The 45,821-nt window shown below is 61.0% G+C and carries 41 protein-coding genes; 17 read left to right on the forward strand and 24 right to left on the reverse strand.

The window, feature by feature from the left end; translation table 11 throughout:
- Positions 1-465: 465 nt before the first annotated feature.
- The 12 genes from lipA to BT125_RS26590 all read right to left on the reverse strand — a co-directional run bounded on the left by lipA (position 466) and on the right by BT125_RS26590 (position 11,900).
- On the reverse strand, positions 466-1,488 hold the full coding sequence (gene lipA / locus BT125_RS26535; RefSeq protein ID WP_014340371.1) for a lipoyl synthase: 1,023 nt from the start codon (positions 1,486-1,488) through the stop codon (positions 466-468).
- A gap of 1 nt (position 1,489) precedes the next feature.
- Positions 1,490-2,137: a lipoyl(octanoyl) transferase LipB gene (gene lipB, locus BT125_RS26540; RefSeq protein ID WP_072411918.1), complete on the reverse strand. Its 648-nt coding sequence runs from the start codon at positions 2,135-2,137 to the stop codon at positions 1,490-1,492.
- Positions 2,137-2,412 carry a DUF493 domain-containing protein gene (locus tag BT125_RS26545; RefSeq protein WP_053125656.1) on the reverse strand — a complete coding sequence of 92 codons (276 nt, stop codon included), beginning with the start codon at positions 2,410-2,412 and terminating at the stop codon, positions 2,137-2,139. The genes lipB and BT125_RS26545 overlap by 1 nt, the downstream gene beginning before the upstream one ends.
- Before the next feature lie 81 nt (positions 2,413-2,493).
- Positions 2,494-3,651, reverse strand: coding sequence for a D-alanyl-D-alanine carboxypeptidase family protein (locus BT125_RS26550; RefSeq protein WP_072411920.1), 1,158 nt, complete (start codon positions 3,649-3,651; stop codon positions 2,494-2,496).
- Between the two features lie 168 nt (positions 3,652-3,819).
- The gene (locus tag BT125_RS26555) at positions 3,820-4,830 is read right to left on the reverse strand and encodes a septal ring lytic transglycosylase RlpA family protein (protein ID WP_072411922.1); all 1,011 of its coding nucleotides are present in this window, start codon (positions 4,828-4,830) and stop codon (positions 3,820-3,822) included.
- Positions 4,830-5,840 carry a lytic murein transglycosylase B gene (gene mltB / locus BT125_RS26560; protein ID WP_060740480.1) on the reverse strand — a complete coding sequence of 337 codons (1,011 nt, stop codon included), beginning with the start codon at positions 5,838-5,840 and terminating at the stop codon, positions 4,830-4,832. The genes BT125_RS26555 and mltB overlap by 1 nt, the downstream gene beginning before the upstream one ends.
- Before the next feature lie 17 nt (positions 5,841-5,857).
- Positions 5,858-6,961, reverse strand: coding sequence for a rod shape-determining protein RodA (gene rodA, locus BT125_RS26565; protein WP_163006686.1), 1,104 nt, complete (start codon positions 6,959-6,961; stop codon positions 5,858-5,860).
- Between the two features lie 31 nt (positions 6,962-6,992).
- Entirely contained in the window at positions 6,993-8,888 is a 1,896-nt protein-coding gene (mrdA, locus tag BT125_RS26570; protein WP_072411926.1) for a penicillin-binding protein 2, read from the reverse strand.
- A gap of 9 nt (positions 8,889-8,897) precedes the next feature.
- On the reverse strand, positions 8,898-9,365 hold the full coding sequence (gene rlmH, locus BT125_RS26575; RefSeq protein ID WP_047229490.1) for a 23S rRNA (pseudouridine(1915)-N(3))-methyltransferase RlmH: 468 nt from the start codon (positions 9,363-9,365) through the stop codon (positions 8,898-8,900).
- Positions 9,366-9,374: 9 nt separating this feature from the next.
- Positions 9,375-9,869: a ribosome silencing factor gene (rsfS, locus tag BT125_RS26580; protein ID WP_058543147.1), complete on the reverse strand. Its 495-nt coding sequence runs from the start codon at positions 9,867-9,869 to the stop codon at positions 9,375-9,377.
- A 71-nt stretch (positions 9,870-9,940) separates the two neighbouring features.
- Entirely contained in the window at positions 9,941-10,627 is a 687-nt protein-coding gene (gene nadD / locus BT125_RS26585) for a nicotinate-nucleotide adenylyltransferase (RefSeq protein WP_072411928.1), read from the reverse strand.
- Between the two features lies 1 nt (position 10,628).
- Positions 10,629-11,900: a glutamate-5-semialdehyde dehydrogenase gene (locus BT125_RS26590; protein WP_060740477.1), complete on the reverse strand. Its 1,272-nt coding sequence runs from the start codon at positions 11,898-11,900 to the stop codon at positions 10,629-10,631.
- A gap of 196 nt (positions 11,901-12,096) precedes the next feature.
- Here BT125_RS26590 and BT125_RS26595 point away from each other — a divergent pair, with 196 nt between their 5' ends.
- Positions 12,097-12,774 carry a DNA-3-methyladenine glycosylase gene (locus tag BT125_RS26595; protein ID WP_072411930.1) on the forward strand — a complete coding sequence of 226 codons (678 nt, stop codon included), beginning with the start codon at positions 12,097-12,099 and terminating at the stop codon, positions 12,772-12,774.
- Positions 12,775-12,961: 187 nt separating this feature from the next.
- The gene (locus BT125_RS26600; protein WP_072411932.1) at positions 12,962-14,278 is read left to right on the forward strand and encodes a bifunctional DedA family/phosphatase PAP2 family protein; all 1,317 of its coding nucleotides are present in this window, start codon (positions 12,962-12,964) and stop codon (positions 14,276-14,278) included.
- 154 nt (positions 14,279-14,432) lie between these two features.
- Here the strand turns inward: BT125_RS26600 and BT125_RS26605 are convergent, their stop codons facing one another.
- From BT125_RS26605 to BT125_RS26615, 3 genes are read right to left on the reverse strand one after another with little or no spacing between them, the layout of a single operon-like run.
- A complete protein-coding gene (locus BT125_RS26605; protein ID WP_072411934.1) occupies positions 14,433-15,023 on the reverse strand; it encodes an LON peptidase substrate-binding domain-containing protein in 591 nt (196 codons plus the stop codon).
- 10 nt (positions 15,024-15,033) lie between these two features.
- Positions 15,034-15,750 carry an LrgB family protein gene (locus BT125_RS26610; protein WP_072411936.1) on the reverse strand — a complete coding sequence of 239 codons (717 nt, stop codon included), beginning with the start codon at positions 15,748-15,750 and terminating at the stop codon, positions 15,034-15,036.
- Positions 15,747-16,112 (reverse strand): CidA/LrgA family protein, encoded by a 366-nt coding sequence (locus BT125_RS26615; RefSeq protein ID WP_072411938.1) that lies wholly within the window; start codon positions 16,110-16,112, stop codon positions 15,747-15,749. Before BT125_RS26615 ends, BT125_RS26610 begins: the two co-directional genes overlap by 4 nt.
- A 358-nt stretch (positions 16,113-16,470) precedes the next feature.
- On the opposite strand from BT125_RS26615, the gene BT125_RS26620 reads away from it, so the two are divergent.
- From BT125_RS26620 to BT125_RS26630, 3 genes are all read left to right on the forward strand, one after another.
- The gene (locus BT125_RS26620) at positions 16,471-16,926 is read left to right on the forward strand and encodes a MaoC family dehydratase (RefSeq protein ID WP_060740471.1); all 456 of its coding nucleotides are present in this window, start codon (positions 16,471-16,473) and stop codon (positions 16,924-16,926) included.
- A gap of 102 nt (positions 16,927-17,028) precedes the next feature.
- On the forward strand, positions 17,029-18,747 hold the full coding sequence (locus BT125_RS26625) for a C13 family peptidase (protein WP_072411940.1): 1,719 nt from the start codon (positions 17,029-17,031) through the stop codon (positions 18,745-18,747).
- A 27-nt stretch (positions 18,748-18,774) separates the two neighbouring features.
- Entirely contained in the window at positions 18,775-19,416 is a 642-nt protein-coding gene (locus BT125_RS26630; RefSeq protein ID WP_072411942.1) for an oxidoreductase, read from the forward strand.
- 189 nt (positions 19,417-19,605) lie between these two features.
- Here the strand turns inward: BT125_RS26630 and BT125_RS26635 are convergent, their stop codons facing one another.
- From BT125_RS26635 to BT125_RS26655, 4 genes are all read right to left on the reverse strand, one after another.
- A complete protein-coding gene (locus BT125_RS26635) occupies positions 19,606-19,890 on the reverse strand; it encodes a YceK/YidQ family lipoprotein (RefSeq protein ID WP_072411944.1) in 285 nt (94 codons plus the stop codon).
- The gene (gene ubiX / locus BT125_RS26640; RefSeq protein ID WP_072411946.1) at positions 19,883-20,515 is read right to left on the reverse strand and encodes a flavin prenyltransferase UbiX; all 633 of its coding nucleotides are present in this window, start codon (positions 20,513-20,515) and stop codon (positions 19,883-19,885) included. The genes BT125_RS26635 and ubiX overlap by 8 nt, the downstream gene beginning before the upstream one ends.
- On the reverse strand, positions 20,512-21,861 hold the full coding sequence (mpl, locus tag BT125_RS26645) for a UDP-N-acetylmuramate:L-alanyl-gamma-D-glutamyl-meso-diaminopimelate ligase (RefSeq protein ID WP_072411958.1): 1,350 nt from the start codon (positions 21,859-21,861) through the stop codon (positions 20,512-20,514). The genes ubiX and mpl overlap by 4 nt, the downstream gene beginning before the upstream one ends.
- 309 nt (positions 21,862-22,170) lie before the next feature.
- Positions 22,171-24,081, reverse strand: coding sequence for a sigma-54-dependent Fis family transcriptional regulator (locus BT125_RS26655; RefSeq protein WP_072411962.1), 1,911 nt, complete (start codon positions 24,079-24,081; stop codon positions 22,171-22,173).
- Between the two features lie 493 nt (positions 24,082-24,574).
- Here BT125_RS26655 and BT125_RS26660 point away from each other — a divergent pair, with 493 nt between their 5' ends.
- The 12 genes from BT125_RS26660 (at position 24,575) to BT125_RS26720 (ending at position 38,917) form a co-directional block, all read left to right on the forward strand.
- Positions 24,575-26,095 carry an acetaldehyde dehydrogenase ExaC gene (locus BT125_RS26660; RefSeq protein ID WP_072411964.1) on the forward strand — a complete coding sequence of 507 codons (1,521 nt, stop codon included), beginning with the start codon at positions 24,575-24,577 and terminating at the stop codon, positions 26,093-26,095.
- 266 nt (positions 26,096-26,361) lie between these two features.
- Entirely contained in the window at positions 26,362-27,810 is a 1,449-nt protein-coding gene (eat, locus tag BT125_RS26665) for an ethanolamine permease (RefSeq protein WP_072411966.1), read from the forward strand.
- A 58-nt stretch (positions 27,811-27,868) separates the two neighbouring features.
- The gene (locus tag BT125_RS26670) at positions 27,869-29,263 is read left to right on the forward strand and encodes an ethanolamine ammonia-lyase subunit EutB (RefSeq protein ID WP_072411968.1); all 1,395 of its coding nucleotides are present in this window, start codon (positions 27,869-27,871) and stop codon (positions 29,261-29,263) included.
- Between the two features lie 11 nt (positions 29,264-29,274).
- Positions 29,275-30,099 (forward strand): ethanolamine ammonia-lyase subunit EutC, encoded by an 825-nt coding sequence (eutC, locus tag BT125_RS26675; RefSeq protein WP_072411971.1) that lies wholly within the window; start codon positions 29,275-29,277, stop codon positions 30,097-30,099.
- 107 nt (positions 30,100-30,206) lie between these two features.
- Entirely contained in the window at positions 30,207-30,668 is a 462-nt protein-coding gene (locus tag BT125_RS26680) for a GNAT family N-acetyltransferase (RefSeq protein WP_060740460.1), read from the forward strand.
- Between the two features lie 400 nt (positions 30,669-31,068).
- Complete coding sequence (locus BT125_RS26685) at positions 31,069-31,716, forward strand: DedA family protein (protein WP_060740459.1); 648 nt, start codon at positions 31,069-31,071, stop codon at positions 31,714-31,716.
- 6 nt (positions 31,717-31,722) lie between these two features.
- Positions 31,723-32,535 carry a M90 family metallopeptidase gene (locus BT125_RS26690; protein WP_072411973.1) on the forward strand — a complete coding sequence of 271 codons (813 nt, stop codon included), beginning with the start codon at positions 31,723-31,725 and terminating at the stop codon, positions 32,533-32,535.
- Between the two features lie 112 nt (positions 32,536-32,647).
- The gene (gene ppa / locus BT125_RS26695; protein ID WP_053151827.1) at positions 32,648-33,175 is read left to right on the forward strand and encodes an inorganic diphosphatase; all 528 of its coding nucleotides are present in this window, start codon (positions 32,648-32,650) and stop codon (positions 33,173-33,175) included.
- A gap of 194 nt (positions 33,176-33,369) precedes the next feature.
- Positions 33,370-34,101, forward strand: a complete 732-nt coding sequence (locus BT125_RS26700; protein WP_072411975.1) for a LexA family transcriptional regulator — start codon at positions 33,370-33,372, stop codon at positions 34,099-34,101.
- 873 nt (positions 34,102-34,974) lie between these two features.
- On the forward strand, positions 34,975-36,570 hold the full coding sequence (locus BT125_RS26710) for an Eco57I restriction-modification methylase domain-containing protein (RefSeq protein ID WP_072411979.1): 1,596 nt from the start codon (positions 34,975-34,977) through the stop codon (positions 36,568-36,570).
- A complete protein-coding gene (locus BT125_RS26715) occupies positions 36,567-37,484 on the forward strand; it encodes a XamI family restriction endonuclease (protein ID WP_072411981.1) in 918 nt (305 codons plus the stop codon). The genes BT125_RS26710 and BT125_RS26715 overlap by 4 nt, the downstream gene beginning before the upstream one ends.
- Before the next feature lie 521 nt (positions 37,485-38,005).
- On the forward strand, positions 38,006-38,917 hold the full coding sequence (locus BT125_RS26720; protein ID WP_072411983.1) for a restriction endonuclease: 912 nt from the start codon (positions 38,006-38,008) through the stop codon (positions 38,915-38,917).
- A 170-nt stretch (positions 38,918-39,087) separates the two neighbouring features.
- Here the strand turns inward: BT125_RS26720 and BT125_RS26725 are convergent, their stop codons facing one another.
- The 5 genes from BT125_RS26725 to BT125_RS26745 form a co-directional block, all read right to left on the reverse strand.
- Complete coding sequence (locus tag BT125_RS26725) at positions 39,088-39,447, reverse strand: DUF6124 family protein (protein WP_072411984.1); 360 nt, start codon at positions 39,445-39,447, stop codon at positions 39,088-39,090.
- Positions 39,448-40,039: 592 nt separating this feature from the next.
- Positions 40,040-41,314, reverse strand: a complete 1,275-nt coding sequence (locus BT125_RS26730; protein ID WP_072411986.1) for a glycoside hydrolase family 68 protein — start codon at positions 41,312-41,314, stop codon at positions 40,040-40,042.
- Positions 41,315-41,872: 558 nt separating this feature from the next.
- Entirely contained in the window at positions 41,873-42,877 is a 1,005-nt protein-coding gene (locus BT125_RS26735) for a hypothetical protein (RefSeq protein WP_072411988.1), read from the reverse strand.
- Between the two features lie 225 nt (positions 42,878-43,102).
- A complete protein-coding gene (locus BT125_RS26740) occupies positions 43,103-44,515 on the reverse strand; it encodes an aldehyde dehydrogenase family protein (protein WP_072411990.1) in 1,413 nt (470 codons plus the stop codon).
- Entirely contained in the window at positions 44,512-45,570 is a 1,059-nt protein-coding gene (locus BT125_RS26745; RefSeq protein ID WP_072411992.1) for a homoserine dehydrogenase, read from the reverse strand. The genes BT125_RS26740 and BT125_RS26745 overlap by 4 nt, the downstream gene beginning before the upstream one ends.
- Positions 45,571-45,821: the final 251 nt, after the last annotated feature.

The following is a 45,821-nucleotide window of genomic DNA, read 5'->3' on the forward strand; positions in this document are numbered from 1 at the left end:
ATCTGTATACGACACAAAAACCTGTGGGAGCGGGCTTGCTCGCGAAGGCGTCGGCACATCCAACATCACCGCAAGCTGCCCCATCGCTTTCGCGAGCAAGCCCGCTCCCACAGGAGGAACGCGTTCACTCTAAGCCAGGCCGGCTATAAGGCCGCCTCGCGTGGCTTTTGATCTGGAGCGCCCCGTTAACCACGCTGGCCGAACGCAGGCATTGCGCAGTGGGCACCTCGGCATGGATGCCGAGGTAGCCGCGCTGGGCCATGGATGGCCCTTCGCGGCGGCCCACGGAGCAATGCCGGAGTGAGGGCACACCGAGCCTAAGCGAGGTGCCGAGTGGTGGGGCAAAGCGTTTTTGGTTACTTTTGGCGCTTTTCCAAAAGTGACCCGCTGTAAGAGCGGAACCATAAGTAGCCGTTACCGAAGAAACGGATATACACACCAACCCACCACCAAAAAACCGCTAAATCAGGAGCCCAGAAGCTCAGCCTTGACCAACTTAGCCTGCTCATCCGCATGATACGAAGACCGCACCAACGGCCCCGAAGCCACGTTCTTGAACCCCATCTTGTACCCTTCCTCAGCAAACCAGGCAAAGGTATCCGGATGCACAAAACGCTGCACCGGCAAGTGACTACGCGAAGGCTGCAAGTACTGCCCCAAGGTCAACATATCGATGTCATGCTCACGCATGCGCTTCATGACCTCGATAACTTCCTCATCCGTCTCACCCAGGCCCAGCATCAAGCCGGACTTGGTCGGAATATGCGGCATCATCTGCTTGAAGCGCTGCAGCAAGGTCAGCGACCACTGGTAATCCGACCCCGGACGCGCAGCCTTGTACAGGCGCGGCACGGTTTCCAGGTTGTGGTTGAACACATCCGGCGGCTCGGCGGCGGTGATTTCCAGGGCGATGTCCATGCGGCCACGGTAATCGGGCACCAGGGTTTCCAATTGTACGTTCGGCGACAGCTTGCGGATCTCGCGGATGCAGTCGGCAAAGTGCTGGGCACCGCCGTCACGCAGGTCGTCACGGTCCACCGAGGTGATGACCACGTACTTGAGCTTCAGGTCGGCGATGGCGATGGCCAGGCTTTCCGGCTCGTTGGTGTCCAAGGGCTTCGGACGGCCATGACCGACGTCACAGAACGGGCAACGACGGGTGCAGATGTCGCCCATGATCATGAACGTGGCGGTGCCGCCGGAGAAGCACTCGCCCAGGTTCGGGCAGGAAGCTTCCTCGCAAACGCTGTGCAACTTGTGTTTGCGCAGCAAGGCCTTGATGCGGTCGACTTCCGGGGAAACCGGGATGCGCACGCGGATCCAGTCGGGTTTCTTCGGCAGTTCGGTGGTGGGGATGATCTTGACCGGGATGCGTGCAACCTTCTCGGCGCCGCGCAGCTTGACGCCGGCCTCTACCTTGGCACGCGGGGCCGGACGCTCGGTGACGTCCAGCGTCGGGATCATGGTTTGCACTGCATCAGTAGTCATATCAGTCGATTCCGCCCGTGAGGGTCGTCTGCTCAGCATAGTCGAGGTGTTTGACGAGCTGCGCGCGCAGCCGGGCACTTACCTCGGCAAATTCAATCGATCCTGCGTGCTCGCTCAACTGGGTCATCGCCAGTCCCGCGTAGCCACAGGGATTAATCCGTCGGAATGGCGCCAGGTCCATGTCCACGTTCAGCGCCAGGCCATGAAACGAACAGCCATGGCGGATCCGCAAGCCGAGGGAGGCGATTTTCGCCCCATCGACGTAGACACCCGGTGCATCCGGCTTGGCCGCCGCCGTCACGCCGTAGCTGGCCAGCAGCTCGATCAGGCACGTTTCCATGCGGGTGACCAGCTCGCGCACGCCAAACCCCAGCTTGCGCACATCCAGCAACAGGTAGGCGACCAGCTGGCCAGGGCCATGGTAGGTCACCTGCCCGCCCCGGTCGACCTTCACCACCGGGATATCCCCCGGCAGCAACAGGTGCTCGGCCTTGCCGGCCTGGCCCTGGGTGAACACCGGAGGGTGTTCCACCAGCCAGACTTCATCGTCGGCGGTGCTACCGCGTTCGTTGGTGAAGCGTTGCATGGCATGCCAGACCGGCTCGTAGGCCATCGTGCCCAGCTCGCGAAAGCCCAGCGTGCCCGGCATCACAACACCATATGCACGAAACCGGTCGCTCGCAGCTCGCTGTTGATGTCGTAGAGCTGTTCCTGACCGGTGGCAATGATGTGCAACTGGATCGTCGTGTACTTGCCGTTGGTACTCTGGCGCTCGGCCAGGGTCTTGTGGTCAACGGTGGCATGTTTTTCAAGGATCGCGATGATCTTGTCCTTGAACCCCACGCCGGTGTCGCCGATTACCTTGATGGGGTAATCCGCGCAGGGAAATTCGATTTTTGGCGCCTTTACTTCAGAGTCTGTCATGGCGTAACGGCCTCGTAAGCCGTGGTAACGCACATGGCCCCGCTCCGAATGGGAACGAGGCCATGCAGGTCAACACTTCGATCAGTTGAACAAGCCGTAGAAGAATAGACGGATGCTATCCCAGATGCGGCGGAAGATACCACCTTCCTCGACCGCGTCCAGAGCGATCAGGTCAGCGCTGTGCACCACTTTGTCGTCCAGTTTGACTTCGACTTTACCGATCACGTCGCCCTTGGCGATGGGAGCGGTCAGTTGCGGGTTCATGGTCATGCTGGCAGCGAGCTTCTTGAGCTGGCCTTTGGGCAGGGTCATGGTCAGGTCCTGGGCCAGGCCGGCCTTGACCTGGTTGCTCGAACCTTTCCAGACCTGGGCCTGGGCCAGTTCGGTGCCCTTCTGGTAGAAGGTCTGGGTTTCGAAGAAGCGGAAGCCGTAGGTCAACAGTTTCTGGGTCTCGGCGGCACGGGCCACCTCGCTGTTGGTGCCAAAGACAACGGCGATCAGGCGCATGCCGTCACGCACCGCCGAAGACACCATGCAGTAGCCGGCTTCTTCGGTGTGACCGGTCTTCAGGCCATCGACGGTCTTGTCGCGCCACAGCAACAGGTTGCGGTTAGGCTGCTTGATGCCGTTCCAGAAAAACTCCTTCTGGGAGTAGATGGCGTAGTGGGCCGGGTCTTCGTGGATGATTGCCCGGGCCAGCAGCGCCATGTCGTGAGCCGACGAATAGTGCTCAGGGTTCGGCAGGCCGGTGGGGTTCATGAAGTGGCTGTTGGTCATGCCCAGGTCGGCCACGGTTTTGTTCATCATGTCGGCGAACGCATCTTCGCTGCCGGCGATGTGCTCGGCCAGGGCGACGCTGGCGTCGTTGCCAGACTGGATGATGATGCCGTGCAGCAGGTCGCTGACGGTCACTTGGGAACCGACCTTGATGAACATCCGCGAACCGCCGGTGCGCCAGGCGTTTTCGCTGACGGTCACCGGATCGTTTTCACCGATCTGGCCGCGACGGATTTCCAGCGTGGCGATGTAGGCGGTCATCAGCTTGGTCAGGCTGGCCGGTGGCAGGCGCTGGTCACCATTGTTCTCTACCAGCACCTCGCCGCTGCTGGCGTCCATGAGCACAAAGGATTTGGCGGCCAATTGAGGGGGAGCCGGCATCATCTCGACCGCGAACGCGGCCGGTGAGAGAAGCAGCGGGACTAGCAGGCAAAGGCGTTTGGCAAAGGTGGTGATGTTCATCCGTCTCTCGAAATCGCTAATGGGACTGCCCGAAGGCAAAACTGAAACAGGCAGCTTTCTAACGAGCTGCCGCGTATTTAAGTTGCTCACTCACTGCCCTTGCCGGGCTTTTATTATTCATGGAGCCAACAACCTGACCCGCTCCAACCGCAAGCGGGCCTCATTCAATCACTCAGCGGTGACCAGGCTCGGCGAACCGAGATTGGCCAGGCGCACGCTGTTCTGCACCTGCTGGACTTCACCCGGAGAACCGATCGGCCCCAGGCGCACCCGATGCAGTGTCTGCTGGTTGCGCACGATCGAGCTGATGAACACCGGAGCGCTCACCATCGAGCTGAGCTTCGACCTCAGCAGCTCGGCAGCGTCCGGGTTGGCGAACGCGCCCACTTGCAGAAACTGGCCAGACGCTGTTGCAGAAGCGTTTTTTTTTGCATCGATCTGCACGGGCAGCACGGCCGCGGCATGTTGCTGCGGCGGTGGTGTCCACTGCTCGACCGTGCCGGTGGACGCCGTCACGGTTGGCGCGGCATTTTGCGCCACTTTCGGCTCGTTGAGCATCAAAGGCGCCGGACGGCCACGTTGGGCCCACCATTCCTGCGGGTCGATGCCTTCGACCTTGACCCGAGCGGTGCCGATTTCAGCGTAACCGAGTTTTTTCGCCGCCGCATACGACAGGTCGATGATGCGGTCGGAATAGAACGGCCCACGGTCATTGACCCGCAGGATCACGCTCTTGTTGTTGTCCAGGTTGGTCACCCGCACATAGCTGGGCAGCGGCAAGGTCTTGTGGGCCGCGCTCATGCCATACAGGTCATAGACCTCGCCATTGGCGGTGTTCTGGCCGTGGAACTTGGTGCCGTACCAGGACGCCGTGCCCGAGGCCACGTAGCGCTTGGAGTCGGACAGCGGGAAATAGGTCTTGCCCAGCACCGTGTACGGGTTGGCCTTGTAGGGACCGGTGTGCAGGGTCGGCGTGGCGTCGGGAATGCGCGAAACATCCACGTCCCACCACGGCGCGCCGTCCTTGTGGGCCCGGTTGATGTCCAGGCCCGGCGTCGCGCGTACGGCGGTGGTGTTTTTCTGGGCCGGCGCGCGGCTGGTCGAACAACTGACGACCAACAGCGACAGCGCGGCCAACGCCACGAGCTTCAGGGGTTGATAGGTAGGCAATGCCCGCATTATTTGACGCCCCGTGCTTTGACCAGCTCTTCAGACAGTTGATATACGGCCATGGCGTACATCACGCTGCGGTTATAACGCGTAATCGCGTAGAAATTCTTCAGGCCCATCCAATATTCGGGGCCTTGTTCGCCTTCCAGCCGCATCGCGGTGACCGGCATGTCGTCACGCAGCGCATCATGACTCGACCAGCCCAACGCCCGCAACTCCCCGACGGTTTTCGTCGGCTCGATGCCCTCGGTCAGGCCCTCGTCCACTTGCTCGCCGCGCACGTCGGCGCGGCTGACCACCGGTTGGCCGGCTTCCCAGCCATGGCGCTTGAAATAGCTGGCGACACTGCCGATGGCATCGGTCGGGTTGGTCCAGATATTGATGTGGCCGTCGCCGTCGAAGTCCACCGCGTAGGCGCGGAAACTGCTGGGCATGAATTGCGGCAGGCCCATGGCCCCGGCGTAGGAGCCCTTGAGGGTCAACGGATCGACCTGCTCTTCACGGGCCAGCAGCAGGAACTCGCGCAGCTCCTTGCGGAAGAACTCGGCACGCGGCGGGTAATCGAAGCCCAGGGTCGACAACGCGTCGATCACCCGGAAATTCCCGGTGTTGCGGCCAAAGAAGGTCTCGACGCCAATGATCGACACGATGACCTGGGCCGGCACGCCGTATTCCTGCTCGGCACGGGCCAGGGCGGCCTCGTGCTGGCGCCAGAAGTCCACGCCCCGGGCGATACGCGCCTCGGTGATGAACATCGGCCGGTACTCGCTCCACTGCTTGACCCGCTCGGCGGGCCGGGAGATCGCATCGAGGATCGACTGCTTGCGTTCGGCCTCGCGAAACACTCCCATCAGTTGCTCACCGGCAAAACCGTAGTCGCGGGTCATCTCACCGACGAATTCGGCCACCTGTGGCGAGCCTTCGTATTCACCGGCCAAGGCCTGCGACGCACTGCCCAGAAAGCCGACCAGGCCGATCCACGGCGCATATCGCGTCGACCAGCCGCGCATTGCTTGCATTGAACTCTTCACCTTATTCAAACCTGCGCGATCCACTTGCGATGCGTATGAATCGACATCAAAACCCCAAACGCTGACAGTAGGGTCACCAGCGAAGTTCCTCCGTAGCTAATGAAAGGCAACGGCACCCCCACGACCGGCAACAGGCCACTGACCATACCGATGTTGACGAAAACATAAACAAAAAACGTCATGGTCAGGCTGCCCGCGAGCAACTTGCCGAACAATGTCTGGGCCTGGGCGGTGATCACCAGCCCCCGGCCGATCAGCAGCAGATAGATCAGCAGCAGCACGCAGATGCCCACCAGGCCGAACTCCTCGCCCAGTACGGCGATGATGAAGTCGGTGTGGCTTTCCGGCAAAAAGTCCAGGTGCGACTGGGTGCCCATCAGCCAGCCCTTGCCGAACACCCCGCCGGAGCCGATGGCGGCCTTGGACTGGATGATGTTCCAGCCAGTGCCCAACGGGTCGCTCTCGGGGTCGAGGAAAGTCAGCACCCGCTGCTTCTGGTAGTCGTGCATCACGAAGTACCACATGGCCACCGACACCGGCACGGCGGCGGCGATCACGCTGAGGATCCAGCGCCAGCGCAACCCGCCCATGAACAGCACGAAGGCACCGCCGGCCAGGATCAGCAGCGAAGTGCCGAGGTCCGGCTGACGGACGATCAGGATGAACGGGATGCCGATCAGCAACAGGCTGATGCACACATGCTTGAGCTGCGGCGGCAGGGAACGCTTGGCCAGGTACCAGGCGATGGTCGCCGGCATGATGATCTTGAGGAATTCCGAAGGCTGGAAGCGGATCACCCCGGGTATGTTGATCCAGCGGGTGGCCCCCATGGCGTTGTGGCCCATGATGTCCACCACCACCAACAAGCAGACCCCCACCACATAGGCCAGTGGCACCCAGCGCGCCATGAACCGCGGTTCGAGCTGGGCGATCACGATCATTGACACCAGGCCGATGCCGAACGAGGTGGCCTGCTTGGCCAGCAGGTCCCAGCTCTTGCCGCTGGCCGAATACAGCACGAACAGGCTGCCGGCGGCCAGGGTCAGCAGCAGGATCAGCAACGGGCCATCGATGTGCATGCGCTGCAACAAGGTGGCGCGACGGCGCATCACGTCTTCGCTGGAGAGGATCCGGTCGAAATTATTCTTCACGGGCCGTAGCCTCCGCAGTGATGGGGCTCGCGTATTCCGGCTTGAGCTGGCCGTGTTCATCCAGCAGCCAGGCGTCCATGATCTGGCGCACCACCGGCGCGGCGACGCCGGAACCCGACTCGCCGTTCTCGACCATGACCGCCACGACAATCTTCGGGTTGTCGGCCGGCGCGAAACCGACGAACAAGGCGTGGTCGCGGTGGCGCTCCTGAACCTTGGAGCGGTCGTACTTCTCGCCCTGCTTGATGGCGACGACCTGGGCCGTACCACTCTTGCCGGCAATCCGGTATTGCGCACCGATGGACGCCTTGCGGGCGGTACCGCGGGCGCCATGCATCACCTGCTGCATGCCGTTGTTGACCTTCTGCCAGTCCGACGGGTTGCGCAGGATGATGTCCGGCATCGGGTTCGGGTCCACCGGCTTCTGGCCTTCGATGGTCTTGGCCAGGTGCGGGCGATACCACTTGCCTTTGCTCGCCACCAGCGCCGTGGCCTGGGCCAACTGCAGTGGCGTGGCCTGCATGTAGCCCTGGCCGATCCCCAGGATCAGGGTTTCGCCGGGGAACCAGGCCTGGCGCCGAGTCGCCCGCTTCCATTCCCGGGATGGCATCAGGCCGGGGGACTCCTCGAACATGTCCAGGGAGACTTTCTGACCGAGACCGAACTTGTTCATGTAGGACGCCAACCGATCGATCCCCAGCTTATGGGCCAGGTCATAGAAGTAGGTGTCGTTGGAACGCATGATCGCCGTTTCCAGGTCCACATAGCCGTCGCCGGTGCGGTTCCAGTTGCGGTACTTGTGGTCATAGTTCGGCAACTGGTAATAACCCGGGTCGTAGACCCGGCTCGAAGCGGTCACCACGCCGGAGTCGAGCCCGGCAATCGCCACGGCGGGCTTGATGGTCGAGCCCGGCGGGTAGAGACCGCGCAGCACACGGTTGAACAGCGGCCGGTCGATGGAATCGCGCAGCTCGGCGTAGGCCTTGAAGCTGATGCCGGTGACGAACAGGTTCGGGTCGAAACTCGGCTGGCTGACCATCGCCAGCACTTCGCCGGTGTTCGGGTCCAGTGCCACCACCGCGCCGCGGCGCCCGCCCAGCGCTGCTTCGGCGGCCTCTTGCAGCTTGATGTCCAGGCTCAGGACGATGTCCTTGCCGGGGATCGGATCGGTGCGCTTGAGCACCCGCAATACGCGACCGCGAGCGTTGGTCTCGACCTCCTCGTACCCCACCTGGCCATGCAGTTCGGGCTCGTAGAAGCGCTCGATACCGGTCTTGCCGATATGGTGGGTGCCGCTGTAATTGACTGGATCGAGGGTCTTGAGCTCTTTCTCGTTGATCCGCCCCATGTAGCCGACCGAGTGGGCGAAATGCGGCCCCTGGGGATAATGCCGCACCAATTGCGCCACCACCTCGACGCCGGGCAGGCGGAACTGGTTCACGGCGATCAGGGCGATCTGCTCTTCGGTCAGCTCGAACAGGATCGGCACCGGCTCGAACGGCCGTCGACCCTGACGCATGCGCTTCTCGAAGATCGCCCGGTCCTCGGGCGTCAGCTGCAGCACTTCGACGATCACGTCGAGCACCTGCTGCCAGTCACCGGAGCGCTCGCGGGTCATGCTCAGGCTGAAGCTGGGCCGGTTATCCGCCACCACCACGCCGTTGCGGTCGAAGATCAACCCGCGGGTCGGCGGAATCGGTTGCACGTGCACCCGGTTGTTTTCCGACAGGGTGGAGTGGTATTCGTACTGGATCACTTGCAGGAAATACAAGCGCGCAATCAGCACGCCGATCAGCGTCACCACCGTGATAGCACCGAACACGACGCGGCCCCGTACCAGACGGGCGTCTTTTTCGTGGTCCTTGATGCGGATCGGCTGGGGCATGGGGCAGGATTACTTGTGGTAAGGGTGCCCGGACAGGACTGTCCAGGCACGATACAACTGTTCGCCGATCAGGATCCGCACCAGCGGGTGCGGCAACGTCAACGGCGACAACGACCAGCGCTGATCGGCCCGGGCACAGACTTCCGGCGCCAGCCCTTCCGGGCCGCCGACCATGAAGTTGACCGTGCGCGCGTCCAGCCGCCAGCGATCAAGCTCCACCGCCAACTGCTCGGTGCTCCAGGGCTTGCCATGGACTTCGAGGGTGACGATGCGCTCGTTCGGCCCGACCTTGGCCAGCATGGCTTCGCCTTCCTGGCGGATGAAACGCGCCACGTCGGCGTTCTTGCCTCGGGTGTTGAGCGGAATTTCCACCAGTTCCAGGGCCAGCTCGGAGGGAAGACGCTTGGCATATTCATGCCAGCCTTCTTCCACCCACTTGGGCATGCGAGAACCGACAGCGATCAGGCGCAGTCGCACAGCGGTCCCTTATTGCTGGTCTTTGTTGAGCTTGGTGAAGTGCTCATGGGGGTTTTCCGGGCTGTGGTGCGCGGCGCTGGCCGAACGGCTCTGCTCGGCACCGGCCCACAGGCGTTCCAGGTCATAGAACTGACGCGCCGAGGCGGTCATCATGTGCACGATGACATCGTCCATGTCCAACAGCACCCAGTCGCTGTCGCCCTTGCCTTCTTCACCCAGCGGCTTGACGCCCTGGGCCTTGACGGCTTCGCGGACCTTGTCCAGCATCGCGCCGATCTGGCGGTTGGAGGTACCGGTGGCGATGATCATGTAGTCCGTGATGCTTTGCTTTTCACGCACGTCGATCACCTGGATGTCCTGGGCCTTGACGTCTTCCAGGGCCGCCACGGCCACCTTGACCAGCTCTTCGCCGACCAGCGCCACGCCGGTATGCGCCTCTACAGGCAGCGGGGCGCTCTTGAAGGTGCCCTTGCGCTTTACTTTGTTTACGTCTTTGTCAGTCATATAAAACTCGTTTTGCTCGTATGTTCGGGCGCTTCGCTACACGCATTCACGTGCCTTGAAGCGCGCCTTTTTCAGTTCGACGCACGGTAAAGCCCGTGCGCATCGATGTAGGCCAGGACCGCGTCAGGCACCAGGAAACGTACCGACTTACCGCTGGCCAGCAGTTGACGGATCTGGGTGGCGGATACCGCGAGCGGCGTCTGCCAGACGAATGCAATCTGTCCGCTCGGCCCTTTCAGGGCCAGCGGGTCGCTCACCGAGCGGGCCGCCAGCAGGTTGCGCAAGGCATCCGGCGGCTCGCTGTCGGCATCCGGGCGTTGCAACACCAGGATGTGGCAATGCTGGAGCAACTCTTCCCAGCGATGCCAAGTGGGCAGGCCGCAAAAAGCGTCCCAGCCCAGAAGCAGAAAAACCTGGGCATCAACGGCCAGTTCGGCGCGCATCAGCTCCAGGGTATCGATGGTGTAGGACGGTTTGTCCCGCTGCAATTCGCGGGCATCCACCACCAGCGGTGCCACACCGGCCACCGCGCACTCGACCATCGCCAAGCGGTCCTGCGCCGACACCTGCGGCGTGTCCCGGTGAGGCGGCCTGGCGCTGGGCGTCAGGCGTAGCTCATCGAGGGCCAGGGCGTCGGCGACTTCCAGCGCACCGCGCAAATGGCCGATGTGCACCGGGTCGAACGTGCCGCCCAGGATGCCGATGCGCCGGGGCGGAGTTGTCGTCGTCACAGCGGCTGACGGGTCGAGGTCGCCCAAGTCAGACCGGCTCCTGTCCGCGCAACTGGCCGTCACCGACCACAATGTATTTCTCGCAGGTCAGGCCTTCGAGGCCCACCGGGCCGCGGGCGTGCAGCTTATCAGTAGAAATGCCGATCTCGGCACCCAATCCGTATTCAAAGCCGTCGGCGAAGCAGGTCGGGGTGTTGATCATCACCGACGCCGAATCCACTTCAGCCACGAAACGCCGGGTTTCGCCCTGGTGTTCACTGACGATGGAATCGGTGTGGTGCGAGCCGTGGCGGTTGATGTGTTCGATGGCCTGGTCCAGCCCGTCGACCACGCGGATCGACAAGATCGGTGCCAGGTACTCGGTGTCCCAATCTTCTTGCGTGGCCGCAACGGCCTCGATGATCGCCCGGGTACGCTCGCAACCGCGCAGTTCGACGCCTTTTTCGCGGAACTGGGCGGCCATCGACGGCAGGAAGTCCTGGGCAACGGCCTGGTCCACCAGCAGGGTTTCCATCGCGCCGCAGATACCGTAGCGGTAGGTCTTGGCGTTGAAGGCGATGCGTTGGGCCTTGGGCAATTCGGCGTGGGCACTGACGTAGACGTGGCAGATACCGTCCAGGTGCTTGATCACCGGCACGCGGGCGTCACGGCTGACCCGTTCGATCAGGCCCTTGCCGCCACGTGGCACGATGACATCGACGAACTCGGGCATGGTGATCAGGGCGCCGACTGCGGCGCGGTCGGTGGTTTCCACCACTTGCACCACGGCCGCCGGCAGATCGGCCTCGGCCAGGCCGCGCTGGATGCAGGCGGCAATGGCACGGTTGGAATGGATGGCCTCGGAGCCGCCGCGCAGGATGGTCGCATTACCCGACTTCAGGCACAGGCTCGCGGCGTCGATGGTCACGTTCGGCCGCGACTCGTAGATGATCCCGACCACGCCCAGGGGCACGCGCATCTTGCCGACCTGGATGCCCGACGGGCGGTAGCTCATGTCGCGGATCGCCCCGACCGGGTCCGGCAGGGCCGCGACCTGACGCAGACCGACGATCATGCCGTCGATGCGGGCCGGGGTCAGCGCCAGGCGCTCGAGCATGGCCGGTTCGAGACCATTGGCCCGGCCGGCGGCCAGGTCCAGCTCGTTGGCGGCGGACAGCTCGGCGCGCGCAGCGTCCAGCGCATTGGCAGCGGCCTGCAGGGCGCGGTTTTTCTGCGCGGTGCTGGCCCGGCCGATGATGCGCGACGCTTCGCGAGCGGCGCGACCCAGGCGGGTCATGTAGTCAAGAACGGACTCAGTCATGGTCTGTGTGGTCTTGGCGATGGGGAAAGCGGCAGATTATAGCTGTCGTAACCCTCGACTAACAGCATGGACTCGCAGTGGTGACCGGCGGAGAAGTAAAACAGGCGTAAACAGCCGGTTGAAGCGAGTGTTCAGCGGTGATTAAGCTTTCCATTGCTATCATCGCGCTTCCTTTGGCCTCACTTCGTCTATCGCCATGACCGATTTGCCATCGCCCAACGCCCTGCCCCACGCCTTTTTCGACCGCGACGCCCAGGTCCTTGCCAAAGATCTGCTGGGCAAAGTCATTCGCCACAAGGTCGGCGACCTGTGGCTCAGCGCGCGGATCATCGAGACCGAGGCGTATTACTTTGCCGAAAAAGGCAGCCACGCCTCGCTGGGCTACACGGAAAAACGTAAGGCTTTGTTTCTGGATGGCGGACACATCTATATGTACTACGCCCGGGGCGGCGATTCGCTGAACTTCAGCGCCCAGGGTCCAGGTAATGCCGTGTTGATCAAATCGGCCTACCCGTGGGTCGATGCCGTTTCCGGGCCGACGAGCCTGGCGCAGATGCTATTGAACAACCCCGACGCCCAAGGCCGGCCGCGCACACCGCAGAAACTCTGTGCCGGCCAGACCCTGCTGTGCAAAGCGTTGGGGCTGAAAGTGCCGGACTGGGACGCCAAACGCTTCGACCCCGAGCGCTTGCTGGTGGAAAACGTGGGCGTGCCGACGGTCAATGTGATCCAGACCACCCGCCTGGGTATTCCATTGGGACGGGATGAACACTTGCTCTATCGCTTCGTCGATGCTGCCTACGCTCCGTGGTGCACCCGTAACCCGTTGCGACGGGGGCAGGTCGAAGGGCGTGATTATTTTTTGCTGCCCTGATGAAATACCGCATCCCCCTGTGGGGGCGGGCTTGCTCGCGAATGCGGTGTGTCAGATAAATCAATGTCAACTGACACACCGCATTCGCGAGCAAGCCCGCTCCCACAGTTTGAATCTTCAGTGATTTTGAATTTTCGTTCACACAGTAAAAACTGCATGCCAATCACTATTCAATGGAGTTGTCCTTATGGGCCCATGGCTCGATAGCGTCACTGGCTGGCTGACCGTCAACCCGCAATGGCTGGCGGTGGCGGTGTTCATCGTCGCTTGCGTGGAGTGCCTGGCCATCGCCGGCCTGATCGTGCCGGGAACGGTGCTGTTGTTTGCCATCGCGGTGCTGGCCGGCAGCGGCGCGTTGTCCCTGGGCGAGACGTTGCTGCTGGGCCTGCTCGGCGGCTTGCTGGGGGACTTGGTGTCGTATTTCCTCGGCCGGCATTTCCACCAGAATATCCGGCGCCTGCCCGGGCTGCGCCATCACCCTGAGTGGATGAGCGCCGCGGAAAACTATTTCCAGCGCTATGGCATCGCCAGCCTGCTGGTGGGGCGTTTTATCGGCCCGCTACGGCCCATGTTGCCGATGGTGGCCGGGATGTGCGACATGCCGTTCCCACGCTTCGCCGCCGTCAGCGTGCTGGCCGCGGCGGGCTGGACCGTGGCCTATCTGTTGCCGGGCTGGGCCACCGGGGCGGCGTTCCGTCTGCCATTGCCCGAAGGGTTCTGGCCACAGGCCGGCGTGGTCATCGGCAGCATCGCGGTGATGATCGGGCTGAGCGTCAACAGCAGCCTGCGTCGCCATCGCCATGCCACGGCGCTGATCGCCGGCATCGGCCTGGTGATCCTGATCGGCCTGTTCATCGGCTTTCGTTACCTGACGGCGTTCGACCAGGGCTTGATGGCCCTGGTACAGGAGCATCGCAGCCCGACGCTGGACGAAATCGCCGTGACCTTCACGCTGATCGGCGAATTCCGCTACATGTTGATTGTCTGCAGCCTGCTGACCGGGTTGCTGCTGTTGGCACGCCAATGGCGCCAGGCAATCTTTGCCGGGGGCACGATGCTGGTCACCTCCTTGGCCAATACCGGCAGCAAACACTTCTTTGCCCGGGTGCGCCCGGAGATCCTCACCGACCCGCTGACCAGCTACAGCATGCCCAGCGGCCACGCCTCCGGGGCATTCGCGCTGTTCCTGACCCTGGCCGTCCTGGCCGGCCGCGGTCAACCGCCACGCCTGCGCCTGACCTGGCTGTTGCTGGGCTGCTTGCCGGCGCTGGCCATCGCCCTGTCGCGGGTCTACCTGGGGGCGCACTGGCCGAGCGACATCGTCGCCGGCGCCATGCTGGCCGCCAGCGTCTGTGCGGCCGCCCTGTGGCTGAGCCAGCGCCAGACCCCGCTGCCGGCCATGCCGCCGAAAGTCTGGTGGTTGATTCTGCCGGCGCTGGTGGCGGTGTTCAGCTTCTTCGCGCTGCGGCATTTGCCCCATGCGATGTTGCGGTATGCCTATTGAGCGGCGGGCCAATGAACACTGGAGATCCATGTGGGAGCGGGCTTGCTCGCGAAGGCAGTGGGTCATTTAACACCTGTGTCGGATGACACTCCGCTTTCGCGAGCAAGCCCGCTCCCACAAGGGATCAGTGGTATTCAGTGAAATATGAGTTGAGTCAGGCGAACAGTTCGCCCTGCAGCTCATCGAGCAGCGCCTGGATCGCATCCAGGCGTTGCTGGGGGTCATCGAGTTGCAGCAGGTCGATCTTGTCCAGCTCATTGAACGGCAACAGGTAAGCCAGTTGATTGGCCAGCGATTGCTGGCCAGTCGCTTCGGTGCCCATGTTCAAGGCCTCGACCATCGGGTGCTCGGCCAAGGCCTTGAGCAGCGCCACCAGGTCGGCGTCTTCCTCTTGCAGCGGTTGCTCCGGTTCCTCCTCCAGCCACTCGACTTCAGCGACCATCAGTTGATCGGCCTGGACGCTGGTGCCATGGACGATAAAGCGCCGCCCACCCTCCACGCGAATGCCCAGCAGACCATTGTCCTGCTGGGAAAAATCAGTGATGCGCGCTTCACAACCAACCCGCGCGTAGCCTTCAGGCGCGAGGCCGACCTCCTCGCCATCGAGGATGCACACCACCCCGAAGCCTTCGCCCTTTTTCATGCAGCGCCCAATCATGTCGAGGTAACGCGCCTCGAAAATCTGCAAGTCGAGGATGCAACCGGGGAACAGCACAGTGTTCAACGGGAAAAGCGGCAAGCTCATAACCAGATCCTTAAACGGTCATCGACACCACCAACGGCAATAGCACCGCCGTGGCCACGCCCATCAGACTCATCGCCAGCGCCGCAAAGGCACCCGACTCCTCGCTTTCCTGCAGCGCCACCGACGTGCCCACCGCATGGGCCGCCAGCCCCAGGGCCATGCCCCGGGCCTCAGGGCTATGGACCCCCAACCGGGTCAGAATACTCGGACCGAGGATCGCCCCGAGTACACCGGTGATCAACACGAACACCGCCGCCATGGCCGCCACGCCGCCGATCTGCTCGGCCACCAGCATGGCGATCGGCGAAGTCACGGACTTGGGCGCCATGGTCATCAGGATCATGTGCTCGGCGCCAAAGGCCCAGCCCAACACCACCGCGGAGCCCGTGGCAAACACCCCGGCTATCACCAGCGTAGTAAAAATCGGCCAGAACAACTGCCGGATCCGTCGCAGGTTCAAATACAGCGGCACCGCCAGGGCGACCGTGGCCGGGCCCAGCAGAATGCTGAGGATCTCGGTGCTCTTGCGATACTCGGCATAGCCGATGCCGCAGCCGAGCAACACACCGATCAACAGCACCATCGACATCAGCACCGGTTGCAGGAACACCCAGCGGGTCTTTTCGAACGCCGCCAACACCAACTGATAGGCACCCAGGGTTATGCCGATGCCGAACAGCGGATGATGGATCACCGAGGTCCAGGCGCCCTGCCAGTCGAGCATCATTGGCTGTCCTCCGCAGCGGCGACGTGACGGCGGGCCAGGCGCTGCATCAGCACGCCCGTCAGCGCCACGGACAGCACCAGGGACAAGGTCAACGCGCCAACGATGGCCCAGAAATCGGCGGCGATCGCCCCGGCATAGACCATCACCCCCACCGCCGGCGGCACCAGCAGCAAGGGCAGGTAACGCAGCAGGCTACTGGCGGCCAGGTTCAACGGTTCGCTGACTTCACCGCGCATCACCAGATAGCCCAGCAGCAACAGCAGGCCAATGATCGGCCCCGGCAGCACCGGTAAGAACAAATGATTGATCGCAGTGCCCAGCAATTGAAAAAACACCAGCCAGGTCAGGCCCCGTAGCAACATCCGCTCTCTCCCCCTGCAACAGCCCAATGAACGCGCCAATTCGGTTCACTCAAGCGTGCGGCGTGATTACGTGGCGAGGGAGCTTGCTCCCGCTGGGCTGCGCAGCGGCCCCATTTCATGAGCGCTTCGCACTCAAGCGGGAGCAAGCTCCCTCGCCACGGAATCAAACGCACACGTTAAATGAACGGAATTGCAAAGAATGCGCCGGCATTATAAGCATGCCTGCGCTATGGGTCGGCATTCGTAAAAAGCATGTTCAGTGACCTTACTTGCACGCCATGTTGATCTACAGTGGTTTTTCGGGGACGCCAATCCCCGCTCCAGAAAAGTAAAACCGATGAACCCAAGGAGAGTCTCAATGCCCTACGTCCCCGTTGCAGCGCTCAAAGATTATGTCGGCAAGGAACTTGGACGTTCCGAGTGGCTCACCATCGATCAGGCGCGCATCAACCTGTTCGCCGAAGCCACTGGCGACTTTCAGTTCATCCACGTCGACCCGGTCAAGGCCGCGCAGACACCGTTTGGCAGCACCATCGCCCACGGTTTCCTGTCGCTGTCGCTGATGCCCAAGCTGATGGAAGACATCCTGATCCTGCCCGAAGGCGTGAAGATGGTCGTCAACTACGGCCTGGACAGCGTGCGCTTCATCCAACCGGTGAAGGTCGATTCCAAGGTCCGGCTCAAGGTCGACCTGGTGGACGCCACCGAGAAAAAACCCGGCCAATGGCTACTCAAGGCCACCGCCACGCTGGAAATCGAAGGTTCGGAAAAACCGGCCTACATCGCCGAGCCACTGTCACTCTGTTTCGTGTAAACCTGCGCGGTCGCGAAACCGCCCGTGCAGTTTCGCATCGCTTCCCTATGTCCAGGGGACCAAGCTGCGGCATACTCGTGACCTGATGACCTGGATCCCGTTATGCGCTTATTCGTCCCACTGACCCTGACCCTGTTGCTCACCGCCTGTGGCGGCGGCGAATCGCCGCTGCCTCCCGACGCGCGCCTGCCCGATGGCGGCCGCTATCGCGGCGACCTGGTGGACGGGCTGCTGCAAGGCCAGGGGCGCATCGACTACCCCAACGGTAGTTGGTATGCCGGGCAGTTCGACAAGGGCCAGTGGCACGGCACCGGGGAATGGCACGGCAGCAATGGCGAGGTCTATCGCGGCCAGTTCCACCAGGGCCTGTTCCACGGCCAGGGCAGCCTGACCACCCCCACCAGCAGCTACACCGGCGGCTTCAAGCTGGGCCGACGGGACGGTGAAGGGACGCTCAAGGAAAACGGCATGACCTACCGGGGCGAGTTCAAGGCCGACCGCTATTCCGGTCTCGGGCGCCTGGAACTCGACGACGGCAGCCAGTACCAAGGCCCCTTCGTCAACGGCAAGCCCAACGGTGAAGGCCAGCGCTTCGACGCCAGCGGCAACCAGTTCACCGGCCATTTTGTCGATGGGCAACTGCAGGGCAAGGGCACCTTCAACAGCGCCGATGGCGATGTCTACATCGGCGGTTTCAGGAACAATCAGCTCAACGGTCGCGGTCGCTACGAAAATGCCGACGGCGATGTCTGGATCGGCCGGTTCAAGGACGGTGCGCTGACCGGCAAGGGCGAACTGATCGGTGCCGACGGCAGCCACTACCTCGGTCAATTCAATGATTGGCGCTTTACCGGCCAGGGCCGCCTGAACCTGCCCGACGGCAGTTTCTACATCGGCCAGTTCGAAAACGACAGCTACCACGGACGCGGCACCCTGGTGCTGACCGATGGCACCGTGCAAAGCGGCACCTGGGCCAATGGCCAACGGGTACGCGACGCGGACGGCAGGCTGTTGCCGGATGTGCTCGAACTTGGCCTGCTGGCCCAGGGCCGCCTGCTGGAGGAGGCCCTGGCCAACATCCCGGCCTCGACCCCGGCGGTGGAACTGTACAGCCTGACCCTGGGCGGCGACGGCAAGCAAAGCGTGTTCCTGCGCGAATCCGACTATGTCGCCAACATGCTCGCCAGCCGTTTCGGCGCGTTCGGGCAGATCCGCCTGGTGAACCACCGCGATCATCTCGGCGACCGGCCCATGGCCAGCCGCGAAAGCCTGCGCCGCGCCGCCGCGACCCTGGCCGAGCGCAGTGGCCCGGAAGACCTGATCTTCATCTACCTGACCAGCCACGGCACCAGCGAGCATGAACTGGTGCTCGACCAGCCGCGCATGGAGCTGGCCGACCTGCCCGCCGATGAACTGGCCGTGGTCCTGGCGCCGCTGAAGAACCGCGACAAGATCGTGGTGATCTCGGCCTGCTACTCCGGCGGCTTCATCCCGGCGCTCAAGGATGAACGCACCTTGATCATGACCGCTTCCCGGGCCGACCGGGTGTCCTTCGGCTGCTCCGAGGAAGCCAACTTCACCTACTTCGGCGACGCGCTGTTCGCCCAGGCCTTGAACCAGACCGACGACCTGGAACAGGCTTTCAAGCGGGCCAAGGCCACCGTGGCCGAACGGGAACAGGCGGACAATTTCGAAGCCTCCGAACCGCAGATATGGGCGCCCAGGACAGTCCTTTCCCACTGGCAATTGCTGCGCAAGCAGCAGGCCCGGAAAGCATTGCAAAGTACTGCATTGAACGACGGGGCCACAAAGAGCAACTAAGCTGAACCGTATCAAGGGGGAAACACTATGTACTTGACGCCTCAGCATGTTTTGCTCGCCGGAGCTACCGGCCTGACCGGGGAACATCTACTGGACCGGTTGCTCAACGAGCCGACCATCACCCGGGTCCTGGCCCCCACGCGCCGGCCACTGGCCGAACATACGCGCCTGGAAAACCCGGTGGGGGAGCCGGCCCAGGTGTTGCCTCAACTCAGCGGCCAGGTCGACATTGCCTTTTGCTGCCTCGGCACCACCCTCAAGAAAGCCGGTTCCGAAGCAGCCTTTCGCGCGGTGGACCTGGACCTGGTGGTGGCGTTTGCCAAGCGCGCCCGGGAACTGGGCGCGCGGCACCTGGTGGTCATCAGTGCCCTCGGGGCCGACGCCAAGTCATCGATCTTCTACAACCGGGTCAAGGGTGAGATGGAGGCGGCCCTCAAGGCCCAGGACTGGCCGCAGTTGACCATTTGCCGCCCTTCCCTGCTGCTGGGCGACCGCGTCGAACCGCGCCTGGCCGAGCAACTGGCCGGGCCGTTGTCGAAGCTGATCCCAGGCAAGTACCACGGCATCGAAGCCTGTCAACTGGCCCGGGCCATGTGGCGCCTGGCGCTGGAAGAGCAGGACGGGGTGCGGGTGGTGGAGTCGGATGAGTTGCGTAAGCTCGGTAAATAGTCCCGGGGCGCCCCACCCATCCAAAGCCGAGCACTTCTTATTGTGGCGAGGGAGCTTGCTCCCGCTGGGCTGCGAAGCGGCCCCAAGCTTCTGGGGTTTGACTCAAATCCTAAGGCGACTGCTGCGCAGTCGAGCGGGAGCAAGCTCCCTCGCCACGGGCAAATCGGCTCATCACAGAGCACGCGTGCGCTACATCCCCCCAGTCGCCCGGAACCCCACGCCTATCGCCGTGAACAGCGACAACGGCAACAACAAGGTATCCAGCAGCGCACTGCCCGGCAGATCGACGCCGGGGTAGCTCGGCGCCTCGGCCCCGAAGCGGTCCTTGGCGCAGCAGCCGCCGTTGAGCGCGTAAAGATCCAGGCGCGTGCCCGCGTATACCACCGGCGCACCGGGCTTGGCGGCGTCGAGGGTGCGGGCGGTGGCGCAGCCGGTCAGCTGCAGCGCCAGCAGCACGATCAGCAGCTTATTCATCGCTGCTCAAATGATGTTCGCCCCAGCGCGGCAGCATGTCCTGGGGGATGTTCAACAGGTTGAGAATCCGCGCGACGACGAAATCGATCAGGTCGTCGATGGTCTGCGGCTGGTGATAGAAACCCGGCGAGGCCGGCAGGATGGTCACGCCCATGTTCGACAGCTTGAGCATGTGCTCCAGGTGAATGCTCGAATACGGCGCTTCCCGCGGCACCAGGATCAACGGGCGGCGCTCCTTGAGCGTGACGTCCGCCGCCCGCTCGATCAGGTTGTTGCAGGCCCCGGTGGCAATCGCCGACAGCGTCCCGGTGGAACACGGCACCACCACCATGGCCGCTGGCGCGCCGGAGCCCGAGGCCACCGGTGACATCCAGTCTTCCTTGCCGTACACGCGAATCTGCCCCGCCGCCGCACCGGTGTATTCGGTGAGGAAGGCCTGCATCATCTGGGTCTTGGCCGGCAGGGTCACGTCGGTCTCGGTGGCCATCACCAGTTGCGCGGCCTTGGAGATGAGGAAGTGCACCTCGCGGTCTTCGCGCACCAGGCAATCGAGCAGGCGCAAGCCGTACTGGGCGCCGGAAGCGCCGGTCATCGCCAGGGTGATGCGTTCCGGACTGTTGTTCATCGCAGCGCCTCGGCCAGTTTGCCGTGCAGGCCGCCGAAGCCGCCGTTGCTCATGATCACCACGTGGGTACCGGGCTGGGCCTGGCTCTTCACGCGCTCGATGATGCCCTCCAGGGAATCGCTGACAATCGACGGCACCGTGCACAGCGCGGCGGTGGCGCCGAGGTCCCAGCCCAGGTTGGCCGGTGCGTACCAGATCACCTGGTCGGCATCGACCACGCTTTCCGGCAGGCCATCGCGGTGAGCGCCGAGCTTCATGGAGTTGGAGCGCGGCTCGATGATCGCGATCAGCGGCGCCTCGCCGATGCGCTTGCGCAAACCGTCGAGGGTGGTGGCGATGGCGGTCGGGTGGTGAGCGAAGTCGTCATAAATGGTGATGCCGTTGACCTCGGCGACTTTCTCCATCCGCCGCTTCACGCTCTTGAACGCGCTCAACGCGGCGATGCCCATGGACGGCACCACGCCGACATGCCGGGCCGCCGCCAACGTCGCCAGGGCGTTGGCGACGTTGTGCTGGCCGGTCATGTCCCACTCGACCACGCCTTGGGACTGGCCTTCGAACATGACTTCAAATTGCGAACCGTCATCCTTGAGCAACTTCACCTGCCATTGACCGCCCGCGCCGGTGGTTTGCACCGGGGTCCAGCAGCCCATTTCAATGACGCGCTGCAAGGCCGGTTCGGTGGTCGGATGGATCACCAGGCCTTCGCTCGGGATGATGCGCACCAAATGGTGGAACTGCCGTTCGATGGCCGCTAAGTCGGGGAAGATGTCGGCGTGATCGAACTCAAGGTTGTTGAGGATCGCCGTGCGTGGACGATAGTGGACGAATTTCGAGCGTTTATCGAAAAACGCGCTGTCGTATTCATCCGCCTCGATCACGAAGAACGGCGTGCCACCCAGGCGCGCCGACACCGAGAAATTCTGCGGCACGCCACCGATCAGGAAACCCGGGCTCATGCCGGCGTGTTCCAGGACCCAGGCGAGCATGCTGCTGGTGGTGGTCTTGCCGTGGGTGCCGGCCACGGCCAGGACCCAACGGCCCTGCAACACGTGATCGGCCAGCCACTGCGGCCCGGACACGTACGGCAGGCCTTTGTTGAGCACGTACTCCACCGCCGGGTTGCCCCGGGACATGGCGTTGCCGATGACCACCAGGTCCGGTGCTGGGTCCAGTTGTGCCGGGTCGTAGCCTTGGGTCAGTTCGATGCCCTGGGCTTCCAGCTGGGTGCTCATCGGCGGATAGACGTTGGCGTCGGAACCGGTCACGTGATGGCCCAGCTCCTTGGCCAGGACCGCCATCGAACCCATGAAAGTGCCGCAAATACCGAGAATATGGATGTGCATAGTCGACCTCGTAAAACATGGCCGCAGGTTAGCGTAGGGAGGGGGAAATCGCACCTTGTGTTTCGAACGGCAGCCATCAGGACACTGCAAATCCCTGTGGGAGCGAGCTTGCTCGCGATAGCGGTGGGTCAGTTTGCGGCGATGTTGAATGTACTACCCGGCTTTTGTGGCGAGGGAGCTTGCTCCCGCTCGACTGCGCAGCAGTCGCCTTCGGTTTCAGGGTGGAAAGAAAGCTTGGGGCTGCTGCGCAGCCCAGCGGGAGCAAGCTCCCTCGCCACAACAGCCGTCAGCCGATCAACTATCAGTGGCTCAGCGGGCGATGGCGTGTTTGCGCAGCTTCCGGTAAAGGGTATTGCGGCTGATGCCCAGTTGTTCGGCGGTGTGGGTCATGTGCCAGCGCTGGCGCTCCAGTGCTTCGATCAAGGCCAACCGTTCGGCATCGTCCAGCGGCCGCGCGGCCACCGCTTCGACCGCCACAGCAACCGGGCGCTGGCGGATCATCGCCGGCAAGTCCTCCAACCCAATCCGCCCGCCTTCGCACAGCGCGGCCAGGGTGCGCAGGACGTTACGCAGTTGCCGCACATTGCCCGGCCAGTCGAATCCCAGCAACGCCTGACGCGCCGGCTCGTCGATGAGCACCGTCTCGCCCCCGCTCTCCTCAGCCAACAGAAAATCCAGCAACTGCGACTTGTCACTGCGCTCGCGCAACGCCGGGAGGGGGATTTCCAGGCCGTTGAGGCGGTAGTACAAATCCTCGCGGAAACTGCCATCCCGCACCCGGTCGAGCAACTGCCGGTGGGTGGCGCTGATGATGCGCACGTTCACCGCCTCGGGCTCGCCGCCGATGGGCACCACCTGGCGATCTTCCAGCACCCGCAGCAAACGAGTCTGCAAGGCCAGGGGCATGTCGCCGATTTCATCGAGGAACAACGTGCCGCCGTCGGCCTGTTGCAGCTTGCCGCGCATGCCTTCCTTGCGCGCGCCGGTGAAGCTGCCGCCGCGATAACCGAACAGTTCGCTCTCGATCAGGCTTTCGGGAATGGCCGCGCAGTTGAGGGCGACGAAGTGCTTGCCGGCGCGCTGGCTGGCGTGGTGCACGGCCTTGGCGAACGCCTCCTTGCCCGAGCCGGTTTCACCATGGATCAGCAACGGCACATCGCGCTCGAACACCCGCAGTGCCTTGCGAAAATGCTCCTGCAACGCCGCGTCCCCCAGGCAGATACCCGGCAGCCGCGCGGGCTCGACGGCCTTGAGCAGCGCCGGCACGACCGGCACCGGCACACTGCGCGGCTGCCCACGCAACACCGCGAACAAATGCCGGCCATCACGGGTGCGCAGCGGCCAACTGGCACTGGCCTGGGCGCTGGCCCGGCCCAGCAACTCGTCCAGTGAACAGTCGAAGAAGTCTTCCACCCGCTGGCCTAGCAAGCTGCCGCGAATATGCCCCAAGAGATTGAGGGCGCTCTGGTTGACCGCGCAGATCCGCCCTTCGCCATCGAACGCCAGCAAGCCCTCGCTGAACAGCCCCACGGATTCGGCCTGCAAATGAAAGCGCAGCAGCCATTGATTGTCGAAGCAACGGAGGAAATAGCAGCTCTCGATCATCTTCGCCGAGAGATTGACCAAAGCCATGGTGTGAAACTGGCTCTGGCGCGACACGTCCGGCCGGGCCGAGGAGACGTCGAGCACCGCCAGCAACTCGCCCTGGGGATCGAACACCGGGCTGGCCGAACAGGTCAGGCCGGTGTGGCGGCCGCGAAAGTGTTCTTCCTGGTGGATGGTCAGGGCCTGGCGTTCCACCAGGCAGGTGCCGATGCCGTTGGTGCCTTCGCAGGCTTCGCTCCAGTCGGCGCCGAGCCAGAGGCCGGCCCGTTCGAAAATCTTCCGTTCACTGGGGGCGGTGACGCAGTTGAGGATCACGCCCCGGGCGTCGGTCAGCAGCACCGCGTGGCCGGCGCCGGAGAGTTGCTGGTGCAGGCTGGTCATTTCATTGCCGGCGATGTGCAGCACCTGTTGCAAGCGCTCGCGGCTCTCCAGCACCCGGCCGTGCTCAAGCACCGTCGGCGCCAGGTTCTGGGCCGGGTCGAGGTGATAGTCCTCGAGGCAGCGCAGCCAGGAACGGGCAATCGACGGATCGCTGCCAGGGCCCTGCAAATGGGCCTTGCCCTGGGTGACCGTCAGGACTTGCTGGGCATGGCGACTCAAATGGTTGCTGTGCATTTCTTATTGTTCTCCCCGAAGGACCTGCCTCACTGGAGCAACTGGCGAATAGCTAACTGTGAACACCGAACCCCGTGGCGAGGGAGCTTGCTCCCGCTCGACTGCGCAGCAGTCGCCTTCGATCTGATGTGAACACTTTTGGGTCTGCTGCGCAGCCCAGCGGGAGCAAGCTCCCTCGCCACAAAAGCTGTCCTGCCACAAAAATACATTTGCCAGAGATTCCAGGATCGAAGCCCAGCATCCTCCAGCCCAACCGCCTTTGCAATGCTGGCGCGACCTGTCAGTCACAGACTGTCTCGCATCTGGCACAAACTGTCACACCCGCTGTATCGCAAGCGTCACACACCCCCTCCGTTTGTCCGACCAACTCCTCCTAAAGTCTTGATTTACGGGCCCTGCAAGGCAATGGCCCAACCTTTGCTCTAGGCTTTATTACCAGCGCTCAATTTTGCGCGGCCTCCCGTATAAGCACAAAAGCCAAGGAGAACTCATCATGCGTTACGCTCACCCCGGTACTGAAGGCGCTATCGTTTCGTTCAAGAGCAAATACGGTAACTACATCGGCGGCGAGTTCGTCGCGCCGGTCAAAGGTCAGTACTTCACCAATACTTCCCCGGTCAATGGCCAGCCCATTGCCGAATTCCCGCGCTCCACGGCCGAAGACATCGAGAAAGCCCTGGACGCCGCCCACGCCGCCGCCGATGCCTGGGGCGCCACGTCGGCCCAGGCCCGTTCGCTGGTCCTGCTGAAAATCGCCGACCGCATCGAAGCCAACCTTGAAGTGCTGGCGATCACCGAGTCCTGGGACAACGGCAAGGCCGTGCGCGAAACCCTCAACGCCGACATCCCCCTGGCCGCCGACCACTTCCGCTACTTCGCCGGTTGCCTGCGGGCCCAGGAAGGCGCGGCCGCCGAGATCGACGGCAACACCGTGGCCTACCACATCCATGAGCCCCTGGGCGTGGTCGGGCAGATCATCCCCTGGAACTTTCCGCTGCTGATGGCCGCCTGGAAACTCGCTCCGGCCCTGGCCGCCGGTAACTGCGTGGTGCTCAAGCCGGCCGAGCAAACCCCACTGGGCATCTGCGTGCTGATGGAGTTGATCGGCGACCTGCTGCCGCCTGGCGTACTGAACGTGGTGCAAGGCTTCGGCAAGGAAGCCGGTGAAGCCCTCGCCACCAGCAAGCGCATCGCCAAGATCGCCTTCACCGGCTCCACCCCGGTGGGCTCGCACATCATGAAATGTGCCGCCGAGAACATCATCCCGTCCACCGTGGAACTGGGCGGCAAGTCGCCGAACATCTTCTTTGAAGACATCATGCAGGCCGAACCGAGCTTCATCGAGAAAGCCGCTGAAGGTCTGGTGCTGGCGTTCTTCAACCAGGGCGAAGTCTGCACCTGCCCATCTCGCGCCCTGGTACAGGAATCGATCTACGACGAATTCATGCAAGTGGTGATGAAGAAAGTCCTGCAGATCAAACGCGGCGACCCGCTGGACACCGACACCATGGTGGGTGCCCAGGCGTCCGAGCAGCAATTCGACAAGATTCTTTCGTACCTGGAAATCGCCAAGGGCGAAGGCGCCGAGCTGCTGACCGGCGGCAAAGTGGAGAAACTCGAGGGCAACCTGGCGACCGGGTATTACATCCAGCCGACCCTGCTCAAGGGCACCAACAAAATGCGCGTGTTCCAGGAAGAAATCTTCGGCCCAGTGGTGAGCATCACCACCTTCAAGGACGAAGCCGAAGCCCTGGCGATCGCCAACGACACCGAGTTCGGCCTCGGCGCCGGCCTGTGGACCCGCGACATCAACCGCGCCTACCGCATGGGCCGGGCGATCAAGGCCGGTCGCGTCTGGACCAACTGCTACCACCTGTACCCGGCGCATGCCGCGTTCGGTGGCTACAAGAAGTCCGGCGTGGGGCGTGAAACCCACAAGATGATGCTCGACCACTACCAGCAGACCAAAAACCTGCTGGTGAGCTACGACATCAATCCGTTGGGGTTCTTCTAAGCCATTGGGGCGGGACAGGTGGTTCTGTGCCGCTCTTTAAGCAGCTATCGCGAGCAAGCTCGCTCCACACAGCATTTGTGGATGGCGCTCCAGTCTCGGCTGGCTCAATCCCCCTGTGGGAGCGGGCTTGCTCGCGAAAGCGGTGCGTCAGTCACATAGTTGCTCAAGGTGCCACCGCCTTCGCGAGCAAGCCCGCTCCCACAGGGGTACTGCGCTAATCCGGCGATCAGGCTAGACACAAAAACAATAAAAACAGGTAAACCCTTATGCCAAGCGATCATGCAAACCCGCAACCGGCAACGTCCTCGGTCGACTTCGAAAAGGTCGGCACCGAATATTTCCAACAACGCGAACTGAAAAAAGGCGCGGCGGGCTGGGTCCTGCTGGTGGGCCTGGGCGTGGCCTATGTCATCTCCGGGGACTACGCCGGCTGGAACTTCGGCCTGGCCCAAGGCGGCTGGGGCGGCATGTTCCTCGCCACCCTGCTGATGGCCGCGATGTACCTGTGCATGTGCTTTTCCCTCGCCGAGCTGTCCTCGATGATCCCCACCGCTGGCGGTGGCTACGGCTTTGCCCGTAGCGCATTCGGGCCTTGGGGCGGGTTTCTCACGGGCACGGCGATCCTCATCGAATACGCCATCGCCCCGGCAGCGATTGCGGTGTTCATCGGCGCGTATTGCCAATCGTTGTTCGGCATCGGCGGCTGGATGATCTACCTGGCGTTCTACATCATCTTTATTGCCATCCATATTTTCGGCGTCGGTGAAGCCCTCAAGCTGATGTTCATCATCACCGCTGTCGCCGCCCTCGCGCTGGGGGTGTTCCTGGTGGCGATGGTGCCGCACTTCAACGTTGCCAACCTGCTGGACATCCCCGTCACTGCGGCCACGGGCGCCAGCCCATTCCTGCCCTTCGGCTACGTCGGCGTGTGGGCGGCGATTCCCTATGCGATCTGGTTTTTCCTCGCCGTGGAAGGCGTGCCGCTGGCCGCTGAAGAAACCAAGAACCCCAAGCGCGACCTGCCACGGGGCCTGATCGGCGCCATGCTGGTGCTGGTGGCCTTCGCCCTGCTGATCCTGGTGATCGGCCCGGGCGGCGCAGGCTCCAACGCGCTGATGGCGTCGGGCAACCCGCTGGTGGAGGCCTTGGCCAAGGCCTATGGCGGCTCGACCTGGATGGGCAGCTTCGTCAACCTCGTCGGCCTGGCAGGCCTGATCGCCAGTTTCTTCTCGATCATCTACGCCTATTCGCGGCAGATCTTTGCTTTGTCCCGCGCCGGCTACCTGCCGCGCAAACTCTCGGAAACCAATAAAAGCAAAGCGCCGGTCTTGGCGCTGGTCATTCCCGGCATCATCGGTTTCGGCCTGTCCTTGACCGGCCAGGGCGACCTGCTGATTCTGGTGGCGGTGTTCGGCGCCACCATCTCCTATGTACTGATGATGGCCGCGCACATCACCCTGCGCATCCGTCGCCCCAAAATGGACCGGCCATACCGCACACCGGGCGGCATCTTCACCTCGGGCGTGGCCCTGGTGCTGGCGTGCATCGCCGTGGTGGCGGGCTTTTTGGTGGATCCGCGGGTGGTCATCGGCGCCGCGATCATCTATGGAGTGTTAATTGCTTACTTCGCGTTCTACAGTCGGCATCACTTGGTCGCAGGCACGCCCGAAGAAGAATTCGCGGCGATCCAGAAAGCTGAAGAAGCCCTGCACTAAGCGCTAACGTGCCGAAAACCACGGCGCCACCCAGGTGGCGCCGTCACGGAGAACCTGTATGGCCAGTTTTGCACACACGGTCGGCGCCCAGACCTACCGCTTCGACAGCCTCAAAGACCTGATGGCCAAGGCCAGCCCGGCGCGCTCCGGGGATTTCCTCGCCGAAATCGCCGCGCTCAATGACGGCGAGCGGGTGGCCGCGCAAATGGCTTTGGCTGACTTGTCCCTCAGCCATTTCCTGCAAGAAGCGTTGATTCCTTACGAGGTCGACGAAGTCACCCGGTTGATCGTCGACACCCACGACAAACACGCCTTCGCCACCGTCAGCCACCTCACGGTCGGCGGTTTTCGCGACTGGCTGCTCAGCGACGCCGCCGATGAAGACAGCCTGCGGGCACTGGCCCCCGGCCTGACGCCGGAAATGGTCGCTGCTGTGTCGAAGATCATGCGCGTGCAGGATTTGGTACTGGTGGCGCAAAAAATCCGCGTGGTCACCAAGTTCCGCGGCACCCTCGGCCTGCGCGGCCGGCTGTCCACCCGCCTGCAACCCAACCACCCCACCGACGAACCCGCCGGCATCGCCGCAAGCATCCTCGACGGCCTGCTCTTCGGCAACGGCGACGCCATGATCGGCATCAACCCGGCCACCGACAGCACCGCCTCGATCTGCGCCATGCTGGAAATGCTCGACGCCATCATCCAGCGCTACGACATTCCCACCCAAGGCTGCGTGCTGACCCACGTCACCACCTCCATCGAAGCGGCGAACCGCGGCGTGCCCCTGGACCTGGTGTTCCAGTCCATCGCCGGCACCGAAGCGGCCAATGCCAGTTTCGGCATCAGCCTGAACATCTTGAAGGAAGGCTACGACGCCGGCTTGAGCCTGAATCGCGGCACCCTCGGCAACAACCTGATGTATTTCGAAACCGGCCAGGGCAGCGCGCTGTCGGCCAACGCCCACCACGGCGTCGATCAACAGACCTGCGAGACCCGGGCCTACGCCGTGGCACGGCATTTCAACCCGTTCCTGGTGAACACGGTTGTAGGCTTCATCGGTCCGGAATACCTGTACAACGGCAAACAGATCATCCGCGCCGGCCTCGAAGACCACTTCTGCGGCAAGCTGCTGGGCGTGCCGATGGGCTGCGACATCTGCTACACCAACCACGCCGAAGCCGACCAGGACGACATGGACACCCTGCTGACCCTGCTGGGCGTGGCCGGGATCAACTTCATCATGGGCATCCCTGGCTCTGACGACATCATGCTCAACTACCAGACCACCTCGTTCCACGACGCCCTCTACGCCCGCCAGACCCTGGGCCTGAAGCCGGCGCCGGAGTTCGAAACCTGGCTGGCGAACATGGGCATCTTCACCCAGGCCGATGGCCGGGTGCGGTTTGGCGACAACCTGCCACCGGCGTTCCGTCACGCCCTCGCGCATCTGGGATGAGTGAACTGCCCATGGATAAAAAACCTGTCGACCCGCAAAACCCGTGGCTGAACCTGCGCAACCTCACCCCGGCGCGCATCGCCCTGGGCCGCACCGGCACCAGCCTGCCGACCCAGGCGCAACTGGATTTCCAGTACGCCCACGCCCAGGCCCGCGATGCGGTGCACCTGGCCTTCGATCACCAGGGCATTCGCGCACAGTTGACCGAGGGCGGCCGTGAAAGCCTGTTGCTCCACAGCGCCGCGGCCGACCGCCACAGTTATCTACAGCGCCCGGACCTGGGCCGACGGCTCGATGAGGCCTCCGCGCAAATCCTGCAGGACTACGCAGCGGCCCATCCCGGCGGCGTGGACCTGGCCATCGTGGTGGCTGACGGCCTGTCGGCACTGGCGGTGCATCGCCATACCTTGCCGTTCCTGGCGCGGCTGGAAGAACAGATCGCCGCTGAAGGCTGGTCGACATCGCCGGTGACCCTGGTGGAACAGGGCCGCGTCGCCGTGGCCGATGAAGTGGCACAGCGGCTCGGCGCGAAAATGTCGGTGATCCTGATCGGCGAACGCCCCGGCCTCAGCTCCCCCGACAGCCTGGGGCTGTATTTCACCTACGCCCCCAAGGTCGGCCTGACCGATGCCTATCGCAACTGCATCTCCAATGTCCGCCTCGAAGGACTGAGCTACGGCATGGCGGCCCATCGCTTGATCTACCTGATGCGCGAGGCCTGCCGCCGTCAGCTTTCGGGCGTCAATCTGAAGGACGAAGCCCAAGTGAACACTCTAGAGGCGGAAAGCGGAGCCGATATGAAAGGTAATTTCCTACTGGCGCCGCCCCGAAACTGATCCGCTTATCCGATTGCGTTTTTGATCCGCTTTCAGGCAGCATCAAAAGCACGGCAGCGCGAAGTTGTTGTCTGAATATCTGTCGACCTTTGCAGACGAGACCTACCATGCGGATTATCCAAGCGACGCTGGAACACCTGGACCTGCTGACCCCATTGTTCGTCAAGTACCGGGAATTCTACGGCTCACTGCCTTACCCGGACTCGTCCCGAGCCTTCCTCGAAAAGCGCCTGCGCCGCAAGGAATCGGTGATCTACCTGGCCCTGCCCGATGACGACGACAACCGGTTACTGGGCTTCTGCCAGCTCTACCCGAGCTACTCATCCCTGTCCCTCAAGCGCGTATGGATCCTCAACGACATCTACGTCGCCGAAGACGCCCGCCGCCAACTGGTGGCCGACAACCTGATCCGCACCGCGAAAAAAATGGCCAAGGAAACCAACGCCGTGCGCATGCGCGTCTCCACCAGCAGCAACAACGAAGTGGCACAGAAAACCTACGAATCGATCGGCTTCAAGGAAGACACCGAGTTCAAGAACTACGTGTTGCCTATCAGCGAAGGCATCTGACCCGATTACCGCGGACTGATCGTTCTGTGGGAGCAAAGCTTGCTCGCGATAGCAGTCTGTCGGGCAACATCAATGCTGACTGCCCCGCCGCCATCGCGGGCAAGCAGGCATATCTATGGGAGATAGATCTGTTGAAGCAAAGCTTGCTCGCGATAGCGGTCCGTCAGGCCCATCAATGTTGACTGAATAGCCACCATCGCGAGCAAGCTTTGCTCCCACGGGTGTTTCACCCTGCGACGACACATCGAAATCCCTGGCTACAAACTCACCCCGCTCCCCGCCCTCCAGCCCGTATAATGCCGCTCTTCCCGGCTTGTAAGAAAAAGCTACACACTCTGTAGCCATCCTCCAAGCCCGACCCAAAGCCTGCCGAGCCAGGCCACCACCACAGGTGTTATGCATGGATTTCAACCCCCTCGACCTCATCCTGCACCTCGATGTGTACCTCGACCTGCTGGTGACCAACTACGGCACCTGGGTCTACGCCATCCTGTTCCTGGTGATCTTCTGTGAAACCGGCCTGGTGGTGATGCCGTTCCTGCCCGGTGACTCCCTGCTGTTCATCGCTGGCGCCGTCGCCGCCGGTGGCGCCATGGACCCCGTGCTGCTGGCCGGCCTGCTGATGCTCGCGGCCATCCTCGGCGACAGCACCAACTACCTCATCGGCCGCACCGCCGGAGAAAAACTGTTCAGCAACCCCAACTCGAAAATCTTCCGCCGCGACTACCTGCAGCAAACCCACGACTTCTACGACAAACACGGCGGCAAAACCGTGACCCTGGCGCGCTTCCTGCCGATCATCCGCACCTTCGCCCCCTTCGTCGCCGGCGTGGGCAAAATGAATTACCTGCGCTTCTTCGGCTTCAGCGTCCTCGGTACCGTCCTCTGGGTCGGCGGCCTGGTGACCCTCGGTTACTTCTTCGGCAACGTGCCCTTCATCAAGCAGAACCTGTCGCTGCTGGTGGTGGGCATCATCCTGGTGTCGCTGCTGCCGATGATCATCAGCCTGGTGCGCAGCAAAATGAACCAGCGCGCCTCGAAAGCCTGATCAGCCATGTGGTCCCTGAGCAACTGGCGCCGCCGACGCACCCTCGCCAAACACCCCGTGGCCGAGGACACCTGGCAACGGGTGCGCCAACAATTGAGCTTCCTCGACGGCATCAGCGCCGCCGAGGACCAATGGCTGCGGGAAGCCTGCGTGCTGTTCCTGCACGATAAACACCTCACCGCCCTGCCCGGCGTCGAACTGCACCAGGAACAACGCCTGCTGCTCGCCGCCCAGGCCCAACTGCCACTGATGCACCTGGGCGAGCTGAACTGGTACCAGGGCTTCCACGAAATCGTCCTCTACCCCGACGACTTCCTCAGCCCCCAACGCTACCGCGACGCCAGCGGCATCGAGCACGAATGGGACGGCGAACACAGCGGCGAAGCCTGGCCCCAGGGCCCGATCATCCTGGCCTGGGACGGCGTGATGGCCAGCGGCGGCTGGGACGGCTACAACCTGGTGATCCACGAACTGGCGCACAAACTCGACATGCTCAACGGCGACGCCAACGGCCTGCCACCACTGCACGCCGACATGCGCGTCAGCGACTGGGCCGAAGCCATGCAACAAGCCTTCGACGACCTCGACCGCCAACTGGACCAGAACCCCGACGCAGAAACCCTCATCGATCCCTACGCCGCGGAAAACCCGGCGGAGTTCTTCGCCGTCACCAGCGAATACTTCTTCAGCGCCCCGGACCTGCTGCACCAGGCCTATCCACGGGTCTATGAACAGCTCAAGGCCTTCTACCGCCAGGATCCTTTGGCCCGGCTGCGGCAACTTCAAGCCGAAGATCCGGTCTATCAGGCGTCATACTAAGGTCTCTAAGACCCTGGTAACGTGGCAACAGCGGCCGAATATGCCTATAATCGCCGCCACTTTTTGGTCAATCCGACCAAGTCATTTGGTCAACTAACGGGGGCACCGCCCAATGAGCTACAGCAAGATTCCGGCTGGCAAAGACCTGCCGAACGACATCTACGTCGCGATCGAAATCCCGGCCAACCACGCCCCGATCAAATACGAAATCGACAAAGACAGCGACTGCCTGTTCGTTGACCGTTTCATGGCCACCCCCATGTTCTACCCGGCCAACTACGGTTACATCCCCAACACCCTGGCCGACGACGGCGACCCCCTCGACGTGCTGGTCGTGACCCCATACCCAGTTGCCCCAGGCTCGGTCATCCGCGCCCGTCCAGTCGGCATCCTGAACATGACCGACGACGGCGGCGGCGATGCCAAAGTCATCGCAGTGCCACACGACAAACTGTCGCAACTGTACGTCGACGTGAAGGAATACACCGACCTGCCGCCACTGCTGATCCAGCAGATCGAACACTTCTTCGAGAACTACAAAGACCTCGAAAAAGGCAAGTGGGTCAAGATCGAAGGCTGGGCCGGCGCAGACGCCGCCCGCGAAGCGATCACCAAGTCGGTTGCCGCCTACAAAGGCTGAAACAAACTTGAAAAGAACCCCGGTTTGCCCCGGGGTTTTTTTATGCCTTAATGGTTTCTAATACGAGCCTGTATTAACACCGTTTACCCACGTTTAGCCCGCGCCTTTCAAATCCCAAAAACGGAAAGATCGTCTTATATATTTGAACGACATGTTTATTGCCGAAAACACAGTCGCCCCTAAACTTTCCGTTTATGAAAATACTTTCCAGTGGCGACCGCTTCCGAGCCCTTCTAAAAGAAGCGAATATCCGATCCGCCGACTTCGCGAAGTTATACGGCGTGAAATCCCAACACGTGAACAACTGGTTCAACCGTGGCATCCCGCCAGGGCGCATCCACTCCATCGCCAGCCTGCTGACCGTCAGCCCGGAGTGGCTCGCCCACGGCGAAGGCCCGCAAACCCCATTGGGCCTCGGCCCCGGCACCACCTATGAGGCGGCCGAAAACGATGGCGTCTACAGCGTGCAGGAACCCACGGACATCGAACTGCCTTTCTATAAGGAAGTCCCCATCGCCCCCGGCGAAACCAAAACCCACATCGTCGAAATCCCCGACCAATCCATCCGCCTGCCCCGCAGCCACCTCGAAACCCTGGAAATAAACCCCAGCGACGCCATCTGCCTCACCATGGTCGGCGACAGCATGGCCGAACGCATCGAAGACGGCTCCACCCTCGCCATCGACCGCGGCCTGACCCAAATCGTCGACGGCCAAATCTACGCCCTCGAACACGACGGCATGCTCCGCATCAAATACCTGCACCGCATCCCCGGCAACCGCCTGCGACTGCGCAGCCACAACAGCGCGGCCTACCCGGACGAAGTCTTCAGCGCAGAACAGATCGAAGCACAGAACATACGGGTGATTGGCTGGGTGTTCTGGTGGTCCACCCTCAACAAACAGAGACCGCCGGTGTGCGACTAACCCACCCGAACGGAAAGACAACCACCGAAGCCCCAGTGGTTGGGCTTCAGTGGTTAGAAGCCTCAATGGTGAGCACATCTGTGGCGAGGGGATTTATCCCCGCCGGGCTGCGAAGCAGCCCCCGCTTTTCCCCCTGGATCAGCGATAACCCAATGATTCCACACCACTTACCTCTGGGATTCTGCCAAAAACCCGAGTATCCTCCGCCCCACATTTGCGAGCCCACGCCTCGCACCGACATGGCAGATCACTTTCTGACCAAGTCCCACAGCCGGCCGCAAGAGCCGGATGTACGTTTTGAAGGCTGGTGAGGTTTGTCAAAAACGAACTGAGTTAGTCAACGAGAAGCCGGCCATAAGCCGGCTTTTTAATGTCTGGTGGAAAGTTTTTTCCCCTATCGAAGGTACCCGCAGCACTTTTTTCCTCTATGGATCCACGGAAAGAAAAGGGCTAAAAGCCTATATCAGAGTCTTTTCTGACCAGTTCCCACAGCTGGTTGGGAGAGCCACGTGCACGTTTTTGCCAATCAATGCATACATTTCATAATGCGTGAACTCGGCCGACACCATAGCAAGCTAAAAAAAGAGTCATTGCGAGTAAAAATCTCAGAAGTGACAGGCAACGACAGGCTAGCTCTGAATCCACAATTGGATACACATCTGTACATCCACATGCTACCCTTCGCTACATGGCTATCAAAGACTCCGGAATGCGAATTAGGGTTGAGAGAGATTTGCGCGAAGCTTTCGTGCAGGCCTGCCGCGCCCAAGATCGTGTAGCAGCAGACGTGTTGCGGGATTTTATGCGCGCGTTTGCAGAGAAACAGCACAGCGGTCAAGGCTATCTCTTCTCAGACCCAAAACGAAAGTGAAAATGACAATGCAGACAGAACGAGACGTGATCTCCATGTGCCTCGCCCTACTGCAAACTGGGCAAGACAGCCTTTCCAAGGCGGAACAAAAACTCGCAAAAACAGCAGAAGCGTCTGAGCTCCGTGTATCCAAGATTGAACTCAACGCCGTCCGCAAAGCCATTTTGCGCGGTACCGATCCTCTTGGAGAGGCTTTCTCCGCCATTCGGTCGCCCTTCGAGCGTCGTGCTACTGGCGCGGTATACACTCCCCACCCAATTGTACGCTCGATGATGACTTGGCTCTCACGCCACGGGGATCCGGCTCGTATTGTCGACCCAGGAGCGGGATCTGGACGATTCATTCTGGCGGCTGGCGCCGCATTCCCCGCCGCACAACTGATAGCCGTTGAGATGGACCCTTTGGCTGCGCTCATGCTGCGAGCAAATCTTAGCGTGCGCGGCTGGGGTGACCGTTCTACCGTACTAGTCAAAGATTATAGGGAGGTCAAACTACCTCGATGCAAGGGTATGACTGCTTTTATTGGCAACCCCCCTTACGTCCGACATCACGACATTAGTACTGACTGGAAAGAATGGTACGCCTCCCGCTTCGCCGGATTAGGTATTAAAGCAAGTGCCTTGGCCGGACTGCATGTACATTTCTTCTTGCAGACACGCCTCTTGGCAAAGAAAGGAGACATAGGAGCTTTCATCACCTCAGCGGAATGGATGGATGTCAATTACGGTTCTGCGCTACGCAAGTTACTATTGGAAGAGCTTGGAGGCATTGCTCTACATGTACTTGAACCAACTATTGAGGCTTTCCCAGGGACCGCGACCACCGCTGCTATAACTTGTTTTCAGGTTGGCGAGACCAGCAAACCCATACGAGTTCACTCTGTAGCAGAATTGGCCCGCCTCAAAGGTTTAACCAAGGGGACAGATGTTCCCCGAGAACAACTGCAGGCTGCAGCACGCTGGTCAATCATTGTTCGCCCATCGGCGACGACAAAAGCTGGTGAAATTGAACTCGGCGAGTTGTTCCGTGTGCATAGAGGACAGGTAACAGGGGCAAATAGTATTTGGATTGCTGGTGATCATGCGAGGGACTTGCCAGAGCGCGTGATGCTACCTGCTGTTACTAAAGCCCGGGATTTGATCGAAGCAGGAGCAAACTTGAGCTCCTCTGACGTTTTGCGTCGAGTAATCGATTTACCGCCAGATCTTGATGACTTTAGCCATGAAGAACGTAGACGTATCAACGACTTTTTGTTGTGGGCAAAAAATCAAGGCGCGGATCAGAGCTATATAGCTCAACACCGTAGAGCATGGTGGTCAGTAGGCCTCAAGGCTCCAGCGCCTATTCTTTGTACCTACATGGCTAGGCGGCCACCTCAGTTCACACTAAACACCTGTGCCGCAAGACACATCAACATAGCCCATGGTCTTTACCCTCGTGAAACCCTAGCCCCACATGCTCTACCTAGGCTGGTTAAGTGGCTTAACGAGAACATCAACACAGGAAGTGGCAGAACATATGCCGGTGGCTTGACTAAGTTCGAGCCGAAGGAAATCGAACGTCTGCGTGTTCCCAGCCTGGAATTTTTAACGGCATGACTAGCTCACCTGCTCGATGGACAACCGAGGAACTAGCCGAGGAAGCCACTGTATCTGCATCATTGTTCAGGACAGAACGATTATCTGTTTCGGGTGCCTGGGAGTCACATTATCAAAATGCCCGCAATAAATTCGAGTTGCTATTTCAAAAACTAAACAACCTGAATCCCGACGAAATCACGGACGCAAACCTAGCCGACGCCTACGGTTCTGGTCTGGGTGAGGCTCTGCGCTATCTGGCTGGACCGCCAATTTCGGACGATGATCTTCAGGTAATCGCCGACGTGGACTCGATTGCTCCTGGAGTTCTGAAAAAAAAGCCCGAAGACGTCAGAAAGCTTTTTGAGGTCATCGAGCGAGTAATTGACGTCCATCGCTTCCCATGGCTTGACGCGGGGAGCACTCCCACGGACCAAGAGCGTGAGGCCGCTCTACTTGCATCCTCCGTGCTTCTTGCAGCCCAGCGAATTGCCACCGAAAGAAGAATTGTCGGAAAAGATGGGCAGGAAACTCGAGTAAAGGACTACCTACGAAGCCAGGGCTTTACTGAAGTTACTGCTGCGACGATAACAACGATTGTAAAAGGCCCACAACCAATGCAGTTTTGCGCGGAGTGCCTACTAGGTGAGCGTAAAGCCGATGTCGTGGTGCGCCTACATGATTCTCGCCTAATGGCTATCGAGTGCAAGGTGTCGAATAGCGCGACCAACAGTGTCAAGCGACTTAATAATGACGCAGCGGTAAAGGCTGAGTATTGGCTCAAAATGTTTGGTACCTTACAAGTCGTACCGGCAGCTATGCTTTCAGGTGTATTCAAGGTTATGAACCTAGAGCAAGCTCAGCAACGTGGCCTCGCCCTTTTTTGGGCGCATGACCTGGATAAGCTGGGCGCATTCATAGGATCCACCAAGTAGAGAAGGCTTTCCCTGAGAACATCGGACAGAGGACGCTTACCTTTACTCACACGCGGGTGCACAGGTTTCAAACCTTCAATAAAACAGCACCCGTGCTCGTCCTCGCAGCACCAAACACCTTGAAAAACGGTGCAGCCGTACAGAAGTTTCCACGCAACATACCCGCCATACCTATGATTACTCTAAGCGAAAATTTAGCGTTTTTTATGCCCGGTAGTTTTTCAGTAAGTCAGCCAACGCAGTTGCCCTGCTCAAACAGCGCGGACTAATTATTCAGGATGCAGGGTAAAGCGCATTGCTTTCTCAAAGCAGTCAATTCCTTTCGCCTCACACTCCACCAAAGCCATCCAGGCCAAAGCTATCCATAGAAAACGGGCGCACGTCTTCAACGATGATCCCGCCAATGTGCTGCAGATACACATAAAGGGACAAACGTGGTCGCAAGGCACCAGCTTGAACGCACGACAACCACGATCCGCACCTGCTTTAATACGCCCCGGCAACTGAACAGGAAGTTATCTATGCCCATCCCAGATTTCCAGAGCGTAATGCGACCGATACTGGCCACCGTCGCCGACAATACTCCGCTCGCCCTAAGCGAACTTCGCGAACGCATCGCCAACGAGTTTCAGCTCAGCGAGGAGGAGCGCAGCGAACGCCTGCCTTCCGGCAAGCAAACAGTCATTAACAATCGAGTCGGTTGGGCGCGTACCTATCTGAATAAGGCGGGGTTGCTGAGTATTCCGGCAAAGGGACTGGTGCAAATCACCGAACGCGGTCGAGAGGCGCTGAGCAGCGGGCCGGCACGTATTACCGTTAGGTGGCTCAAACAATACCCTGAATTCGCCGCGTTCCATACGATCAGTCCCGTCGATGACCCAGCGTTAGCCTTGCAGAGCGAACCGGTCGAACAAGCTACTCCGGACGAGCAACTGGCCGCAGCACACCAGGCGCTGACGCAATCATTGGCGGATGAACTGCTAGCCTTGGTGCGTGCAGCTTCACCAACTTTTTTCGAGCAACTAGTAGTCGATCTGATGATCGCCATGGGCTACGGTGGCTCACGCAAAGAAGCAGGTCGAGCGACGCAACAAACCAACGACGACGGCATCGACGGCATCATCAAGGAAGACAAGCTCGGCCTGGACGTCATCTACCTACAAGCCAAGCGCTGGACCAATACCGTACACCGCCCAGAAATAGATAAGTTCATCGGTGCCCTCACCCGCCAACGTGCCCGTAAGGGCGTGTTTATTACCACTTCCGACTTCTCCAACGGTGCCCGCGAGGCCGCCATGAGCCTGGATATCAAAGTGGTGTTGATCGATGGGTTGGAGCTGGCGCGGCTGATGGTCGAAAACAATCTAGGTTGTAACGTCAAACAGGTTTACGAAGTGAAGCACTTGGATAGCGATTACTTCGTGGAAGACTGACCCAGTCAGCTTGCCGGTCACTGCCTCCCACTGATGTCCTGCTGACGTGCACAATTGTCCAACGGGTTGTTGGACAATCTGAGCGCTCGTCGTTTCGGGGCTCTCGGATACGAAAAAGGTCTTGCCAAGCAAGACCTTTTTTACGCCAGGAGGTCAGCGAACGCCCCGCTCTACCTCACCTCAACAATATCCAAAGCCCGATTCGCCAACAGCTCACTCACCTCAATCACCTGCAAAATCCCCAACGCAAAATGCCGTCGTGATCCCTCAAGATCAAACGCCAAATCACTGATCATGGCATTAGCCGAAGCCAGGTTTTCACTGAGATTCGCAAGCAAACACTCGGAATCAACCCCAGGGTCAATCCGTAAAATGGAGTCCGACTTGTCAGACGTTTCGCTCTTAGGCTTAGGCTTCAGGTAGTAATCCAACGCTCGCGTGGCAGCGTCGTCGATTTTCTTGTTGCGGGCAGACTGAGCACGGGAGACGTGTTCGTTCGTATCAGGGGGGTTCGGAGTATCTTTTGCCATTGTCTTGCTTCCTGTAGTTGGAGCCATCACCCGCTCGCGACTAAACGATGGGAGGCAGCTGTACGCAGGTTAGTCGACCGGGGAAACAAGAAACCGGCGCGTCCGAGGACGCCCTGCGCACAGCCACCATCAAGTGCAGGATGGGAATCCTGACTGGATGACGCCTTGCACAACCTGTTTCACCCTGGGCGACTAAACCCGATCACTGATGAGCAGTGACAGGACCCAAACTACCGACGTGACCCAAGACGCACAAGCCGGCGGATTCTGGCGTAGTTGTAGGCAATGGCGCAAGGCGATGTCGGTCTTGGCTAGTCTCGTGGAGTCACGATAAACAGCTGGCTGGAATGTGGCTGATGCACCGCTATCGCGAGCAAGCTCGCTCCCACAGAGGCGCTTGTGTACTTACGTCGAAGGGGAATGCATTCGCGACTGGCTGCATCCTTGCAGCCAGTCGCGAATAGGGTTACGACTCGTTGTTCAATGGGGCTTGCGACCAACATCGCAATAAATCAGGCGGGATATCTCGATCATATCCCCAACGGTTTTGTCATCGACCGCAAACCCGCTGCCTGCCCCCCCTGTGTTGCTATTACTTGAGTGTGACGTCGAGCATCGGCGGGATGTACCCGTAGTCGTACTCGGCCACCACGAACGTCTGCTGCCCTTTTATTTTCATGCCCACCGTGGGTGCCTCGGTGCCACCCACACGAATCTGCGTGCCGGTTTCGTCGGTCGGTACGCTGTCGATAAAGGAGGTCACCAGGCCGTTTGGCATCACATAGTGCGAGTAGGTCTGGAATGGCTGGGAGGACGGGTTACCCAGTACCAGGCCGGAACCGTTGAGCGGCACGTAGGGGCCGAACAGCGAGTCCGCGACGAAACCGTACACGCCGTCCGGCCCGGTCACGCCGTCGCCATAGGTGAAGGTGTGGCTGATGGTGAACAGGTAGTACTTGCCATCCTGGAACACGAAGTGCGGGCGTTCGGTCTGGTCGTTGACGCCCACGGCCGTCAGCAGGGGCGGCAACATTTCCCAGTCGTCACCGTCTGCGTCGCGGGCTACGGCGATGCCAACACAGGCGGTCTGGAAGCGTGAGTTGCCGACATCTTCATAACCCGGCGGCACATCGCCGATTTCGGCCTCGCCTACTTTGTGCGAGCCGCGCTCACCGGCCACGTTGCCCTCGAACAGCATGTACAGCTTGCCGTCGTTCGGGTCGCGGAATGGCCATGGGTCACGAAAACCCCAGAAGGCGTTTTGGGCTTCGGTCTGGTACATGTTGCCGTCGGCCTCGAACAGCGGCTTGACCTTCTCGAAGCCGACCATGCTGACACCATGTTCAGTGGTCACGACCCGACCGCGCACCTTGACGATGGTCGCGCCTGGGGTGACGGCGGTGTAATACAAATCCACTTCACCTCGGTCGTTCAACAGGATCGGCGTACCGGCCCATTCGCGAGCGGTCGGCGAAACGCCTTCGGCCATCACTCGGCCACCGAGCTCCCAGTTCTTGCCGGTACGAGAAAACCAGTAGTACATCTTTGCCCGACCGTGACGATCGTTCCAGTCGCGGAGGATGTCGTAGTTACCGTCCTCGTCGAGGTACTGGGGGTCGTTTGGATGACGATCGGCCGTCAAGGTGAAGATCACCGACCAGCCATCGACGGACGTCACGTTACCGTCCAGGTCGCGCAGGGGCATGGTGTCCCAGATGAACACGTCGTCGCTCAATACCGGGAAATCCGCGCGGACCAGCGGTTGAGTGGTGGTGGGATCGTCCGCCCGGACTTTCAACGCATCGGCGCGGGTCCAAAGGCTGGGTTGATGGGGGGTTACACCGAATTTTTCAGTGTTGGTTTTCATAAGGTAATACCTCGTCCATGAATGGATTCAAATAGATGATGCTTAAGGAGTACTGGATGCGCATACAGTAAAATCACCTTATAGAGACGCACCCCTGTGGGTCAAGGAAAAAATGCATTTGTGCATATTTTGGCTTTTTCTTGTAGCTGATACGTTTCAGCTTTTAGCGTTCGCAGAAGTTAATTCGGGGAGAGATCGACGACGTTGTCTGCACACTCGGTGCTTTGAACGCTACTTGGTGGGGGAGCCACGCGGGGGTTAGATTTGTCGCCGTCGGTGGCATGAAGGGAAGCGGGACGTGGTGGGCTGCTTGCGCGGTGGTGGGGCTGCGGTATTGATGTTGACTGGTGTGCCGCTATCGCGAGCAAGCTCGGCTCCCACAGGGGGGACTCCCACAGGGTGGACTGCCCCCAAGGGCTGGGGTGAAATGCTTGTTATGGCGGTGGGTCAGTTGTTTTGATGGGGTTGATTCCGAAGGCTCAGTCACTCAATACCCGGGGTAAGCGCGGATCTGGATTTCACATCCGCCGCAGCTCTTTCGGTGAGGTCAGGCTCGGTCTAGGCAATCGCGCAAACAAAACTCCTGGCGCGACCAGCTTCAACACCCAACAAGCCTATTTCGGTTTCATCGATGGCTTGGAGCAGAACCAAGTCCCTGCCTTCGCGTCGGTAGACTGAACTGCCGCCTGAATCAGCGTGAACCACATATCCTCCGTGTTTTACGCCCACGCGAGCTTTAGCAAGAGCAATGCTGGCCGAGACCAGGATATGGAAATCCAGGACGTTGTTCTTATGCAAAACCGTCGCGCCAATGAAATGTTCTGCGCATATTTCCAAAGCCAGTTGCAGCCCATGGATAGCCGGGGCTTCCCGATAACTGCCCGGCATGAATATCTTATCGGCCCAGAACTGCGCCCCGGCCAGTTCGTCCAACCCATCATTTCCGATATTGGGGTAGCGTTTATGCTGATAGAAGACGTTTCCATCCCAAATGATGAAGCCGGTATTTCTGACGATTCCGTCCCTGGCTTCCGCCCCTCTTGATTCGATTTTCGCGATCTCCTCCTTCGTAGTCGCTGCATGATGGCCATAGATCCCTTTACTGATGCGGTCCCGCTCCGGGATTTCATTCACAACCGCATCCATTTCCACACGATATTTTGCCTTGTTGATATTTCTGGCCGGTCCCCATGATTTCAACTTCCCGGTTTCCCTTTTCAGCGCCCTGGATTCCGGACGCAACATTGATTTGAACCAGAGCGTCGTGCCAGGGACCAGTATCAGCCACGGATTTCTCGTTGAAATATCTGCCAATGTTGCCCGGATGATTTCTTTTTCCTCCTCCGACATAAACGAGACAGGCATGTCCTTGGAGAAAAGATACTCGGGGGCGACGACCAGGCAATAATTCAGTTGATGTTGATCGACATGTTTGGCGAAGGCCGTTCTCGCCATGTACAGCAAAGCCCCAATCCTAAGTTGTATGCTGAGAAGACTATTCTCGACGGGGACTCTTAATCTGCGTGTATCGAAGTCCCAGACCACCACCAGTACGTTCGGCATCCTTCCTCCCGCCTGGCTGCTGAGCGGTGCCGCAAGCCGGGTTGGCTGCATTCGTATGAGAAGGCACTTGGCGCGTTTTCCAGGAAAATTCAGCTTAGATGAGCCAGGACGATTTGCCCGACAGCCCCGGAAAAACATTTGTGAAGCGCAAGACTCGAGGCTCTTTGGGATGCCGCAAAAAATCGGGCCGGTGACCAACCTGCCCGATGCCAACAACCTGACCTATCAACCCAGCGTATTCAAACAAACCACCTTCGGCTGGGTCATTTCCTCATACGCAAACCGCACCCCTTCCCTGCCCAGACTGCCGTACTTGGAGCCCCCGAACGGCATCGCATCGAAACGAAAATCGGAGGAGTCGTTGATCATCACCCCTCCCGCCTCGATCCGTCGTGCGGCACTCATAGCCGTGGACAGGTCATTGGTGAAAATCCCGGCATGAAGCGCGTAATCAGGTTCGTTAGCCAGCGCAATGGCTTCATCAAACGTCTCGAACGGCTGCAACACCACCACCGGTGCGAAGACCTCATTGCGCCAGAGTCGGCTGGCATGGTCGACGTTTTCCAACACGGTCGCGGCGTAGCAGGCGCCTTGGCGGCGGTGGCCGCAGAGTAAGGTGGCGCCTTGTTGCAGGGCTTCGTTGACCACGTGTTCGGCGTTTTGCGCGGCTTGGTGGGTGATCATCGGGCCGATGTCGGTGTGGGCGAGCAGTGGGTTGCCGACGACGAGGGCTTGGGCCTGGTGTACGAAGCGTTCGCGGAAGGCGGCGTAGATCGGTGCGTGGATGAGCAGGCGTTGGGTGCCGATGCAGTTTTGCCCGGCGGCCCAGAAGGCGCCGGAGATGCAGCTGTCGACGGCGGCGTCGAGGTTGCAGTCGGCCATGACGATGACAGGGGCGTTGCCGCCCAGGTCCATGGCGAGTTTTTTCAGGCCGGCGGTGCGGGCGATTTGTTCGCCGGTGACGAAGCCGCCGGTGAAGGAGATCATGCGCACGTCACGGGCGGCGACCAGGGCTTTGCCGAGTTCGGCGCCACCAGTGGCGACGGTGACCACGGTTTCGGGCAGGCCGGCGGCGACCAGGTAAGAGACCAGTTTGAGGGCTGACAACGGTGCCAGTTCGGACGGTTTGAGGATCACCGCGTTGCCGCCGGCGATGGCGGGGCCGAGTTTGTGGGCCACCAGGTTCAGCGGGTCGTTGTAGGGGGTGATGGCGACGACCAGGCCCAGGGGCTCGCGGGTGAACCAGCCTTGGCGCGATTCGGCGCCTTCGTAGGCGTCGAACGGCACGATTTCGCCGGCGTTGCGCTTGGCTTCTTCGGCGGAGAGCTTGAGGGTGTTGACGCAGCGTTTGACTTCTTTTTCCGCCTGTTTGAGGGTCTTGCCGGCTTCGTCGACGATCAGCCGGGCGAAGGCTTTGGCGTCGCGTTCGATGTTCAGTGCAGCGTGTTCGAGAATGCTTGCACGGCGATGGCGCGGCAGTGCGGCGCAGGCTTTGACGCCGTTGCGGCCGGTCTCGAGCAGTTGTGGGACTTCTGAGGCTTTGAGGTCCGCGACGGTGCCGACGACGCTGCCGTCAAAGGGGTTGAGGACTTCGATGTGCGGTTCGACGACCGCCAGGGCCAGGCGCGATACGTTCACAGGTTGTGCTCCTGTTTGCCGGTTGCCGATTGGTGGATGTGGATGATGTCCGACAGCAGTGCAAAGGCGGTTTCGGTGCGGCCTGCGCCGGGGCCCGAGACGGTGACGGCGCCGAGCAGTTCGGAGGTGAACGACACGGCGTTGGTGGCGCCGCTGACGCTGGCCAGTGGGTGGTCGTTACTCAGCAGGCGCGGTTCGACACGGGCGCTGATGGAGCCGTCGGCGTTGCGGCTGGCGGCGCCGATGAGTTTCCAGCGGGCGCCGTCCTCGCGGGCTTTTTCGATGTCGGCGAGGCTGAGGGCGGAGATGCCGCTGCAGGTGACGTCGTTGACGGTGAGCTTGGCGTCCAGCAGTTCGTTGGCGAGGATGACGACTTTGAGGCGCACGTCATGGCCTTCGACGTCCGCGGTTGGGTCGGCTTCGGCGTAGCCCAGTTCCTGGGCTTTTTTGACCGCTTCGGCAAATCCCAATCCGTCTTCCATGCAGGTGAGGACGAAGTTGGAGGTGCCGTTGAGGATGCCTTCGAAACCACTGATCGAGCTGCCGGCCAGGGACTGTTTGGCAAGGCGAATCACGGGGGTGCCGCTCATGACCGAGCCTTCGTATTCGAAAGCGACGTTGTTGCGCTGGGCCAGGGCTTTGAGTTCGGCGCCGTGCAGGGCGATGGGGCCTTTGTTGGTGGTGACCACGTGTTTGCCGCGCTCCAGGGCCCATCGGCAGAACGAGGTGGCGGGCTCACCGTCCACCGGGTTGGTGAAGGTGGCTTCGGCGATGATGTCGGCGCCGCAGTCTTTGATCACGGCTTCGTTGAGGGCGTCGACGGTGCCGCCGGGGAGTTGGGCCATGGCGCCTTGGGTGGCTGGCAGTCTGGCCAGTGACGCGGCGTCGAGACCGTGGCGGTCCATCACCGAACCGAGGAACAGGTCGGTGACGCCGACGATTTTCAGGGTGAAGCCGAGGTCGGTTTTCCAGCTTTCGTTACGCTCGGCAATCAGCTGAGCCAATGCCCGGTTCACACCGCCGAAGCCGACCAGCGCCAGTTTGTATTCAGTCATTTTTGTTATGTCCTTGATCCGGGGGTGGGTTGTTGGGATCTAGGTTAGGGGGGTGGGGTGGGCAGTGAAATATGCCAATTTGCTCTATTTTTTGGGCGTTTTGACCAGGGGGTGGGCAAAGCGGTAAGCCTGCTTGTTCCACTGGCCGAACACATTCCTCCTGTGGGAGAGAGCTTGCTCGCGATGGGGCCAGGTCAGGTACATCAGTGGTGGCTGGTGTACCGCTATCGCGAGCAAGCTCGCTCCCACAG

Source organism: Pseudomonas sp. NFACC04-2 (genome assembly GCF_900119265.1).
GTDB lineage: Bacteria > Pseudomonadota > Gammaproteobacteria > Pseudomonadales > Pseudomonadaceae > Aquipseudomonas > Aquipseudomonas fluorescens_AA.

Coding starts and splice junctions, on each gene's coding strand:
- lipA (WP_014340371.1), bottom strand. CDS start 1,488: ATGACTACTGATGCAGTGCAAACCATGATCCCGACGCTGGACGTCACC.
- lipB (WP_072411918.1), bottom strand. CDS start 2,137: ATGCCGGGCACGCTGGGCTTTCGCGAGCTGGGCACGATGGCCTACGAG.
- BT125_RS26545 (WP_053125656.1), bottom strand. CDS start 2,412: ATGACAGACTCTGAAGTAAAGGCGCCAAAAATCGAATTTCCCTGCGCG.
- BT125_RS26550 (WP_072411920.1), bottom strand. CDS start 3,651: ATGAACATCACCACCTTTGCCAAACGCCTTTGCCTGCTAGTCCCGCTG.
- BT125_RS26555 (WP_072411922.1), bottom strand. CDS start 4,830: ATGCGGGCATTGCCTACCTATCAACCCCTGAAGCTCGTGGCGTTGGCC.
- mltB (WP_060740480.1), bottom strand. CDS start 5,840: ATGCAAGCAATGCGCGGCTGGTCGACGCGATATGCGCCGTGGATCGGC.
- rodA (WP_163006686.1), bottom strand. CDS start 6,961: ATGCGCCGTCGCGCCACCTTGTTGCAGCGCATGCACATCGATGGCCCG.
- mrdA (WP_072411926.1), bottom strand. CDS start 8,888: ATGCCCCAGCCGATCCGCATCAAGGACCACGAAAAAGACGCCCGTCTG.
- rsfS (WP_058543147.1), bottom strand. CDS start 9,869: ATGACTGACAAAGACGTAAACAAAGTAAAGCGCAAGGGCACCTTCAAG.
- BT125_RS26590 (WP_060740477.1), bottom strand. CDS start 11,900: ATGACTGAGTCCGTTCTTGACTACATGACCCGCCTGGGTCGCGCCGCT.
- BT125_RS26595 (WP_072411930.1), top strand. CDS start 12,097: ATGACCGATTTGCCATCGCCCAACGCCCTGCCCCACGCCTTTTTCGAC.
- BT125_RS26600 (WP_072411932.1), top strand. CDS start 12,962: ATGGGCCCATGGCTCGATAGCGTCACTGGCTGGCTGACCGTCAACCCG.
- BT125_RS26605 (WP_072411934.1), bottom strand. CDS start 15,023: ATGAGCTTGCCGCTTTTCCCGTTGAACACTGTGCTGTTCCCCGGTTGC.
- BT125_RS26610 (WP_072411936.1), bottom strand. CDS start 15,750: ATGATGCTCGACTGGCAGGGCGCCTGGACCTCGGTGATCCATCATCCG.
- BT125_RS26615 (WP_072411938.1), bottom strand. CDS start 16,112: ATGTTGCTACGGGGCCTGACCTGGCTGGTGTTTTTTCAATTGCTGGGC.
- BT125_RS26620 (WP_060740471.1), top strand. CDS start 16,471: ATGCCCTACGTCCCCGTTGCAGCGCTCAAAGATTATGTCGGCAAGGAA.
- BT125_RS26625 (WP_072411940.1), top strand. CDS start 17,029: ATGCGCTTATTCGTCCCACTGACCCTGACCCTGTTGCTCACCGCCTGT.
- BT125_RS26630 (WP_072411942.1), top strand. CDS start 18,775: ATGTACTTGACGCCTCAGCATGTTTTGCTCGCCGGAGCTACCGGCCTG.
- BT125_RS26635 (WP_072411944.1), bottom strand. CDS start 19,890: ATGAATAAGCTGCTGATCGTGCTGCTGGCGCTGCAGCTGACCGGCTGC.
- ubiX (WP_072411946.1), bottom strand. CDS start 20,515: ATGAACAACAGTCCGGAACGCATCACCCTGGCGATGACCGGCGCTTCC.
- mpl (WP_072411958.1), bottom strand. CDS start 21,861: ATGCACATCCATATTCTCGGTATTTGCGGCACTTTCATGGGTTCGATG.
- BT125_RS26655 (WP_072411962.1), bottom strand. CDS start 24,081: ATGCACAGCAACCATTTGAGTCGCCATGCCCAGCAAGTCCTGACGGTC.
- BT125_RS26660 (WP_072411964.1), top strand. CDS start 24,575: ATGCGTTACGCTCACCCCGGTACTGAAGGCGCTATCGTTTCGTTCAAG.
- eat (WP_072411966.1), top strand. CDS start 26,362: ATGCCAAGCGATCATGCAAACCCGCAACCGGCAACGTCCTCGGTCGAC.
- BT125_RS26670 (WP_072411968.1), top strand. CDS start 27,869: ATGGCCAGTTTTGCACACACGGTCGGCGCCCAGACCTACCGCTTCGAC.
- eutC (WP_072411971.1), top strand. CDS start 29,275: ATGGATAAAAAACCTGTCGACCCGCAAAACCCGTGGCTGAACCTGCGC.
- BT125_RS26680 (WP_060740460.1), top strand. CDS start 30,207: ATGCGGATTATCCAAGCGACGCTGGAACACCTGGACCTGCTGACCCCA.
- BT125_RS26685 (WP_060740459.1), top strand. CDS start 31,069: ATGGATTTCAACCCCCTCGACCTCATCCTGCACCTCGATGTGTACCTC.
- BT125_RS26690 (WP_072411973.1), top strand. CDS start 31,723: ATGTGGTCCCTGAGCAACTGGCGCCGCCGACGCACCCTCGCCAAACAC.
- ppa (WP_053151827.1), top strand. CDS start 32,648: ATGAGCTACAGCAAGATTCCGGCTGGCAAAGACCTGCCGAACGACATC.
- BT125_RS26700 (WP_072411975.1), top strand. CDS start 33,370: ATGAAAATACTTTCCAGTGGCGACCGCTTCCGAGCCCTTCTAAAAGAA.
- BT125_RS26710 (WP_072411979.1), top strand. CDS start 34,975: ATGACAATGCAGACAGAACGAGACGTGATCTCCATGTGCCTCGCCCTA.
- BT125_RS26715 (WP_072411981.1), top strand. CDS start 36,567: ATGACTAGCTCACCTGCTCGATGGACAACCGAGGAACTAGCCGAGGAA.
- BT125_RS26720 (WP_072411983.1), top strand. CDS start 38,006: ATGCCCATCCCAGATTTCCAGAGCGTAATGCGACCGATACTGGCCACC.
- BT125_RS26725 (WP_072411984.1), bottom strand. CDS start 39,447: ATGGCAAAAGATACTCCGAACCCCCCTGATACGAACGAACACGTCTCC.
- BT125_RS26730 (WP_072411986.1), bottom strand. CDS start 41,314: ATGAAAACCAACACTGAAAAATTCGGTGTAACCCCCCATCAACCCAGC.
- BT125_RS26735 (WP_072411988.1), bottom strand. CDS start 42,877: ATGCCGAACGTACTGGTGGTGGTCTGGGACTTCGATACACGCAGATTA.
- BT125_RS26745 (WP_072411992.1), bottom strand. CDS start 45,570: ATGACTGAATACAAACTGGCGCTGGTCGGCTTCGGCGGTGTGAACCGG.